The organism is Pseudoflavonifractor capillosus (genome assembly GCF_016902575.1).
GTDB lineage: Bacteria > Bacillota > Clostridia > Oscillospirales > Oscillospiraceae > Enterenecus > Enterenecus capillosus_A.
In genome coordinates this window covers 1-40,948 of the sequence record NZ_JACSNZ010000015.1, presented here as the reverse complement: position 1 = coordinate 40,948, position 40,948 = coordinate 1, and the positions used below count along the sequence as shown (strand labels likewise).

Sequence of the window (40,948 nt, the reverse complement as noted above, 5' to 3'; positions counted from 1 at the left end):
GCAAGCAGGAGCAGCTGATCACAAAACTGTCCAAAGACTTCCCTGGAGTGAAAGAGCTGCTGGAGTACGGAGACTACACCCAGCATCCCACCAAGGCCAACGCCTCAGCGCTCATCACCCTGGCTCTGGAAGAGAACTGGTCCAAGGTCAGCTCCATGGACGGCTACGCCAAATATATCGCCACTCGTCCTCGTGCCCAGCGTCTAGGGGATCACGGACTGTTCGGGGACGAGGAAGGTGTGGATCTGGACAAGGCTATGGCTGAATTGGAACACTACACCGGAAACGTATGGACACACATCATCTCTCTGCGTCGGGAGGACGCAACACGCCTGGGCTACGACAATGCCCAGGCGTGGCGATCCCTGTTGCGTACCCATCGAAATGAGATTGCAACCGCTATGAAAATTCCACCCCAGGATTTTAGATGGTACGCCGCCTTCCATGATGAGGGGGAACATCCTCACGTGCATATGATGGCTTGGTCTGTGAAACCGGGACAGGCGTATCTATCCAAGGGCGGAATCAAACAAATCAAATCCATCCTCACCAATCAAATCTTCAAGCAGGAGATGTACCACCTCTACGAGCAGAAGTCTGCCAGCAGAGATGAACTGGTACAGGAGGCCCGGAAGGTGATGCTGGAGATGTCCCGTCAAATGGCACAGGGCATCTGCGAACATCCGGACATGGAGCAGCTCATGGGGCAGCTGGCCCAGCAGCTGGGCAGCGTAAAGGGCAAGAAGTCCTACGGCTACCTGCCCAAGCCTCTGAAAAAGCTGGTGGATGAGATCGTCAATCAAACGGAGCGCCTGCCTGTGGTTCATCGGTGCTATCAAACATGGTGGGAACTCCAATGTCAGGTAAATCAATTCTACTCCGGACAGGAGCAACAGCGCCCACCTCTGTCTCAGCAGAAGGAGTTCCGTGCCATTAAAAATGCCGTCATCAAGGAGGCTGAGTGCATCCGGCTTAACCGAATCTCCTTTGAGGATCGTGGCATGGAGGATCGAGGTGGTTGGGTAGCAGATCAGGAACTCCCCTGGGACAGCTATGTGTTGCGAAGCATCATCGAAAATGAGGAGGAGACACGGGAAGAGCGTGTAGCTGCAGCGGTGCAAATGAAACGGTTGGCCCAAGCAGGTGATGCCCATGCCCAATATCTGATGGGGCTACTATACCGGGACGGTGGCCTGGTAATTCCAGACACGGAGAAAGCCCAGTACTGGATGGAACAAGCAGCAACACAGAATGTGCCGGCGGCTCAATACACCCTGGGGAAGCTGCTTCTCTCTGATGATGCCCTGGTGCATGATCCTGACCAAGGCATCCGATGGTTGAAAGCAGCTGCTCAAAACGGCAACAACTACGCCGCCTATGCCCTGGGTAAGGAGTATCTCAGCGGCAGATATGTGTTCCAGAATGCAGAAAAGGCGGCAGACTATCTCCATCAGGCGGCACAAAAGGACAATCCCTGGGCGCAGTACCTGCTGGGCAAGCTGCATCTCATGGGAGATGGGGTAGAGCAAAATGAGAAGACTGCCTATCAGTGGTTACGAGCAGCAGCAGAACAGGGGCATATCTATGCTGACTTTTTTGTGGAGCGCATGGAGCAGGGGTGGACAAACTCGCCCCAGCTGATGCTCTCCACCACCCGACTCCTCCACCACATGGGAAACATCTTCCGGGACAACACTCCGGCTCCTCCAGCATCCGGTGGGCCACACATTGACCGGAAACGGCTTCAGAAACTCCGGGCGAAGAAGATTGCCTTGGGCCATAAGCCGGACGACCACGAGGAGGAGCAGCAGAGCTGGGGCATGAGTATGAGTATGTGACCTTTAAGATCTGTGCCACTGAAAACAAAAAAGCTCGGACAGATGATAACAAACTGATAATTTGGTGGGATTGGGATAGCTATTGTCCTTGCTCTGTGGTATTGTGTGTCGCTGATAGGAGGCGACGTGCCATGAATGACTACATGAAAGCCTTACACCAGCAGTTCTTCCAAAAGCCGGATGTCACGGAACTGGAGGACGAGATTGAAACTGCCCGCCAGGAAGTGCGGGACTGCCTAAATAAGGTGCAACGGCGCAGGCTCATGGACTTGGTAGATGGACAAGCCCTGTTGCGAGAAGAAATCTCCCAGGCCAGCTTCGCCGCAGGGTTCAAACTGGCCTGGGGAATCGCAAAAGAACTGGAGACGGATGGCCTGTATCCCTTCGAACAAGAGGAGACGGAACGCAACTGTTGCCGAATGAGAAAGGAGGATGAAACAAGATGACAAATCAACTGCCGGTTCAGCGGTGTCAGTATTGTGGGTGTCAGGATATCGGAGTTGGCTGGCAGCACGGAGAAGCGCTGATTACCTTCAAGAAACATGGCATGCTGGGTAATCGACTGCAGTACTTGATCTGCCGCCGCTGCGGTGCCGTACTCTATCAGCGTGTAGCCGAGCCTTACAAGTTCCCTTCTGTGAGGTAGGCCACACAAACTGTACCGTGTACCGAAAATCAAAGATAAAACTTAGGAGGTGAGTAAAATGGCAAAAAGACGACCATCTGGGGACGGTATGGTGCGCAAGCGGGAGGATGGCCGCTGGGAGGGGCGCATCGTGATCGGTCACAAGAATGACGGTAGCCCCATCTTTCGCTATGTGTCTGCCAAAACGCAGAAAGAACTGCTGAAAAAGCTCCATCAGAGCATAGAGGAATATCAAGGTGTAAATCTCAGCGAGGAAAGCAAAATGCCCCTGAGCCAGTGGCTGGATCGCTGGCTGGAGGAATACGCTGCCCCGTCGGTGCGTCCTACTACGTTGGAGGGTTACCGAGGGTACATCAACCGCAATATCAAACCTTATCTGGGAAATAGGCCGGTGGGCAAGATCACCAGGGAGGATGTCCAAAAGTTGTACCGAGAATTGCAACGGAATGGACGGCAGGAGTATCATCCGGAGCATGGACGTAAACTGTCCGGCAGCACCATCCGCCGCATCCATGGCATATTTCACGAGGCCATGGATGCAGCGGTACGAGAAAATTTGATTGCCCGCAATCCCACTGAGGGCATTGCCCTCCCCAAAAAGAAAGTGGCAGCCAAGCAGATTTTGAATGATGCTCAGCTGGAGCGATTCATGGAAGTGATTCAAGAGGATCGAATCTGGCATGACTTCTTCTACACAGAGCTAACCACCGGCCTGCGCCGGGGTGAAATCTGCGGCCTCATGTGGAGTGACTTCGACGAGATGCATGGAACCCTTTCCGTCCGCAGGACGCTCCACATCCAGAAAGGAGGTGATTTGGTCACTGGGGAGACCAAGACAGGAATGGGGAAGCGAACCATAACGCTGCCACCCAGTACGTCACAGTTGCTGGCCCAACGAAAGAAGAGATCCTATTCCCAATGAATCTTCCCAAATCCTCTCCAGCCCGAGAAACCAGCGAATCCTAATGCCGCCTACAAACATCTGAAGGTACTGTTGAAAAAGGCAGGACTGCCCAGCATCCGCTTTCATGATCTTCGCCATACCTTTGCCACCCATGCCCTGGCCAGCGGCGTGGATGCCAAGACCCTCTCTGGTATCTTGGGACATACGCAGGCATCCTTCACACTGGACACCTATACCCATGTAACAGGAGATATGCAGAAGAGGGCCAGCGAGATTGTGGGAGGGTTCATGGAAACTATGATGGTGAGGTGATAACATGGCAGCCAGAAGGAAGAAAGGGGAGGGCACCGTCCGCCTGAGAAAGGACGGCCGCTGGGAAGGTCGAGTGGTGATAGGCTACGACGAGGCGGGCAATCCCAAAACGAAGAATGTACTGGCCAAAACTAAAAAAGAGTGCGTAGAAAAGCTGGAGAAATTGAAAAATGAGTGTGGTGTGGTGCGGCCTATCCAGATTCGTCCCGATATGCTTGTTGGGGAATGGCTGGATTACTGGTATCAGAATTACTCGAAGCCGAGGCTCCGCCAGAGTACCCAACTCAATTACGAGAGCTGGATTTATCGCCACCTGATCCCAGGGGTAGGGGGGATCTCTCTCAACCAACTGACCCAAGCGGATCTCCAGCAGTTCTTCCGGCGAATGAAAGAGAGTGGACGCAAAGCTAATGCGGAGCGCCACGGGACCGGTATGGCAGACCGCTCGGTACGCAGTTGCCACGCAGTCTGTCAGATGGCTCTGGACAAAGCAGTAGAGGACAAGTTGATCCACTCCAATCCAGCGGTGGGCTGCAAACTCCCACCCCTAAAGGGGAAAGAGATGAAGATTCTCACCCAGGAGGAGATTCAACGATTTCTCATCCAAGCCAAGGCGGAGGGGATGTACGAGCTCTTCCTGCTGGAGCTGACCACTGGAATGCGCCGAGGAGAACTGCTGGCTCTTCGATGGGATGACCTGGACTTTGCCACAGGAAAATTGCGTATTGACAAGCAGGTCTATCCCGTGGGCGGCAAACTTATGATTAGTGAACCCAAGACCAAGGCGGCCAATCGCACCATCATCCTGCCGCCCGCAATGGTAGGTCTGCTGGCAGAGTACAAAAAAGGAGTCTTCTCTGAATTGATGTTTCCATCCCGTACCAAGCCAGAGCAGCCCATTGATCCTGGCTATGTCCGAAAGCGCCTACAAGCAATCTTGGAGCGAGCAGGGTGCAAGAAAGTGAGGTTTCATGACTTGCGGCATACCTTCGCCACAATGTCTCTGGAGAACGGGATGGATGTAAAGACACTGTCGACTATCATCGGGCATGTCTCCTCAGCCACTACGCTAAACACCTATACCCATATCACCGATGAAATGCGGAGGAAAGCAGCGCTAAATATTGACCAGGGGATTGCAAAAGCAGAAATGTCTCTGGTGCCGGAACAAGAGGAGAGGGAACACAAGAAGCAGGTGTTCACGCCGGTTCAGCCATCCCGCCGTAGGCCGGGAACCGGATGTGTCAGCCAATTAAAGGAACACCTCTGGGAGGGGCGGTATTCCCCTGTGTGGCCAGACGGCAAAAAGCACTCCCGAAATGTCTATGCCAAGACCAAGGAGGAGTGCGAGGAGAAATTGAAGGGGTTGATTCTGAAGATGAAGGCAGAGATTGCCGCACTTCGATCCGGGACAAATGGAGTATCCTTACGGGGTAAGCCCTAAGAAGAAAGTCGTTGCCTCCTATCTACGGGAGCACCCCGGGGTGACCAGAAAGACCATGATTGCCAGAGAACTGCAGATAGACCGGTCCCCGGTGCAACGGTACTACGATGAGATTCGGTTGACATTGTTAAACGAATAGTGGTGAGGTGTGGATGTGATGGAAAGGTAGTGCATGGTTTATAGATCTTTAATAGATTCTTGATGCTTGTGTAATTGTTGATTGAGATTTTTGTGTAGTCTATCTTATAATTGAGTTGTTATATATACTTGGTTGAAATTTAGAGGTGATAAAGGTGATAGAAAATCTATTTGTAATTGGAAACGGCTTTGATTTAGGTCATAAAATGAATGCCGGATATGACCAATTTAAACATTGGCTTGTGTCACAATTTGAGGAGGCGGAGGATATATCTTCTTTTTATGTATCAGAACCTCAGATGATGCCGGATGGAGAAGAATGTATCTGCGATGAAGATTTAGCCCGCTTTTTGGTATTCTGCATTGACGAGACCGCAGGAGGGAATTGGGCAGACTTTGAATCAACTTTGGGTGTAATACAATGGGAATGTTTCTTTGATCAGTTAGAAGATATAGAAGATCGTGATGGAGACATAGATTTGTTGAAAACGGCCTATGTGAGAGAGGATTTCACGCAAACATTGTTCATCAACTCCAGGGCGTTTTCTAGGTTTTTTTCAGAATGGATAAACACCATTGAATACCCTGGAGCAGAGTTGAATACCGGTTTTTTCACGGATGAAATCAAAGCTAGTAGCTTTTTTCTAACATTCAATTACACTAGGACGTTGGAAAAAATTTATTTAATTCCTGACAGCCAAATCTGCCACATTCACGGAGTACAAGGTGAGGAAATTATATTTGGGCATGGGAACAGGAATGAACAAGATGGATGTAAATATGGTTTTGGTATGGAAGGAATAGACAATATACATGAGGCGCTAAGAAAGCCAACTGAAAAAATCATCCGGAATACTGATGTGTTTAATAAGCTGAAATCATTTGATATCAAAAATATTTATTCATGGGGGTTCTCTTTTTCCGAGGTAGATCAGTGCTATCTTGTGGAAATTTTCAAGAGCCTTGACACTAAACTAATTACTTGGTATATACACGATTATTCCAAGGATCAATTTAACAAATTCGCAGACATATTATATTCTTGCGGATTCAAGGGAGAAGTTGATTTGTTTCATGGATAATTAGATGTGTTAAACAAGCGGTGGCAGGCTCTTAGCTAAAATCAACCCTAAACCCCACATAACTTCATCGATTGCCAGGGAATTGCAGATGGACCGGTCCACGGTGCAGCGGTACTACGATGAGATACATACGGAGTTCCAAAGACAAAGCTGATATGGAAAAGAAAACGGAAGGACTGTGCTTGAAACAAGCCCAGCCCTCCCTTTCTCTGATTGAACAGAGGACGAAATCTATTCACTTGCGTCAGATGTTTCCTGTGGGCAGCTCTCTTTTTCAGCAATCTTCATCAGATGGGCCCATGTTATGGCCGGATATTTCTCTAAACGGAAAGCTTGCTACTTGCCGGATATGGAAAGAGACGGTATACTTGATATTACAGGAAAAAGTTCTACCATTCAAGTACGCTACCCGTTGGCAGCTAGTCCTTCTGAACAAAATAGAGAAAAGCTGTACATCACTGAGCTGGGCTACAGAAATGCCTTCCCCCGATGGCATCACTGTTGCGGTCAACGGGCAGGTTGCCGGGCGATTCGACCTCATTGTACTTACCCAGATGGCCGCCTGTGGGCATTTCGTGGGCGAGGGCTTGGTCTGGGAATGGCCCAGCGGATGAAAGCGAAAGCTGTGAATGAGTTGAAAGAAGCTCTCGGAGCAATTCCACCTATCTTACCACAAATATAATAGAAACAATTACAACGGGAGAGAAAACGATGGATGAATATTTTTGTCCCAATTGCGGTGCAACATTAAACGACCAATATGGATTTGATCATTCCTGCGGTACCTGGACATGTGCTTGCTGTGGTAAGCATCTTATGGATGATGATATTTATGAGGGCGATTTCTACGAGGGGATCGCTTGGTACTGCGACGATTGTGGCGCAATCTTAAATCGACAGCCCGGTTTCTCGGATATCTCTAATTTTTGGGTTTGCACGGAGTGTGGACACTGTAATAGTATTGCGGGAGATGATGTATATGAGTCGCAGGAAGATTACGAACAACATAGGGATGATTCAAGATCCATAGGCTTATCAAGCGCATTGGCAGAACTACTTGGCGTAGTTGTTGATATTGGGGTCCAGATGCATTCTGAGAAAAGACAGAGGGCGCGTCAGGCAGAAGCAGAACGTCGGGCAGAAGCAGAACGAGTTTACCAAGAAAGGGAAAAGGCCCGCAAGGAGAAAAACGCTTTGCGTAAAAAGAGAGCAAAAGCGTTCCTGTTTAGAAGGAAGAAAATTGAGCTGCACTATGATTGTGAAAAACTGATAGGTAAAAATGTTTCTTTTGTGGTTTCAGCACTTACTCATGACGCCTTTTCCAACATCAAGACTGTTCCGATAAAGGATATATACGTAGGGTCAGAATATGATGTTGGACAAGTGTTGAAGGTGGCAATTGGCGGTTCTTCATCCTTTCAAGAAGGTGCCAGAATTCCTTATGATGCTGAAATTGTTATTAGCTATCATGATAAGAGAGAAATTACGGTTCCTTTTTCGGAGCGAAGTTTGAGGAATATGAATTACGTTCTTGCTTGCAATAAATTGCAGGAGCTTGGTTTCACAGAGATTTATAAAAAACCGATTCCTGATCTGACTACAGGATGGATTAGAAAAAATGGTGCGGTAGAGAAGATTGTGATTGGTGACGCTTATCCCTTCAAGAAAAATAGTATTTTTGCATATGATGCAAAAATTGTAATTGAATACCATACATTCAAGAAAAAGGGAGCTCTATCGAATTGAAACACGGTGCGGATTCTTCGGGCGGTAATTTGGCCATTTTGCAGAAGATCACCAGATTCTCTTGAAGAGTGGGCAGAAAACTGCTTTTCCATTCTGTGCATGTGTACCATCCAGGCGCATTTCCTCGGGAATTGCCTGAACACCCTTACTCCTATCTCCGGGTGGTGAGAGTCATCAATTCTCATGAGGAGATATGTTTTTGTAGGCAGAACCATTAATTTTGCAAGTGCCCAGATTCCGAAGAATGCTCCTCAAATCCTGGGCCGTTGTAAACAAAAAGAAGGGCACTCCCGAAAGGGGGGGCCCTTCAAGTGGTCAAAGCAGAAATCTGTCTGTGGTATTTCTGTGGTCAAACGAAAAATCACCGCCGAATTGGCGGTGATTTTCCTGAAATTGGTGGACTCGAAGGGGATCGAACCCTCGACCTCTGCGATGCGAACGCAGCGCTCTCCCAGCTGAGCTACGAGCCCAAATTAGCAGTTTTTTCATCAAAAAAGTGATGAAAAACAGAATTTGGAGATATTCGATTTTGAGGGGATATCCGGGAAACCGGACTGGTAATTGGAAAGGAACCGTAGCCGTAGGATGTGCATCCATATGGATGCGAACCGTACGCTCTCCCAGACTGAGCTACGGGCCCAAATCAACAGTTCCAAAAGGGGAACAGAAGAATAAAGCAATATGAAATTATAGATGTGGCAGAAAACCGAACCCTTTGCGCTCCCAGCTGAGCTACGAGCCCGTACTCGAACATTATAGCAGAAAATTAAGGTTTGTAAAGGGGGAAATGGAGAAAACTCCGAAAAGCAGTTGGGCGAAAACTTGAAATATCAGTTGAAAAGATGATGGGAATGTGATAGAATACCCAATGGCTTTTAACATGCTTGTGTGTGGAGTAAGGCCGCGCTAGTCGGGGAGTTAGCGGTGCCCTGTATCTGCAACCCGCTATAGCAGGGATGAATCCCGGCCCCCGGAGACAAAATGTACTGACTGCCCCATATAAGTGGTGATGATGGATTGGTCCTGCGCAACGTGGTCCCGTGAACCGTGTCAGGCGGGGAACCGAGCAGCACTAAGCGGATTGCTGCGTGTGCCGCGGGGACGCCGGTCTTGAGCTGGCTGTGTGGGTAACGAGTATATTTTGTACTTCAAAGGCCGGTGCGCGGTCTTATTCTACACACAAGTTGTTTTCTTTTATCCGGGAGGTGTGGAGTATGTACCAGGCGTTATACCGCAAGTGGCGGCCTCGCTGCTTCGACGATGTGGTGGGGCAGGGGCACATTACTGAGACGCTCAAGCGGCAGGTACAGGCGGGGCGGCTGACCCACGCCTACCTGTTTACAGGCACCAGGGGAACGGGCAAGACAACCTGTGCCAAGATCCTGGCTCGGGCGGTGAACTGCAAATCTCCTCGGGACGGCAACCCTTGCAACCAATGTCCGGCCTGTACCGGCATTGAAAACGGCTCCATTCTGGATGTGGTGGAGTTGGATGCGGCCTCCAACAACCGGGTGGACGATGTGCGTGCCATGCTGGAGGAGGCTGCCTATACCCCTGCGACTGTAACCAAGCGGGTGTACATCATCGACGAGGTGCATATGCTCTCGCCCCAGGCATTCAATGCTCTCCTTCAGATTTTGGAGGAGCCGCCGGAGCACCTGATGTTCATCCTGGCCACCACTGAGCTGCACAAAGTGCCCGCTACCATCAAAAGCCGGTGCCAGCAGTTTGCCTTCAAGCGCATCCAGGCCGGGGAGATTGCTGGCCGCCTGAGCTATGTAGCAGAGCAGGAAGGGATTCAGCTGACTCCGGAAGGGGCCGCCCTTATTGCCCGGTTGGCAGATGGCGGAATGCGAGATGCCCTGTCCCTGCTGGACCAGTGCGTGGGAGCAGGGGGGAGCGTAGATCAAGAGCGAGTGTTCCAGGTACTGGGCCTGGCTGGCAATCTGCAAACTGCGGGGATGCTGGAGGAAATCGCAGCGGGCAACTTGGCAGGAGCACTGGAGCGGCTGAACAAGCTGTATACCGGGGGTAAGGAGATGTCTGCCCTGGCCGGAGAACTGTCTGCCTTGCTGCGGGATCTGTTGGTGAGTAAGAGCGCACCAAAGGGTGGCGTGGGCCTTCTCACGGGGGGATACGACACTGCCACCCTGGAGCGGCTGGGGCAGCTCTTTGACGTGCCCAGACTGGTGCAGATGCTCTCCTTAGTGCAGATAACCGCTGGCGGGTTGGTTCACTCCGCCAATCGGCGCACTGACATGGAGCTATGTCTGCTGAAGCTGTGTGACCCCTCCCTGGATGGCAATGTTAACGCCTTGACGGCTCGTGTGTCAAAACTGGAGCAGCAAGTATCGTCAGGCGTTGCAGTGCAACAAGTGACAAGCGGTAACGCTTCACAGAAGAGCGCCTCAACTCCTGCTCAGAAAGAACTTGTGAAGCCTGTTGCTGCGCAACCTGCCCCGCCGTTGTCAGAAGCCCCCCCTTGGGAGGAAAAGGCAAGTGAAGGACCTTTACAGAGTGGAAACTGTGAAACGAAAAAATGCGATGAGCCGGAGATTCCTACGGCGCCTCAGCTGGCGGCTATGGCAGCCCCCACACCTGTACCGGGACAGTCGGGGTGGCCGGGATGGAATGTGATATGCGGTCAGCTCAAAGGGGTGCTTTCCACAGGTGATTACATGTTCTTTTCCATGCCAGGCATGCTCACCGGGTGCTTTGACGGCACGGCGGTAACGGTGTGGGCTACCAATCAGTTTGTGGCGGATTTGGTGTCCAAGCCGGACATCTCCGGTGCTGTGTCCCAGGTCGTAGCTGGGCACCTGGGACATAGGGTTGCGGTGCACATTCAGGTGGGAACGCCCCCTGTGGAGACAGCTGCACCTGCATCTCCTTCGGGAACAGCCCAGCCAGAGATGGATGCGCTGGAGGCTTTTCTGGCAGCTGGACACAGCAATGTAACGGAAGAATAGTCACTATGGACGATCAATAGGAGGTAACATCAATGGCAAAAGGATTCAATACCCGTGGTATGGGTGGCATGGGCGGCAACATGAATAACATGATCCGTCAGGCCCAGAAGATGCAGCAGGACATGATGAAGGCTCAGGAAGAGCTGGAGAGCAAGACCTATGAGGCCAGTGCCGGCGGCGTTGTGACGGCTGTGGTTTCCGGCAAAAAGGAACTGAACTCTGTGACTATCGACCCTGAGGCGGTGGATCCCGACGATGTGGAGATGCTGCAAGATCTCATTGTGGCGGCAGTGAACGAGGCCATGCGCAAGGCCACTGACGACGCTGCCAGCCAGATGTCCCGCCTCACCGGGGGACTGGGTTTGCCGTTCTGATTGGAACAAACAAGGGCTGCTTTCGCACAGAGAGCAGCCCTGAACACATGATAAGGAGGAACCAATTATGGTGAAGTTCTCTCAAATGGAATATCAGCGCCCTGATCTGGAAAAGTTGAAGGCTGAGATGGCAAATTTGGTGGAGCGTTTGAAGAGCGCCGAGAGTTATGCTCAGGCTCGGGAGACATTTTTGGAGGCAGACCGTGTGAGCCGGCACACCGAAACTATGGGAACCCTTGCCAACATCCGCCACTCCATTGATACCCGGGACAGCTACTATGATGGGGAAGTGAAGTTCTGGAATGTGGCTGGCCCTGAGCTGCAGGAGTATCAGCAGGCATGGAACCAGGCCATGCTCAATTCTCCCTTCCGAGCAGATTTTTCCCAGGAGTTTGGGGATTTGATGTTTGTCAATGCGGAAATTGCCCTGAAGACCTTCTCTCCCGATATCATTGAGCTGATGCAGAAGGAGAATGATCTGACCCAGGAGTATGAAAAGCTGCTGGCCTCCGCCCAGATCCCCTTCGAGGGCGGGGTATACACCCTGTCTCAGATGACTCCTTTTAAGAGTGATGCCGATGACACCCGCCGTCTCAACGCCTGGAAGGCGGAGGGACAGTGGTACAAGGACAACCAGGAGGCTTTGGACAGCCTGTATGACCAGCTGGTACACCTGCGGGACGAGATGGGGAAGAAGCTGGGTTATGAGGGGTATACTACCCTGGGCTACTACCGCATGGGCCGCAACTGCTACACCAAGGAGGATGTGGAGAAGTTCCGACAGGCCGTGGTGAAGTATCTGGTGCCTGTGGCGGACAGCATCTACAAAGAGCAGGCCAAGCGCCTGGGTAAGGAATACCCCATGAGCTTTGCCGACAATGCTCTGGAGTTCCGCTCCGGCAACCCCAGACCCTGCGGCACCGCCCAGGATATTCTGAATCACGGTCGCAAGTTCTACGATGAGCTGTCTCCGGAGACCAGTGAATTTTTCCGCACCATGCTGGATGGAGAGCTGTTGGATGTGCTGTCCACGGAGGGCAAGGCTGGCGGCGGCTACTGCACCAGCATTCTGGACTATAAGGTGCCCTTCATCTTCGCCAACTTCAACGGCACACAGGGTGACGTGGAGGTGGTGACCCACGAGGCCGGCCACGCCTTTGATGCCTGGCTCAACCGGGATCGCATCCCCGCAGAGTATATCTGGCCCAGCATGGAGGCCTGTGAGGTGCACTCCATGTCCATGGAGTTCTTTGCCTGGCCCTGGGCCCATGGCTTCTTCGGGGAGGATACCCGCAAGTTCCATTACAGCCACCTGTCCAGTGCATTGACCTTCATTCCCTATGGCACCATGGTGGATCATTTCCAGCACGAGGTGTATGCCCACCCTGAGATGACTCCCGCACAGCGCCATGAGAAGTGGAAAGAGCTGCTGGGGGTGTATATGCCCTGGATGAAGCTGGACGGTGAGATTCCGTTTTACAGTGAAGGTGAGGGCTGGCAGCGGCAGCACCACATCTATTCCAGCCCCTTCTATTATATTGACTATTGTCTCGCTCAGACGGTGGCTCTGCAATTCTGGGATAAGATCCAGGAAGACCTGGGAGAGGCATGGGAGCACTACATGGCCTACACCCGCCAGGGGGGCAGCCAGGTGTTTACCACCTTGCTGGAGCGTGCCGGGCTGGAAAGCCCCTTTGAGGAGAGCTGCCTGCAGCGGGTGTGCGCTTCCGCCAAGAACTGGCTGGAGCACTTTGACATGAGTGGGATCTCCTGAAGCGCCATGGCAGAAAAGAAGCGTAAGCGCTGGAACCGCGCCGCCAAGGCGTCTCAGTTTGCCCCTGGGGCAGGGGGGGAGATGGTTTACACCGGCCGATACTACACCTTCTGCGGCGGGGAAGTGGACTACCGTCGGAGCAAGAGAGCACGATATGCTCTGTCGGCCCTGATGGGTGTGGCTGCGTTGGCGGGAGGAATGATTCCTGTACCTGCTATGGTCAACACCTGGTACGTGATTCTACCCTATATGTTTACTGTTCTAAGTGTGGTGTCGGTGATATGGGCAGTGTGCCGCATGGGGTATTGGGGCAATCCCCTGCGGGAATATGTCTATGATGCCACGGTGAGACAGCTTCCCAAGCGCACGATCCTGGCGATGATTTTGTCAATGTGCACACTCTGTGGACAGATTTGCTATATGGTCCTCCATGGACTTCAAGATGGAGGGTTATCTTGCAATTTGGCGTTTTTAGCCCTTCAAGTTGTGGTTTTTGTCGGTTCTACCCTGATGAGACGAGCAGAAATTCGGTGGAAGTGGTCTGTGTAACGTGATAAAGCGTAAAAATTTGTGAGATATAACAGGATGTTCTCGTTGACAATCGGGGGAAAACATACTACAATAGTCTTTGCAAAATCTGCTGAAAATACATTTGACCGCTTGGGGTGGACACTCGGGCGGGAAAATTGAAAGACGAAGCAGATGAAATTGCAAGACCAGATCTCGAAAGAGAGCGAGGTCTGGTGGTTTGTGTGAGCTCAGAGGATGGATGTTCTCTTTGTTCAATATTATTTAAGGAGGAATCTCTACATGAAAAGCACGAAACGCGTGCTTGCACTGGGTATGGCTTCCGTGATGACTCTTGGTTTGCTTTCTGCTTGCGGCTCCAAGAACAGCGGCAATGCCGACTCCGGCAAGGACGGCTCCAGCACCGGCACTCTGGTGGTTGGTGACGGCAACTACGACGCTAAGTTCTCTCCCTTCTTCTACACCTCCGCCTATGACGGACATATCGTCACCATGACGCAGATGCCTCTGATCGGCTCTGATCGTGAGGGCGCTATGATCCTCAACGGCATTGAGGGCGAGACCAAGGAGTACAACGGTAAGGAGTACACCTACACCAGCATCTCCGATGTGAAGATCACTGAGAATACTGACGGCACCGTGTACTATGACATCACCCTGAAGGATGGTGTGAAGTTCTCCGACGGTCACGTGATGGACATTGACGACGTGATCTTCTCCATGTACGTCCTGTCCGACCCCACCTATGACGGCAGCTCCACTCTGTACAGCCAGCCCATCCTGGGCATGAACGAGTACCGTTCCGGCATGGAGTCCAAGTTCAACCTGATCGTCAAGGCTGGCCGTGACAACACCGACTTCTCCAAGTGGACTGAGGAAGAGCAGACCGCTCTGTGGGCTGACCTGGATCAGGCCAGTGAGAAGTTCATTCAGGAGATCAAGGACTACCTGGTGGCTGCTGAGGCCAATAAGGCTGAGGACAGCATTGCTGCCTTCGCTGCCAACTGGGGTTACGAGCTGGCTGAGGACGCCACCGCTTCCGACTTCTTCTGGACCATGGTCAACTCCGACAAGTATAAGGGCGATGTGGCTGCCATGTCCAGCAAGGAGTCCGCTGGCACCTCTGTCTTCGATCTGATGGAGAACTACGAGGCTTACAACATCGGTATCCAGACCGGTGAGTCCGCTGCCAACATCGCCGGTATCGAGAAGACCGGTGATAACTCCCTGCGTGTGACCACCACCGAGGTCTCCGCTACCTGCATCTATCAGCTGTCTCTGATGGTTGCTCCCATGCACTACTACGGCAGCGAGGATCTGTACGACTACGACAACAACCAGTTCGGCTTTACCAAGGGCGATCTGAGCATTGTCCGTGAGAAGACCACCAAGCCCATGGGCGCTGGCCCCTACAAGTTCGTCAGCTACGAGAACGCCACTGTGGCTCTCGAGGCCAACGAGAACTACTGGGAGGGCGAGCCCAAGATCCAGAACATCAACTTCAAGGAGACCACCGAGGCTGATAAGATCTCCGGCGTGAAGTCCGGCAGCCTGGACATCACCGATCCTTCCTTCTCCGTGGAAGCCATCGACGAGATCGCCGCAGCCAACGGCGGCAGCAAGGACTTCAACGGCTCTGTGATCACCATCAACACCGTTGACAACCTGGGCTACGGCTTTGTGGGCATCAACGCCGACAACGTGAAGGTGGGCAATGACGGTTCTTCCGAGGCCTCCAAGAATCTGCGTAAGGGCCTGGCCACTGTTATGGCCGTGTACCGTGATGTGGCCATCGACTCCTACTATGGTAAGTGGGCCAACGTCATCAACTACCCCATCTCCGACACCTCCTGGGCTGCTCCCCGCGTCACCGATGACGGCTACCAGGTGGCCTTCTCCACCGATGTCAACGGTGATCCCATCTACACCGACGGCATGAGCAATGATGACAAGTACGCTGCTGCCAAGCAGGCTGCTCTGGGCTTCTTTGAGGCTGCCGGCTACACCGTCACTGACGGCAAGCTGACCGCTGCTCCTGAGGGTGCCAAGCTGGAGTATGAGCTGCTCATCGGCGGCGGCGGTCAGGGCGACCACCCCTCCTTCATGATGTGCAAACTGGCCAAGGACGCTCTGGCTGACATCGGCATGAACCTGATCGTCACCGACATTGTCAACTTCTCCGACATCTCCTCTCAGATCGAGGCTGGCACTGCTGAGCTGTTTGCCCTGGCATGGAACGCCACCGTGGATCCCGATATGTATCAGATCTACCACAGCAAGGGTACTTCCAACTACAACTACGACATCAAGGATGCCGAGCTGGACGAGATCATCGTGGATGCCCGCAGCACCACCGACCAGGATGCCCGTGTGCTGATGTACAAGGAAGCTCTGGACATCGTGATGGACTGGGCTGTCGAGCTTCCCATCTATCAGCGTCAGAACTGCTACATCTTCTCCACCGAGCGTGTGAAGATCGATACCCTCACTCCCGATATGACCACCTACTGGGACTGGATGAACGACGTCGAGAAGCTGGAGCTGAACTAATTGAGCACCAGTGGCTTGATGGACAAAGGAAAGTAGTTTTCTGAGTTTATAAACGCGGTTGCCCTGCGGCCGTTTGGCCGCAGGGCAACCCTGCGCATCCCTGCACATGAGGCGGCTGTTCCGACGCTTGGTTGGAACTTTGCCGGAGGGGCTGCCTGATGTGCGGACGGGGCGAACACATCAAGCGAGGACACGAACCCCAGTGACTCGCCAACAAATACGGAGGGGATTCTATGCGAAATTATATCATCAAGCGTATCCTACTATCAGTACTCATTTTATTTTTAGTATCTTTTATTATTTATACTCTGCTGCGGTGCCTGCCCAGTTCCTATGTAGAGACCATGGCCCGTCAGCTGGCAATGGCCCCCGGCGCCAAGCCCTATGATGAGTGGTTGGCCCAGTTGGAAGGGCAGTACGGCCTTGACCTGCCTTTGATTCCCGGTTACCTCCACCAGCTGAGCAATCTGCTCACCGGTAACTTCGGTGACAGCTGGAAGTTTACATTGCCCGTACTGGACGTGTTCTCCAGCGTGATTTGGGTATCCTTTGTCATGGGCGGGATTTCCTTTATCCTGCAGCTGATTATTGCCATTCCTCTGGGTGTGATTGCTGCCACCAAGCAGTACTCTAAGGCGGACTACGCCATCAGCGTGTTTGCTCTGGCCGGTATCTCTCTGCCCACCTTCTTTTTCGCCACCTTGCTCAAGCTGGTGTTCTCTGTAAAGCTGCAGTGGTTTGACCTGGTGGGCCTGACGGGCCGTGACTTCTATCAGTTGGATGCTTTCGGCCAGTTCTTGGACATGGCCCACCATTTGGTGCTGCCCATCGTCACCCTGGTGGTGGTGTCTGTGGGCTCTCTGATGCGTTACACCCGCACCAACATGCTGGAAGTGCTCAATGCCGACTATATCCGTACCGCCCGTGCCAAGGGTCTGAGCGAGAAGAAGGTCATCTATCATCACGCCTTCCGCAACACCCTCATCCCCCTGGTCACCATCGTTGGCGGCTCTCTGCCCGGACTGTTCTCTGGTGCTCTGATTACCGAGACTCTGTACTCCATCCGTGGCATCGGCTGGACTTCTTATACTGCCATGACCGCAGGCGACATTCCCTTCTCCATGTTCTATCTGCTGTTTTTGGCCGTGCTCACTCTGGCTGGCAACCTGATTTCCGATATTCTGTACGCTGTGGTTGACCCCCGCGTGCGCATCGCATAAGAAAGGAGGCGCTTTCATGTCTGACGAGAAGAAAATGAACCATCAGAACGAGGGCGGCTCCCAGGAGCACCTCTCCCTGAACGATGACCGCCGAGTCAAAGTTCTCTCTCCCGGCGCCCTGGTAGCCAAGCGATTTTTCCGCAACCGCCTGGCTGTGGCAGGCCTGATTATCCTGGCTGTCATGTTTGTCTTTTCCTTCATTGGCGGTGTGGTAAGCCCCTATGGACAGGACGAGCTGTTCTATCGGTATGAGTACCAGGCCAAGGAGTACGCCGCTGTGACGGAAAACACCGACTTCCGCTTTGTGACTGCGGAGGGGCAGGATTTCAGCGGACGACTCCAGGCCCAGTTTATGCTGGCTGCTGCCAAGAACGAGACTTCCTTTACCTATAAGGATGCTACCTATGGTGTGGCCAAGGAAGGGGAGGACTTCTACGTCGTCTCCAAGGGCAGCACTCCCGTGGCACTGGCCTTTAAGGACATTGTCAACGCCGAGGACAGTTCTATGGATTTGAACTTTGACTTCCAGCGTGCAGCCCTGAAGGCATACACCAACGGGGAGACCAGCTTCACCGCAGATGGTACTGAGTATACCATGGACGAGCATGGCGGCGTGAACAAGGCCGGCCAGCCCGTGGCCTATATCAGCCGCTTTGTGGTGCAGTCCAAGATCAGCGGTGTTACCTTTACCCGTGACTTCAAGGAGCAGCTGGCCGAGGCCATTGAGGCAGACAGCGACGAGTTCACCTTCACCAATGAAGAGGGCACTTACGACTACACTCTGGTGTATGACGCTGACACGAAGAGTTACTCCGTCAAGCAGGAGAAGGAGACCCAGGTGTTTGATACCTATGCCTTCCCCTCCAAGGCCCACTGGCTGGGCACTGACCGCAACGGCATGGACATGCTCACCCGTCTGATGTACGGTGGCCGTGTGTCCCTGGTCATTGGCTTCATCGTTGTGTTTATTTCCGCCTTCCTGGGCATCATCCTGGGCGGCGTGGCCGGATATTTCGGCGGCTGGGTGGACAACCTCATCATGCGTGTGGTGGACGTGTTCTACTGCATCCCCTCCATGCCGCTGATCATCATTATGGGTTCGGCCATGGACGGTATGCGGGTGGATCCCACCATGCGAATGTTCTACCTGATGCTGGTTCTGGGCTTCCTGGGCTGGCCCAGCATCGCCCGTATGGTGCGTGGTCAGATCCTCTCTCTGCGTGAGCAGGAGTTTATGACTGCCACCGAGGCCTGCGGCATCAGCATTTCCCGCCGCATTTTCCGTCACCTGATCCCCAACGTCATCCCTCAGCTCATCGTCATCTGCACCATGAGCCTGGGTTCCACCATCATCACCGAGGCCACCCTGTCCTTCCTGGGGTTGGGCGTTAAGTTCCCCTTCGCTTCCTGGGGCAACATCATCAACGACGTGTCCAACTCCTTCGTGCTGACCTCCTACTGGTTCGTGTGGATCCCCGCCGGCATCTGCCTGCTGCTCACCGTGTTGGGCTTCAACTTCGTGGGTGACGGTCTGCGTGATGCCTTTGACCCCAAGATGAAGCGGTAAGAGAGGAGGAGAGACAATGGCTAAGAATAAAGCAGAAGGCTATCTCTCCGGCCGGGAGGCCCGGCGCATTGCCAAGGAGAACCGCCGGATCACCAATGCCTTTGAGAAACAGCGTAAGCGTAAAAACGTGCCTGAGAGTGAGTACCTCACCCAGATGGCCGACCCCAATAACGCCGTGGAGTTTGATAACCTCCACACCTACTTCTACACCGATGCCGGTGTGGTCAAGAGCGTGGACGGCGTGTCCTTTGAAGTGCCCATCGGTAAAACCGTGGGTGTGGTGGGCGAGTCCGGCTGCGGCAAGTCCGTCACCAGCCTGTCCCTGATGCAGCTGCTCCAGCGGCCCCAGGGCCAGGTGGTGGAGGGCGAGATTCGCCTGAACATGGGCGATAAGGCCTATGACGTGACCAAGATGCCCAACGAGCAGATGCAGAAGATCCGCGGCAACTATGTGTCCATGATCTTCCAGGAGCCCATGACCAGCCTGAACCCCGTGTTCCGCATTGGCGAGCAGGTGGACGAGGTCATCTTCCTCCACCACGGTGAGGGCAAGACCAAGGAGGAAGTCAAGGCCCGCACCATTGAGCTGCTGGAGATGGTGGGCATCGCCAACAGCCAGGGCGTATACAATATGTTCCCCCACGAGCTGTCCGGCGGTATGCGTCAGCGTGTGTGCATTGCCATGGCTCTGGCCTGCAGCCCCAAGGTGATTATCGCAGACGAGCCCACCACGGCTCTGGACGTGACCATCCAGGCTCAGGTGCTGGATCTGCTGCGCAACTTGAAGGATAAGATCAACTCCTCCATCATGTTCATTACCCACGACCTGGGTGTCATCGCTGAGATGGCCGACTATGTGGTGGTCATGTATGCTGGCCGTGTGGTGGAGAAGGGTACTGTGCATGAGATCTTCTCCAACCCTGCTCACCCCTACACCATTGGCCTGATGGCCTCTAAGCCTGTGGTGGGTAAGCAGATCGACAAGCTCTACTCCATCCCCGGCAAGGTGCCCAACCCCATTGATATGCCCAACTATTGCTACTTCAAGGACCGCTGCGAGATGTGTGTGGCCGACTGTGAGGGCGAGTATCCCTGCCAGGTGCAGCTCAGCCCCACCCACTTTGTGTCCTGCTACCGCTATTATGATAAGAACAAACAGGGAGGTGAAGTCTAATGGCCAATCAGAAAAAGGGTATTGTCACCAGTGACTTCACTCCGGTGGAATATGATCCCCAGTATATCCTCCAGGTTAACCACCTGAAGAAGTATTTCCCCATCAAGGGCGGCATGGTCAGCAAGACTGTGGGCCATGTCAAGGCCGTGGACGGCGTGACCTTCAACCTCAAGCGTGGTACCACCATGGGTCTGGTGGGCGAGTCCGGCTGTGGTAAGACCACCACCGGCCGTACCATCCTCCGCCTGGCAGGGGAGAAGACCGACGGCCAGGTGCTCTTCAACGGCAAAGAGGTCTACGACATGAGTCCCAAGGAGATGCGGGCTCTGCGTACCAAGATGCAGATCATCTTCCAGGACCCCTTCTCCAGCCTGTCCCCCCGACTGCCTGTGGGTGAGATCATTGGCGAGGCAGTGCGGGAGCACAAGCTGGTGAGCAAGGCCGAGTACAATGACTACATTGACAAGGTCATGGACAACTGCGGCCTGCAGCCCTTCCACAAGGCCCGCTATCCCCATGAGTTCTCTGGCGGTCAGCGCCAGCGTATTTGCATTGCCCGTGCTCTGGCTCTCAACCCCGAGTTCGTGGTGTGCGACGAGCCGGTGTCCGCTCTGGACGTGTCCATTCAGGCTCAGATCATCAACCTGCTCAAGGATTTGCAGGATCAGTACAAGCTGACCTACCTGTTCATCTCCCACGACTTGTCCGTGGTGGAGCACATCTCTGACTCTGTGGGCGTGATGTACCTGGGCAATCTGGTGGAGTACGGCGATACTCAGGATATTTTCCGCAATCCTCTGCATCCCTACACCAAGGCTCTGTTCTCTGCCATTCCTGTGCCCGATCCCAATGCCAAGATGAACCGGATCGTGCTGGAGGGCTCCATTCCTTCTCCTGCCAATCCCCCCAGCGGCTGTAAGTTCCACACCCGCTGCCCCTACGCCACCGAGCGTTGTAAGGTGGAGGCCCCCTGCCAGCGTGAGGTGGAGCCCGGCCACTATGTGGTCTGCCACCTCTTTGACAAGTAAGGTATGGCACGTAAGCCAAAAAAATACGAGGATGACGATGGCCGCGTGATTGCGGACATGAGCGGCATCTCTCGTCCCGGTCTGATCCTTCCCGGAGATACGGCCTCCAAGCCTCAAACTCAGCCACAGCAGCCTGAGGAAAGGCAGGAGGATCTTCGTCCCTGGGAGGACAGCGGCATGAGCCGGGAGGATCGCAGAGCCTATGTCTGGGCGGCATTGAAGTCAGCACTTTTGATTGGCATCATCTATGTGGTTGTCTTTGGGCTGATCATTGCCCTGATGCTCTGGTTTTGGAAATGATGTTTACAGGCGTGTCCCGGCTGAAGGCTGGGACACGCCTGTTTCGTTGGAGTGGATTGACCTGTGGCCGTAGGTGGAGTATGATGAGATACAAAAGGAGGAGACAACCATGACGCAAGTGGAGATGCTGACCAAGTGGGTGGAGGAGAGCCATAATATCGTGTTTTTTGGGGGTGCGGGGGTGTCTACGGAAAGTGGGATCCCGGACTTCCGTTCCCAGGACGGGCTGTATCACCAGCACTATGCCCTTCCGCCGGAGACCATCCTCAGTCATGATTATTTTTTTGCTCACACTGAGGAATTTTATCGCTTCTATCGGGAAAAAATGCTGTGTCTGGATGTCCAACCCAACGGCGCCCATCTGGCCCTTGCGCAGCTGGAGCAGATGGGCAAACTGAAAGCGGTGGTGACTCAGAATATCGACGGATTGCACCAGAAGGCGGGCAGTCAGCGGGTGTATGAGCTCCACGGCTCTGTGTATCGCAATTACTGCCTGTCCTGTGGGGCCGCCTACCCTGTGGAGCAGATTGCAGAGGGCCAGGGGATTCCCCGCTGCCCTCACTGCGGCGGTGTGATCAAGCCCGATGTGGTGCTCTACCAGGAGGGGCTGGATCAGCGGACCATTCGGGGGGCGGTGGAGGCCATTTCCCAGGCGGATCTGCTCATTGTGGGTGGTACCTCTCTGGTGGTCTATCCGGCTGCTGGCCTGCTGGAGTACTTCCGGGGGCAGAGATTGGCCCTCATCAACCGGGATGCCACCAGCTATGACAGCCGGGCGGGCGTTGTGATTCGAGAGCCCATAGCCGGGGTGCTTGAGACAGTGTGTGCCCATCTCAAATCTTGATAGATCCGTAAAATTATGGTACAATGCCTATAAAGACAGCGACCATGCTGTGATTTTGACTGTATTTTGAATCCTGGGAAAAGGAGACTGTGCTCATGAAGGCAAGAGTTGCCGTGGTGACGGACAGCAACAGCGGAATTACCGTGGAAGAAGGGAAGAAGCTGGGCATTTTTGTAGTGCCCATGCCCATCAACATTGACGGGAAGGTGTACTTCGAGGGGTTAAATCTGAGCCAGGAGTACTTCTATCAGCGCCTGACGGCCGGGGCGGAGATGTTTACCTCCCAGCCCTCACCGGCAGACACCCTGGAGCTTTGGAACCGGATTCTCAAGGGCTATGACCAGCTGGTGTATATCCCTATGTCCGCAGGTCTGAGCAGCACCTATGCCACCGCCCGGATGATGGCGGAGGATTACCAGGGCAAGGTGCAGGTGGTGGATAACCGCCGCATTTCCGTGACGCAACGGCAGTCGGTGATGGATGCCTTGTCATTGGCTGATCAGGGACAGGATGCCGCCCAGATTCGCCGTACCCTGGAGGAGCAGGCGTCTGACGCCAGTATCTTCCTCATGGTGGACACCTTGAAATATCTGCGCCGGGGTGGACGGGTGTCAGGTATTGAGGCCTTTGCCGGCACTATGCTCAACATTAAGCCGGTGCTCACCATTGCCGGGGAAAAGTTAGAGAGTGTGGGAAAGGCCAGGGGGGCTAAGGCAGCTCGCCTGCTGATGCTGGACAAGCTCAAAGAGGATCTGGAGGGGCGGTTGAAGCCCCTGCATGACAGTGGACAGCTGGCAGTGAAGATTGCATGCAGTCAGGTGCCTGACCAACTCCGGGAGGAGTGGAAGGCCCAGGTACAGGGGTACTTCCATCTGGACTACGACGTGGAGGATGCAGACCTGACCCTCTCTGTGGCCTGCCATACTGGGCCCGGCGTGCTGGGCGTGGGTGCGGTGCGTATATAAGAGTATAAAAAGCGGCGGAGCGTTTGCTCCGCCGCTTTTGTCGATTATAGAACTGTGGTATAGCGCAAATCCACGCAGATGGTGTCGTGTGAAAAGGGAATGTCCTGCTGGGTGCCATCCCAGGAAAAGCCGTTTCGGGCGTAAAATCGCCGGGCACCCTCATTTTCCCGCAGCACAAACACATAGGCCCGGTGGAAGCCGTCTGCATTCAGTTGCTGTTTGGCCCGATCCATGAGCATGGTGCCGTACCCTTTGCCCGTCTCCTGGGGATGGGTGTAAAAGGAGATGATTTCACCCCACCCCTCATAACCGGAGGCGTCAAACTTCACCAGCATCCCGCCACCGTGGTTCTGATTGCCGATGCGGGCAGGACCGCAGGTGATACAGGCCACTGGGGTGCCATCTCGATAGAGGAGAAACCCGTGATGCCGGGGAGTACGTGCGTATTCAGCAAAGGTGTCCACCCAGCGGGTAGGGGTAATGTTTGCCTCCATCCAGTCCAGGGGAACGGCATCCGGATAGGCGGCCCACCAGCCCAGGGCATGGATTTCGCTCATGGCACGGAAATGCTCAGGCGTGGAGGCCTCCACAAGGGTGAGCTGGGACATGGGAAACGACCTCCTTAGTGGGAGGCTCCCACCAGCTCATTCTCAGCGGCCTGCTGGGCCTCTTGACGGGCAATCTGGCGGGCGTTGGCCAGCATCAGCTTGATGCGGTTTTCCTGGTTGATCTTGGTAGCGCCGGGGTCGTAGTCAATGGCCACAATGTTGGAGTTGGGATAGTCATCCTTCAGCTTGCGGATCATGCCCTTACCCACAATGTGGTTGGGCAGGCAGCCGAAGGGCTGGGTACAGACAATGTTGGGCACGCCGGAGTGGATGAGCTCCAGCATTTCACCGGTGAGCAGCCAGCCCTCGCCCATCTTGTTTCCGTCACCCAGATAGCCCTTCACGAGCTTGTGCATATTTTCAAAGGTGCCGGGTGCATGGAAGCGGGTCTTTTTCAAAGCGGCGATCATGTCCTTTTGGCACTCCTCAATATAGCCCTTGAAAATCTGACACACCTTCTTTTTGATCCACTTTCCACCGTACAGGTCTACGTCGGATTCCCGGTTGAAAATTTTGAAGATCATGAAGTCGGTGAGACCGGGCACCACAGGCTCGGCCCCCTCAGAGAGGAGAAAGTCCTCCAGGTTGTTGTTGCCCAGGGGGGAGAACTTCACATAAATCTCGCCCACCACACCCACACGCACCTTCTGGGGGCCGGCTACGGGGATGTCTGCGAAATCGGCGCAGATCTGGTCGAAGTATTGACGCATCTCCTTGCGGTTCATGCCCTTGCCCTTCTGGAAGGCGTCAATGAGCTTATTTTCCCAGGTCTCCACCATCTTGTCGGTGTCCCCCTTCATGACCTCGTAGGGGCGCACCTGGTTGGCCACGTTGACGATGAGGTCGCCGTACATCATGGCGTAGATCATCTTGCGGATGAGGGGGAGGGTGAGGCTCCAGCCGGGGTTTTTCTCCATGCCGGAGAGGTTGACCGAGATGACAGGGATATAGGACATGCCCGCCTTCTCCAGGGCTTTCCGCAGCAGGTGGATGTAGTTGGAAGCCCGGCAGCCACCGCCGGTCTGGGTGATGAGCAGGGCAACCTTGTGGGGGTCATATCCGCCATGCTTGACGGCATCTATGAGCTGGCCGATGACCAGCAGGGCGGGGTAACAGGTGTCGTTATGGACGTACTTGAGGCCTTCATCCACGATACCCCGGTGGTTGGTGGTGAGCATATCCACCTTGTAGCCCTCCAGCATCAACAGCTGCCGGAACATACCAAAGTGGACGGGAAGCATTTGAGGCATCAGCAGGGTGTACTCCTGCTTCATCTCCTTGGTAAACAGAAGACGCCCGTCTTTGCCGTAAACCAATTCAGCCATGTTTTTTTCTCCTTTCGAGATCTGGGGACATCAGTTTTTGTCCTGGCTGCGTTCGTCCATGGCGGCCATAAGGGAGCGCACACGGATGCGCACAGCGCCCAGGTTGCTGATGTCGTCGATTTTCAACTGGGTATAGAGCTTGCCGCCCTGCTCGAGAATGGAGCGCACCTCGTCGCCAGTGATGGCGTCGGTGCCGCAGCCGAAGCTCACCAGCTGGATCAGCTGCATATCCGGCTGGGTGCACACATAACGGGCGGCGTTGTACATACGGGACTGGAATGTCCACTGGTTGAGCACCTTCCGGGGTGCATAGTCCTCGTGGAAGGCCACAGCATCCTCACTGACCAGCACAAAGCCGAAGGAGGTGATGAGGTCGTTGATGCCGTGGTTGATTTCCGGGTCAATGTGGTAGGGGCGGCCTGCCATGACGATGATGGGGCGGCCTTCAGCCCGGGCCTGGTCGATATAAGATTGGCCCACAGCCCGCAGTTCCTGCTTGTATAGGTCATAGGCCTGGTAGGCGGCCCGGATGGCGTGCACCACTTCCCGGCGGGGAATCCCGAAAGTATCGGAGAACCACTGGGAGCCGATACGCTCGTAATCACGGGGACGGTGCAGACCGGCGTAGGGATAGAGGAACCGGGTCTTTTTCAGATCGGGCACATTGGCGGCCAACAGCTCGGGATAATAGGCCACCACGGGACAGTTATAGTTGTTGTCCGAGGTCTTCTCATCGAAGTTATAGGACATGCAGGGATAGAAGATGGCATCCACCCCTTTCTCCACCAGGGCCTGGACATGGCCGTGGAGGAGCTTGGCAGGGTAGCACACCGTATCCGAAGGGATGGTGCGCTGGCCCTTGATGTACAGTTTACGGGAGGACTCGGGGGAGAGCACCACCTCAAAGTTCAAACGGGTAAACAGCTCAAACCAGAAGGGCAGGTTCTCATACATATTCAGCCCGAAGGGAATGCCGATGCGGCCACGGGAGCCGTTGCCAAAGCCTTTACCCTCCATGGAGCGAAGCTTGCGATACTTGTAGTTGTACAGATCGGGCAGTTCCACCTTCTCCTTGCCCAGGGGGCGAGAGCAGCGGTTGCCGGAGATGAAGCGACGGCCGCCGTCGAAGGTGTTGACGGTGAGGGCGCAGTGGTTGGTGCACAGGTTGCAGGTCACCGGCTTGGCGGTGTGCACAAAGTCTTTCAGGGCCTCGGGGCCCAGCAGGCTGGACTTATCCAGGTGCAGGTTACGGGCGGCCAGAGCGGCGCCGAAGGCGCCCATGATACCGGAGATGGTGGGACGAGTCACGTCTCGATTCAATTCCTGCTCAAAGGCCCGCAGCACGGCGTCGTTGTAGAAGGTGCCGCCCTGTACCACGATGTGCTTGCCCAAGTCGTCGGCGCTGGCGGCACGGATGACCTTATACACGGCGTTTTTCACGATGGAAATGGACAGACCGGCAGAGATATCCTCCACGCTGGCCCCATCCTTCTGGGCCTGTTTCACCGAGGAGTTCATAAACACGGTGCACCGGGAGCCAAGATTCACCGGATGGGCGGCAAACAGGCCCATCTTGGCAAAGTCGGCAATGGAGTAGCCCAGAGCCTTAGCAAAGGTCTCAATGAAGGAACCACAGCCGGAGGAGCAGGCCTCGTTGAGCATAATGGAGTCCACGGCGCCGTTGCGGATCTTGAAGCACTTCATGTCCTGGCCGCCGATGTCGATGATGAAGTCCACGTCAGGGTTGAAGTGGGCGGCGGCACGGTAGTGGGCCACCGTCTCCACCAGGCCTAAGTCGCAGCTGAAGGCATTTTTGATCAAATCCTCGCCATAACCGGTGACGGCAGAGCCCTTGATGGTGATGCGATCCCCGCACAGCTGGTAGATCTCTTTGAGCTGGGGCAGCACCACGGAGACAGGGTTGCCCTGGTTGGAATGGTAGTAGGTGTACAGCAGGCCACCGTCGGGGGCAATGAGGGCCATTTTGGTGGTGGTGGAGCCTGCGTCAATACCCAGGTAAGCGTCCCCGGTGTAGGTGTGGATATCCAGCTGGGGCGGGGTGGAGGCATTGTGGCGGGCTACAAAGGCATCGTACTCTTCCTGAGAGGAGAAGAGGGGAGGCATGGTGTCCACCACGGTGGTGGCGTCTCGGCTCTCCTCCAGCAGCTTCAAAAGCTCCTCAAAGGGCCGGGCGGTGTACTCCTCCGAGCACAGGGCAGCGCCCATGGCGGCAAAGCAGTCGCCGTCCTTGGGGAAGATGGCGTGCTCTGCATCCAGTTGGAGGGTCTCCACGAACCGGGCCCGCAGCCCCTGCAAGAAGGTGAGGGGTCCGCCCAAAAAGACGATCTTGCCCTTCAGCTCACGGCCCTGGGTCAGGCCTGCCACGGTCTGATCCACCACGGCCTGGAAGATGGAGGCGGCCACGTCCTCCTTGCGTCCACCCTGGTTCAGGATGGGCTGGATGTCGGACTTGGCAAACACACCGCATCGGGAGGCAATGGGGTAGATCTTTTCGTGCTTGAGGGACAGGTCGTCCAACTCGTTGACGGTGACGTTCATCAGTGTGGCCATCTGGTCGATAAAAGCGCCGGTGCCGCCGGCACAGGAGCCGTTCATCCGCTCCTCCAGAGCGCCGCCGAAGAAGATGATCTTGGCGTCCTCGCCGCCCAGCTCGATGACGGCGTCGGTGTCGGGAATGTAGGTGTTGACCGCAGCGGCGGTGGCATACACTTCCTGGACAAAGTCCAGACCGGCAGCCTTTGCCACGCCCAGACCGGCAGAGCCGGTAATCACCAATTTGACTTCTTTGCCCCGGAGCATATCTTCAATGGAGTGCAGGGTCTCACAGGCCCGTTCCCGGGTTTTGGAATAATGCCGCTCATAGGAGCGGAATAAAACTTGGTTTTGTTCGTCCAGCACCACCACTTTGACGGTGGTGGAGCCAATATCAATGCCGACTCGCAAATTCATAATGGCACCTTCCTGAATACATATAATTAGGCAGTACACCTATTATATATAAATAGAATGTTGATTTCAATACCAAGTTCTTGCAATAACGGGGAGTTATGGCAAAATTCATCACAAAATAACAGACTACAACGGCTGGGCCACTGTGGTCTGTGGGATATTACCATGAAATCATCTGAGCTGACAGGGGCTATGCCGCAGACATGGGAGAAGTACACCGTTCCCGGGAAAGAATGCGGTTGAAATAGCAACGGGGGGCGTGGTAGAATACTCCCAATAGACGAATTGGAAGGCAGGAGATCAGCATGAGCTGGGCAAAGCTGAGATGGTATGAAAAAACGTGCGGAATTATCTCCCTGATTTGCATGGGGGGCACCGTGGCAGCAGCCCTGCAGCTTCGCCAGGGAACTGTGGTTCATCATGTGTGGGTAGCCGTGATATTGCTGCTGGTGGCTGGCCTGGGAGGACTGCTGCTGCACAGAGAAGGTGTTTCACCTGGGCAGGTTCTGGTGATGCTGCTGCCTTTGACCGCGGCCATGTTGCTGCGCTGCCTGTTGCTGGACTATGAGAGCGGGGACTATCAGATGTTTCTGGGACCGTGGTATGAGACCATTCGGGACGGAGGCGGATTCGCAGCCATTGCCCAGCCCGTGGGCAACTACAATGTGCCCTATCTTTATTTTATTGCCCTGATCTCTTATCTAGATGTCCCCAACTTATATCTGTATAAGCTGTTTTCCATTCTCCTGGATGTGATCTTGGCATGGGGCGGATTTCGTTTGGTGCGGGTGTTGACCAAGGAACAAGGAAACACGATACTTCCCCTAATCACCTTTGGTGTGCTGCTTTTTGTACCCACGGTGGTACTCAACGGAAGCTACTGGGCCCAGTGCGACGCCATTTATGGGGCACTGATCGTTCATGCGGTGGCCTGTTTGCTGGAGGGGCGGAACAAGTGGTCCCTGGTGTGGGTGGCTTTGGCGTTTTCTTTCAAGCTCCAGACAGTGTTTATTATGCCCCTTTGGGGAGTGATGTGGCTGGCAGGACGGGTAAAGTTCCGGGAGTTGTTTGTCTTCCCCGGGGTGTATGCCCTCACCACGGTGCCTGCTCTGCTGGTGGGAAAGCCTCTGGTGGATATTTTGAGCGTCTATCTGGGGCAGATGGGGGACAATAATCGGTTGACCCTGAACGCACCATCCATCTATCAGTTTCTGCCTTCCAATGCCGTGTATGACCCGGAAATGCTGGCTACGGTGGGGATCTTCGCCGCAGCACTCCTGGCCTTTGCTATGCTGTTTGTGGGAGCATGGAATGTCAAGCATATGGACAATCAGCTGGCCATGACCATTGCCATGGTGCTGGTGGTGGGGATTCCGTTTTTGCTGCCCCATATGCACGAGCGCTACTTCTACTTGGCGGATGTATTGGCGGTGTGCTGGGCCGTGTCCAATGTTCGGAGAATTCCGGTGGCGGTGCTGGTGTGTGCCTCGTCTTTGGCCAGCTACTGTGTCTATTTGCGTTTGAAGTATAACTGCATTGTATATTTATCTGGAGGCTACCTGGTGATGTTTTGGGAGACTGCCGCTATGGCGGTGGCCCTTGTGTTGTGCGTCATCCATCTGGTGAACCTTTGCAGAAGAAAAGGAGAAACAACGGCATGAAATTTGTCTCATGGAATGTCAATGGCCTGCGGGCTTGCTTGAAAAAAGGCTTTGAGGAGTCTATGCTGGGGTTAGATGCGGATTTTATCTGTCTCCAGGAGACCAAGATGGAGCAGGGGCAGGCTCAGGTTGAGCTGCCTGGGTATGAGGAGTTTTGGAACTCCGCTGAGAAAAAGGGCTATTCCGGCACCGCCATCTTTACCCGGCACAAGCCGCTTTCGGTGTGCTATGGCATGGGGCTTGAGCCCCACGACCATGAGGGGCGGCTCATCACCCTGGAGTACCCGGCATTCTATCTGGTTAACTGCTACACACCCAACGCCCAGAACGAGTTGGCCCGCATTGATTACCGCATGGAGTGGGAGCGGGATCTGCGAGCCTACCTGATGGAACTGGATAAGAAGAAGCCGGTGATCTACTGTGGAGACTTGAACGTGGCCCACCAGGAGATAGACTTAAAAAATCCCGGTCCCAACCGGGGAAAGGCGGGCTTCTCCGATCAGGAGCGGGAGCAGTTTGGGCTGCTGCTGGAAAACGGATTTGTGGACACCTTCCGCTACCTGTACCCTGACGTCACTGGGGCATACTCCTGGTGGAGCTATCGGTTTAACGCCCGGGCCAACAATGCGGGGTGGCGTATTGACTACTTTGTGGTGTCTCAGCGCTTGGCAGAGCATGTGCGTGGGGCATTCATCCACTCAGATATCTATGGCAGCGACCACTGCCCGGTGTCGCTGGAACTTGAAATATAAAAAATTCCAATTAAGAAGAAAGTGGCATAGAGAAATTCCTTGCTTTGGGCAAACTAGAGCAGACCCAAAGCAAAGGAGGAATTGTGCGATGAAGATGAGTATGATGATCCCTGTGGCTGGTCTGAGTATGCTGGCTGGCGGTATGGTGGGGATGGCTCTGAGCCCTAAGAAAAAGAGCAAGGTGCAGAAAGCAGCTGGCAAGGCTGCCAAGATGGCGGGAGATGCCATGGAGAATCTCTCCGGGGTCTTGAAGATGTAAAAAGTGCGCAGGAGAGGGGAAAAATTCCCCTCTCCTGCGCACTTTTTAGGTGTTTGAACTGGAGAGCGACGTTCCTACCTATGGCTATGAACTGGCTCAGGATGAATAGGGGGCTTCCAGTTCTGTGCCTCATAAAAAGCATCTCTCAAGTCATCAAATACGAAAAAGGGTTCCTTCAGAAAATCTTTCCTTCGGGGGACAGCATACCGCTTTCCATCCGCAAAACTTGATCGTATCGAGCCAAGCTTTGTTGATCGGTTTTGTGAGTTACGGCAATGCAGGTGATTCCCTGCAGGCTCAGGATGCTATCTTCGATTTTCGCCGCATTCTCGGCGTCCAGGGCGGATGTGGCTTCGTCCACCAGAAGCAGGGACTTTTTGTGCAGCAGAGCCCGGGCTATGGCAATGCGTTGCCGTTCGCCGCCAGAGAAGCGGGCTCCGTTTTCCAAAACGCTTGTCTCCAGCCCCTCTGGCAAGTTGGCCACCACTTCGTCCAGACCTGCTGCGTGGACGGCGGCCTGCACTTGGATATCGGTGTAATCGCCATGCAGAGTGATATTGTTGCGGATGGTGTCGTCAAACAGGAACACGTTTTGATGAATGACGGCGCAGTCGCACTGTACACCGATCCGGTCGTCCACAAGAATTTTGCCGTCAAAGCTGTTATAGTAGCCAGCCAGCAGCTTTAACAGGGTGCTTTTGCCACTACCGCTTTTGCCCACAATGGCATACTTTTTGCCCCGCTCGAACTTGGTGCTGGCGTGGGTCAGCACGGGGGTGTCTGCATAAGAAAACGTCACATTGTCTAGAACGATGCTTCGTTTGACCTCAGTTCTGATGGTGGGGGCATCAGAGGTGTTTAACAGGGTCAGCATCTGGTTTACAATGGGCTGGGTAGACTTCAGCTGCGTAATCTGCCCCGAAATCTCGAAGGCGGGGGACACAACCATGCTAGTGAGATTTACCACGGCTAAGATATTTCCCAGAGAGATCAGACCGCGCACTGCGAATATACCCGCCAGCAGCATAATGAAGAGCTGTACCATTACCGAGGAAATATTGGCCACGCTATACACCATGGCGTTGGTTGCGGTCATTTTCAACTTGCTGATCTCCATGGCGTCGGCTTGGTCTCGGCAGATGGCCTCGTTCTGCGGCTCTGCATGATATGTTTTCAGCACCTCGTAGCCGGTCAGGGAATCCTTCACTTTTTTGGTATAATTGGTGGTCTGCTTTACAACCTCCTCCTGACGGCGGGCCATTTTTTGACCGAACAGCTGAGGCAGCAGTGTGGGAATGCACATGGCCACGATGGATATGACTGCTACCAGGGGGTTGATGGTAAACAGCAGCACTACCGCCATTACAATGCTCAGGGCTGATTCGAAAATCTTGATGCTGTTTTTCAGATAGTTTTCCTCAAAGGTTCCCATAGACTGGGTCAGCAGGGTCAGGTCCTCGGCGCTGCTGCGGTTTTGGTGGATGGCCATGGGCTGGTGCAGCATACCGTGGAACAAGGAGTTTTTTAGATGCAGCATGATTTTTTTGATCCAAAGGCCTTGGATATACATGGAGGCAAACACTACCACACCGACAAACAGTGCAAACACGACACAAAGGATTGCACTATTGGCCATTAGGCCGGTGTTTCCAGTGAAAATGATCTCGTTGATGGTGTCGATGATCCGGCTGATCATCAGGGCCACCATCGCCTGTGCTGCTGTATGCATGGCGGTCACCACTGCCATGGCGGCGGTGAGCAGCTTGTTTTTTTGAAAAATATATCCTCTCATGGTCATTCCTCCTAGTTTTTAGATGGTTTGCGTCCTTTTCAAAATCTCTGGATGCATTTTACCTCAAAACCAGAAAAAGACCATAACAAACCGTGTATAGAATGAACCTACACAATTTGTTATGGCCATATAACATCATTTGTTAAGCAGTATTTTTTTACAAGTCAAGGCCCAGTTTGTCGCGAGCAAAGCGTTGAATCGACAAAAGATATGTTTTTTGCTTTGTCAATGCCGTATAGGCTGCTAACGTTTTCAAAATATCGGCGCACTCCTCTTTGCGGTCTATCAGACAGTAAATTTCAGCCCGGGTCAATTCGATCATCACCAATAGACTGTGCTCGTCGTTCTTCAGACTCAAGGCCTCTGCCTCATCGATGTATTGTAGCGCATCTTGGTACATCTTCATTTTGGCCAAAATAGCGCCCAGGTTCCGCACCACATTGATCTTGGCTCGTTCATAACTAACCACATCACTTTCGTGCCTTTTCAGGGATGCATACAGGCGTTCGCCCAGGCGCAAAGCATCCATGTTGCGGTCCATGCCTGCCCAAATGGCTACTATGATATGGAGCAGATCCACCTCGAAGATGGTCAGCACGGAGCTGGGGAAGTTTTCGTAGTCGAAGTTGGGGCGGGTCAGGGCCAGCGCCTTTTGGGCCAGCTCCATGGTTTCCTCAAGAGGATAGTTCTCCGGATCCGTGTCGTAGCATTGCAGCCGCAGCGTGGCCTCCACCAACCAGCAAAGTTGTCGGCTGCGAGTATCGTCGGGGCAGGCTTGCTGCAGCCACTGCAGTTCCTTCCAGGCCTGGTCCATGTTTTCCTCGTCTCCCAGATTGATGATTGTCTGGGCTTTTTCCTCAAAAGCCTGCTGCTGCTCACTGCGGTAGTAGACGTTGCAAATTTGATAAAGCCCAGTGCCCAGTTTTTCCAGCAGTGCCTCCAATACTGGTTGAGAGGGGATTTGGTTTCCGTTTTCAATGCGTGAGATAGACACCGGGGAGCAGATTCCCTCGGCTAGGTCCTCCTGTGAAAGCCCTTTTTGCTTGCGTAGTTCTCGCAGGGTATCCCCCAATGAATTTTTTTGCATGGATGTGACCTCTCGTTTCCGGGCAGCTGTACCCAATATTCCAAGTTGTAGTATAGCACATTGTCAGCTAAAAAGGTAAAGTTACGTAAAAAACTGAGTGCTTCACTTCGCAAAGAAAATCCGTGTTAAAAGTCGTTGCTTTACAACATCCCAGTCTATGCCTACAATATTGGCAGGGAAGGGGATGATACTATGTTAGGAGATGACATCAAAAAATATCGCAAGGAGAAGGGATACACACAGGAAGAACTTTCAAGTATGCTGCACGTTGTACGGCAGACATTATCCAAGTGGGAAAACAACATGTCCGTACCGGACGCAGAAGCCCTTATAAGAATTTCCAGGGCGTTGGATGTGCCCGTGAGTATTCTGCTGGATTTGCCACAAGAGGAACCAACGGTGGATTTGGCTGGGGAACTGGCCAGGGTCAAAGAAGAACTGGCAGAACGCAATGGGCAGTTGCAAAGAAGTGTGCTTGCAGGAAAAAAGAGGGGACAGATTATCTTTCTCTCTCTTGTTGCTCTGATGATTATGATAACTGTACGCAATCCCATTGTGTCGTTGGTTTTGGTAGGGGCCTGTTTCGGGTTGGCGTTGCTGATTCTATACAGGAACCTGTCCCTGCTTTCTGAAAGTACGGTTTCCGCAATGCAGATGAAAGCGTTGAAGATTGCAACAGGATTCAGCGCCCTTTTGCTCGTAGGAGCAGTGGTAGTTTGTGGACTGGAGCAGGCGAAGGCCATCACACTGACAGAACAGCAGGAGGGGTGGCTGGCCATGGGCATCTTCTCCTGCGTGTTCCTTTTTTTCGGTGCACTGGCTCCTCGTCTGCCGTATCAGCGGCACACCGGTTTGCGCCTGCCTTGGACAGTGAGGGATGAGGACACATGGAATCTGGCTCATAAGATCATTGGCTTTATCTCATTGCCCATTACGCTGCTGTACCTTGGCACAGCATTGTCGTGCTCGGATACGGATAGCATTGGAAAGATTTCTGCGGTTGCCGTTGTGCTGTATATAGGAATCCCTGGAATCATATCATTGATTTTCTTTTGGAAGAAATACCGTTCGTAAGACTTGCGACATAGAAAATAGAAAAGTGACAGGATTTGAACCTATGGCCCCCAGAGTTGACACTCTGAGGGCCATAAGGCGGCGGATTTTAATGCAAGAGGCCGCAGGTTCAACAAAATCACGCAAAACCAAAAAACACCGCCGACATAGCGTCGACGGTGTTTTTTGGTCCGAGTGACAGGATTTGAACCTGCGGCCTCTTGGACCCGAAGGGCGATGTCAAAAATTTCCTGACAATCTTGGCAGCTTTCTAACCCTTTCCGCTCCAATCCACTTGCTCTTTGGCACTCTTTGAAAGCGTGGTTTCCGTGTGTTCCGAGGGTGTGTGTGGTATGATCTGTGGTCAAAAATGCTCCCCATCCTTTGCCGGTGCTTTGCGCCGACAGGGAAGGGGAGCATTTTTGTGTTACTGATTGTCTGTATTGTAACTCTGGGACAAGGGGTAGGCAAGTGATTTCTGTATCGAACACGGCTCAGGAATTGTGGGACTGTAAACAAAAAAGCACTCGCCTTATCAGATCTTATCCTTTGGTATATCTCGTAGCGCCTGAATTTGATCTCGCCGCCCGTAGACAACAGCAGTGACCCATACTACTTTCTGCACTTCATCGATCCAGTAATACACCAGAAAGTTCGACACCACCATTTTATGTACCCCCTCTGAGCGCCACGGTTCTTCGGGTGTCAGAGGATAACGGCTGGGCATGGTATTTAGTAAGGAAATATCTTTCTTTAGTTTTGCAAGCCAGCGACGTGCTGTATCTGGAGCTTGAAGAACTTGGGTGATATAGCTGGTGATTTCCTGTATTTGTGCTACGGCATAGTTGGTCAGTTTGATTCTATATTCCATCTTCAGATACGCTCACTGATACGGGCAAATGCAGCATCCAAGTCCATTCCCTGTTCTGCTTTGGCCTGATTCAGCCCTTTCTCCATCATCTGGTCAAACTGTGCTGCAGACATCGAATCCCGTGTTGGAAGGGAGGGGACGCTAAAAGAATATGGAATGCTGTTGGTCATAATGATTTGGCGATAAAGGGTATCAATCAAGACGGATACGGGAATGCCCAGCTGATCCAGGATAGCCTCCGCTTGCTGCTTGATTTCTGGTTGTACCCGTGCTGTTACGTTTGCTGTTTTGATTGCCATAGTTGTACACCGCCTTTCTAAAACCAGTATACTCTTTTGTATGGCTGATTACAATACATTTTGTGCATTTAGAGAAAATGAGTTCGTATGAACAACTTAGGGCTTCAAGCGGCATAAGGACGGGAACTGAAGAAATGCATAGGGGGAAGCCGGACATCCCGGCTTCCCCCTATGTTATCGGCAGATTTTCAATGCTCGGCGTAGACGATACATGGATAGGCCAAGAAGAATGATATAACCCCCACAAAGAATGCCCAGCAGCCCCAGCGGATGCTTGACCTGCACCAAATCAAGCAGTTGCAGGGGCAGGGCAAAAGACACATACTTCAGTGCATGAATCCCCATATAAAAATACAGGAGGGAGGGCAAAACCAAGACTCCTAGAACGATTGCATAGGATACCACGGTTCTCTGGCCTGCTGAGATGGATAGAGCCAGGATCAATACAGCACCACCCAATAGGAGCAGAAGACGCACCAAATACCACGCAACTAAAAAGGTTTGGATGGTACAAGGGATGGTCAGGCGCTCCAGGAAAGGGAGACTTTGTATGGGAGCAGATAGGGTATCCGTGGGGATGGAGGACAGCAAAGTGTGAAGCTCCCACCCATATACCACAGCCCAAACGACAGTTGCCCAGAGACCAGCCACTGCAACTTTTCTTCTCAGCAGGGAGTTTCTGCCCCGTGGGGAGGCAATCAGAAGTGGCATCATCCCAGCCTGACGCTCGTAGGGGAGATTCCCCGCCAGGAGGAACACCAAGGCCAACAAAGCCAGGGTGGAGGCGTTCTGTTGGTTTTTGCTGGCGGCCTCGCCGTATATGCGTTCATAGGGGGTGGATTCCACCAGCCACGGAGTAATGCCCAGCTGATTTGCGTTGTCTGCCAAGTTCTCCACACGTTGCCGGACGATGGAAATGGCCTCTTGCTTCATCTGTGCTACTTCCGCTTCGTGGGCATAGATGTTCAGCTGAGAGCGCTCCATCTCCCCGTTTTGGTAGGCGATCTTTGCCTCTTCGTAGGTGTTAATGGTACTCTGTAGTTCCTTTCCTATTTGGCCTATTTGGACGAAGGTATCCGGGGTAATCTCGCCCTCCAACGCTGCGGTATACTGTCTCACCGTGCGATCCACGGCACTGGACACTGGAATATTGGCGGAAAAGGAAAGCTGGCTGGTGACATATAGGAGGAAAAGGATGACAACGACCCCCTTTTGTGTCCAAAGTGTCTTGAACCATTCCATTCCCCACAGACCGAGGCCACAGAAAACCTTGTCTGTGAGGTGGTTGTATTTTGCGGCAATGGGGGCTACCCAGTCCCTTTGGTGGTAGGGCTTTTGCAAACACTGCGTCATGATACAGGCAACCAAAAAGAGCACGCATAGGGGGAGAAGTGCGAGCTCAGATATCATTCGGATTTCCCATGGATACCCAAATACATTGATGTTCAGATACTCCGTGTAGAGGTCGGATAAGCTGATGTAGGTGAATAGGTTCCAATACTTCAACGGGTTGAGGGGACTTTGCACCGGCAAAAACGTATATAGGGCATATTCCAAGCACATAATCCCGGCTACCACCAAAAAAGCAAATTTCTCATGGGGCATCCAACTCAGAAGAAGCCAGAGGAGCAAACTCATCAGATACATGGTTGCGATCCGTAGCAGGACGTAGTGCAACAGGAATTGACCCACGGTAAACAGCGCCGGTAGTTTTCCCAGGACTTCGATGGATTGAACTGCTCGACCTAAGTCGCCGGCTCCTCCATAGACATACATGCTAAGCATCCACGTCTCACCATACAGCAAAAGGACACAAAGGACACAGCCACCCAAGAGAGCCAGGGCTCTGCACAGGGTAAGGAGCAATCGCCCCTGGGGGGTGGTATGGATCAAACTCCATAGACCCTGTTTCCTTTCTTCCGAAAAGGATACCACCAAGAGAAAGGATAGTACTACCATCAGGTAATCGGTCAGGGGTGCATGTATGAAAGCCTCCACGGCGCCATTGGCCTCCATCGTCAAGGTCACATCATTGAGTGCTTCAAAATCCGAGGCGGTCTTGAGAATATTGCGCCCAGAGAAGCTGTCTGTATCATGAAAGATGGAGAAGGATAAGAGATTGTCCTTGCTGGTTTGAATGTCCTCCAGAAAGGTGGGATAGTTCTGGAGATACCTTGCCTGTAACAGCACATTGTGAACGGCAATGTAGTCCAGAGTGAGGTCATACAGATTCATGGACGGGTTTACAGTCAGGGCATCTTCCAGCTGTCCCAGCTCCTGCTCCAAGGCGTCAATCCGTTGAGAAACTGGCTCGCCCTTTGCCTGGTCCAGTCGCTGCAAATAGCGGGTATAGGCGGCATAAGCATCCACTTCTGCCTGGGAAACCGTGTTGGTTTGGCTGACATACTCTGAGGAGACCCAAGTGGAGGGGAGAGACAGGTCAAGACCGTAGCACTGAGAGGCCTGCTCTCGGATAAACCAAACGCCATTGAGGAGGAGTATCAGCAAAAGACCAAGACAGAGACGACGCTGGGTAAAGATTCGTTTCCATTCTCTCATGGTTTATCTCACGCCCCCAGATAGTATAAATACACATCTTCCAAGGTCAAATGCTCGGGTACTTCATGCCCTTTCTCAGGTAGGTGGTCGCCAACTACCCGAATCCATGTCTCGCCGTTGCGCTGGAAGACATTACCCACGGCATATTCTTGCTCCATTTGTTCCAGATAATCCGGAGGACAAGGGAGTTCTTTTACCTTGTTCGAAACGCTCTCTAGCAAATGAGCAGGGGTACCGCTGCCAATGACATGGCCCTTTTTCATCATCAGGATTTGATCGGAGATGTACTCAATATCACTGACAATATGGGTGGCCAGTAAGATGATGCGATTGCGGGAGAGGGAGGAGATGAAGTTGCGGATTCGGATGCGCTCCTTGGGGTCCAAGCCTGCCGTTGGTTCATCCAAAATCAGTACCTCCGGATTCCCTAAGAGTGCCTGGGCCAACAACACCCGTTGCTTCATCCCACCAGAAAATCCACACAGTTTCCTGTGTCGCACCTGAGATAAATTTGTGACGGTCAGGAGGGTGTCCATCTGCTCTTTGGCCAGTTTCTTGGGAATCCCTTTCAGCTCCGCCATATAGGCCAGGAAGGCCTGGGCTGTCATCTGCTCATAAAGGCCCTGCTGTTGGGGCATATATCCCAACACTTGCCGAAAGCGTTTGCCCAGCTCTAGAATGTCTGTGCCGTTGTACAAAATGGCACCATTTGTCCGGGGAAGGTTGTCGGTGAGCAAGTTCATCAGAGTGCTTTTTCCAGCGCCATTGGCCCCTAAAATCCCGTAGATTCCAGGCTCAAAGGTGAAGGAGAAACCATCTAATGCGGTGTGGGTTCCGTATTTCTTGCTCACGTTTTGTAGCTGTAGTTGCATAGAGTTTCTCCTGTCTTCAGCCAATTTGCATGGGCGGTTCTGATGGGGTAGCTTCATAGATATTGGCGGCCCCAGGCCAGGTGTCCAACTCCGTACAGTCGCCGCTTTCCAAGCTAACACGGTAAAAGCGAGTAGCAATACTAATGTCCATGCCACAATAGGCCAATACGTAGGCGTGCTCCGTGTCGGCAAACACCAGGGCGCAATGAACCACATCGGGGTATTGCTGATAGATGGGCTGTAAGTCCAGTTCTTGGGACAACTCTCCCTGGTAGGTATAGACCCGAATGATCTTGCCTCCATATCGGAAAGGACTTTGGGGTCCGAAGGTGGGGTCAGGCTGATCATCCAAAATAAAAATATTGGTATCATTGAAAATAGCGGTTCCACTTTGTAGTGTATCCGGCAGATCTACCAGCTTGGCGGAAACATTGGTTTGTAAGTCCATGTCCCAGACATCGCTGCCAGAAAAATAGTAGTAAAGGTGACCACCTGTGATGTACCAGGAGGAAACCGATTCGTCTACACCAAGAATGCCGATGTCCGAAGAGCGCCAGATCTCTTTTGTGTCTGTTTCCTTCTCGCCCAGGCGATAGAGGATATCCTCATATTCCCCATTGGAAGTCAATACATGATTCATGGCATACACATTATCCCCATCCGCCCAAAACTTCCAGGTGGATTCCAAGATATCCGAGGAGTTTTCTTGAAACAGCAGGTCGGCCTGGGAGACATCTGCTCCCAGTTTGGCCCGATAGAGCATGGCGTTGGAATCCATAAAGTAAATCCACCCTCCTACCAGCATGGGCTGATAGGAGGTAGACCAATCCGCCCCTTCGAGTTGGATGGTCTGCACTTTTTCATGTTGGGTTCCGTCCTGGTTCATGGAGTATAGGGTGAGCAGATTGTCGGTGTTAAGGCTGCTGGTGGCGTAATAGAGCTTTCCATCGTACCAACTCAAGAAGGGAGAATTTATCCAGGCGTTGCAGGTGTCGTCGGAGTGGTGGCACTCTGGTTTCCCACACACAGGAGTCATCCGCCCTGATGTAGCGTCCATAAAATACACCAGTCCATCGCTTTGCAGATAATATCCTCCGTCTACCAGGCAGGCAGCATTCAAGCGCATTTCATTGGAAATGCTGGTCTCCTTTTGAAATCCGGAATGCCCGGTGGAGGAAGGTTGAGAAACGGTGTGGGCAGAGCACCCCATCAAAGAAGCGATACATACAAGGGCTAGCATTCGCCCTCCAAAATGTTTGATGTTCATGGCTTAATCCCTCCCAGAAATCTTTATCATTTCAGCGTCCGTGCCATCTTCGGTGGCAACATTGACTTCATCTGAAAATTCTGGGCCTACTGCCTCGTAGCCCACCAAGGCTCCTCCATCTTCCGGAGCATCGGATGCAGCAGGGGGGGCACTGGGAGCGGGTGTGGGGG

At 53.3% G+C, this 40,948-nt stretch carries 33 protein-coding genes, 1 tRNA gene, 1 other RNA gene and 1 pseudogene; 25 read left to right on the top strand and 11 right to left on the bottom strand.

The window, feature by feature from the left end:
* From mobP3 to H9X86_RS06755, 8 genes and pseudogenes are all read left to right on the top strand, one after another.
* Positions 1-1,838, top strand: a 1,838-nt coding sequence (gene mobP3, locus H9X86_RS06790) for a MobP3 family relaxase (protein WP_204900800.1), incomplete at its 5' end; no start/stop codon positions are given.
* A 131-nt stretch (positions 1,839-1,969) separates the two neighbouring features.
* Positions 1,970-2,284 (top strand): hypothetical protein, encoded by a 315-nt coding sequence (locus H9X86_RS06785; protein WP_204900799.1) that lies wholly within the window; start codon positions 1,970-1,972, stop codon positions 2,282-2,284.
* Positions 2,281-2,484 carry a hypothetical protein gene (locus tag H9X86_RS06780; RefSeq protein WP_204900798.1) on the top strand — a complete coding sequence of 68 codons (204 nt, stop codon included), beginning with the start codon at positions 2,281-2,283 and terminating at the stop codon, positions 2,482-2,484. Before H9X86_RS06785 ends, H9X86_RS06780 begins: the two co-directional genes overlap by 4 nt.
* A 58-nt stretch (positions 2,485-2,542) precedes the next feature.
* Positions 2,543-3,700 (top strand): annotated as a pseudogene (locus H9X86_RS06775) (tyrosine-type recombinase/integrase).
* Between the two features lie 4 nt (positions 3,701-3,704).
* Positions 3,705-5,144: a tyrosine-type recombinase/integrase gene (locus H9X86_RS06770; RefSeq protein ID WP_204900797.1), complete on the top strand. Its 1,440-nt coding sequence runs from the start codon at positions 3,705-3,707 to the stop codon at positions 5,142-5,144.
* A gap of 293 nt (positions 5,145-5,437) precedes the next feature.
* Positions 5,438-6,364: an AbiH family protein gene (locus H9X86_RS06765; RefSeq protein ID WP_204900796.1), complete on the top strand. Its 927-nt coding sequence runs from the start codon at positions 5,438-5,440 to the stop codon at positions 6,362-6,364.
* A 155-nt stretch (positions 6,365-6,519) separates the two neighbouring features.
* A complete protein-coding gene (locus H9X86_RS06760) occupies positions 6,520-6,978 on the top strand; it encodes a hypothetical protein (RefSeq protein WP_204900795.1) in 459 nt (152 codons plus the stop codon).
* Positions 6,979-7,075: 97 nt separating this feature from the next.
* Entirely contained in the window at positions 7,076-8,110 is a 1,035-nt protein-coding gene (locus tag H9X86_RS06755; protein WP_204900794.1) for a hypothetical protein, read from the top strand.
* A 394-nt stretch (positions 8,111-8,504) separates the two neighbouring features.
* On the opposite strand, the gene H9X86_RS06750 is transcribed toward H9X86_RS06755, so the two are convergent.
* Positions 8,505-8,580: transfer RNA gene (locus H9X86_RS06750), tRNA-Ala, on the bottom strand.
* A 431-nt stretch (positions 8,581-9,011) separates the two neighbouring features.
* Between H9X86_RS06750 and ffs the strand changes: the two genes are divergently transcribed.
* From ffs to H9X86_RS06685, 13 genes are all read left to right on the top strand, one after another.
* An RNA gene (ffs, locus tag H9X86_RS06745) (signal recognition particle sRNA large type) lies at positions 9,012-9,276 on the top strand.
* Positions 9,277-9,324: 48 nt separating this feature from the next.
* Positions 9,325-11,079, top strand: coding sequence for a DNA polymerase III subunit gamma/tau (gene dnaX / locus H9X86_RS06740; RefSeq protein ID WP_204900793.1), 1,755 nt, complete (start codon positions 9,325-9,327; stop codon positions 11,077-11,079).
* A 32-nt stretch (positions 11,080-11,111) separates the two neighbouring features.
* Entirely contained in the window at positions 11,112-11,453 is a 342-nt protein-coding gene (locus H9X86_RS06735) for a YbaB/EbfC family nucleoid-associated protein (RefSeq protein ID WP_204900792.1), read from the top strand.
* Positions 11,454-11,520: 67 nt separating this feature from the next.
* Positions 11,521-13,227 carry a M3 family oligoendopeptidase gene (locus H9X86_RS06730; RefSeq protein WP_207752616.1) on the top strand — a complete coding sequence of 569 codons (1,707 nt, stop codon included), beginning with the start codon at positions 11,521-11,523 and terminating at the stop codon, positions 13,225-13,227.
* A 6-nt stretch (positions 13,228-13,233) separates the two neighbouring features.
* Entirely contained in the window at positions 13,234-13,776 is a 543-nt protein-coding gene (locus H9X86_RS06725) for a hypothetical protein (RefSeq protein WP_204900791.1), read from the top strand.
* Between the two features lie 261 nt (positions 13,777-14,037).
* The gene (locus H9X86_RS06720; RefSeq protein WP_204900790.1) at positions 14,038-16,305 is read left to right on the top strand and encodes an ABC transporter substrate-binding protein; all 2,268 of its coding nucleotides are present in this window, start codon (positions 14,038-14,040) and stop codon (positions 16,303-16,305) included.
* Between the two features lie 233 nt (positions 16,306-16,538).
* Positions 16,539-17,525: an ABC transporter permease gene (locus tag H9X86_RS06715; RefSeq protein ID WP_204900789.1), complete on the top strand. Its 987-nt coding sequence runs from the start codon at positions 16,539-16,541 to the stop codon at positions 17,523-17,525.
* A 16-nt stretch (positions 17,526-17,541) separates the two neighbouring features.
* Positions 17,542-19,092, top strand: coding sequence for an ABC transporter permease (locus tag H9X86_RS06710; protein WP_204900788.1), 1,551 nt, complete (start codon positions 17,542-17,544; stop codon positions 19,090-19,092).
* Between the two features lie 154 nt (positions 19,093-19,246).
* A complete protein-coding gene (locus H9X86_RS06705; RefSeq protein ID WP_430736097.1) occupies positions 19,247-20,266 on the top strand; it encodes an ABC transporter ATP-binding protein in 1,020 nt (339 codons plus the stop codon).
* A gap of 113 nt (positions 20,267-20,379) precedes the next feature.
* Positions 20,380-21,294 (top strand): ABC transporter ATP-binding protein, encoded by a 915-nt coding sequence (locus H9X86_RS06700; RefSeq protein WP_346011443.1) that lies wholly within the window; start codon positions 20,380-20,382, stop codon positions 21,292-21,294.
* A gap of 3 nt (positions 21,295-21,297) precedes the next feature.
* The gene (locus H9X86_RS06695; RefSeq protein WP_204900785.1) at positions 21,298-21,594 is read left to right on the top strand and encodes a hypothetical protein; all 297 of its coding nucleotides are present in this window, start codon (positions 21,298-21,300) and stop codon (positions 21,592-21,594) included.
* A gap of 109 nt (positions 21,595-21,703) precedes the next feature.
* Positions 21,704-22,438: an NAD-dependent protein deacylase gene (locus H9X86_RS06690; RefSeq protein WP_204900784.1), complete on the top strand. Its 735-nt coding sequence runs from the start codon at positions 21,704-21,706 to the stop codon at positions 22,436-22,438.
* A gap of 95 nt (positions 22,439-22,533) precedes the next feature.
* The gene (locus H9X86_RS06685; RefSeq protein ID WP_204900783.1) at positions 22,534-23,403 is read left to right on the top strand and encodes a DegV family protein; all 870 of its coding nucleotides are present in this window, start codon (positions 22,534-22,536) and stop codon (positions 23,401-23,403) included.
* Between the two features lie 44 nt (positions 23,404-23,447).
* Here the strand turns inward: H9X86_RS06685 and H9X86_RS06680 are convergent, their stop codons facing one another.
* From H9X86_RS06680 to H9X86_RS06670, 3 genes are read right to left on the bottom strand one after another with little or no spacing between them, the layout of a single operon-like run.
* On the bottom strand, positions 23,448-24,011 hold the full coding sequence (locus H9X86_RS06680) for a GNAT family N-acetyltransferase (RefSeq protein ID WP_204900782.1): 564 nt from the start codon (positions 24,009-24,011) through the stop codon (positions 23,448-23,450).
* A 14-nt stretch (positions 24,012-24,025) separates the two neighbouring features.
* Positions 24,026-25,336 carry a 2-hydroxyacyl-CoA dehydratase gene (locus H9X86_RS06675; protein WP_204900781.1) on the bottom strand — a complete coding sequence of 437 codons (1,311 nt, stop codon included), beginning with the start codon at positions 25,334-25,336 and terminating at the stop codon, positions 24,026-24,028.
* A gap of 30 nt (positions 25,337-25,366) precedes the next feature.
* A complete protein-coding gene (locus H9X86_RS06670; RefSeq protein ID WP_204900780.1) occupies positions 25,367-28,306 on the bottom strand; it encodes an acyl-CoA dehydratase activase in 2,940 nt (979 codons plus the stop codon).
* A gap of 305 nt (positions 28,307-28,611) precedes the next feature.
* Here H9X86_RS06670 and H9X86_RS06665 point away from each other — a divergent pair, with 305 nt between their 5' ends.
* From H9X86_RS06665 to H9X86_RS06655, 3 genes are all read left to right on the top strand, one after another.
* Positions 28,612-29,967, top strand: coding sequence for a putative hexosyltransferase (locus H9X86_RS06665; protein ID WP_204900779.1), 1,356 nt, complete (start codon positions 28,612-28,614; stop codon positions 29,965-29,967).
* Positions 29,964-30,719 carry an exodeoxyribonuclease III gene (locus tag H9X86_RS06660; protein ID WP_204900778.1) on the top strand — a complete coding sequence of 252 codons (756 nt, stop codon included), beginning with the start codon at positions 29,964-29,966 and terminating at the stop codon, positions 30,717-30,719. Before H9X86_RS06665 ends, H9X86_RS06660 begins: the two co-directional genes overlap by 4 nt.
* A gap of 88 nt (positions 30,720-30,807) precedes the next feature.
* Positions 30,808-30,978, top strand: coding sequence for a hypothetical protein (locus tag H9X86_RS06655; protein ID WP_204900777.1), 171 nt, complete (start codon positions 30,808-30,810; stop codon positions 30,976-30,978).
* Positions 30,979-31,153: 175 nt separating this feature from the next.
* On the opposite strand, the gene H9X86_RS06650 is transcribed toward H9X86_RS06655, so the two are convergent.
* Together H9X86_RS06650 and H9X86_RS06645 are read right to left on the bottom strand one after the other, a co-directional pair.
* On the bottom strand, positions 31,154-32,770 hold the full coding sequence (locus H9X86_RS06650) for an ABC transporter ATP-binding protein (protein WP_204900776.1): 1,617 nt from the start codon (positions 32,768-32,770) through the stop codon (positions 31,154-31,156).
* Between the two features lie 157 nt (positions 32,771-32,927).
* Complete coding sequence (locus H9X86_RS06645) at positions 32,928-33,857, bottom strand: helix-turn-helix domain-containing protein (protein ID WP_204900775.1); 930 nt, start codon at positions 33,855-33,857, stop codon at positions 32,928-32,930.
* Positions 33,858-34,049: 192 nt separating this feature from the next.
* On the opposite strand from H9X86_RS06645, the gene H9X86_RS06640 reads away from it, so the two are divergent.
* Positions 34,050-34,931: an XRE family transcriptional regulator gene (locus tag H9X86_RS06640; RefSeq protein ID WP_204900774.1), complete on the top strand. Its 882-nt coding sequence runs from the start codon at positions 34,050-34,052 to the stop codon at positions 34,929-34,931.
* 514 nt (positions 34,932-35,445) lie between these two features.
* Here H9X86_RS06640 and H9X86_RS06635 read toward each other — a convergent pair.
* The 5 genes from H9X86_RS06635 to H9X86_RS06615 form a co-directional block, all read right to left on the bottom strand.
* Positions 35,446-35,781, bottom strand: coding sequence for a type II toxin-antitoxin system RelE/ParE family toxin (locus H9X86_RS06635; protein ID WP_204900773.1), 336 nt, complete (start codon positions 35,779-35,781; stop codon positions 35,446-35,448).
* Between the two features lie 2 nt (positions 35,782-35,783).
* On the bottom strand, positions 35,784-36,080 hold the full coding sequence (locus H9X86_RS06630; RefSeq protein ID WP_204900772.1) for a type II toxin-antitoxin system RelB/DinJ family antitoxin: 297 nt from the start codon (positions 36,078-36,080) through the stop codon (positions 35,784-35,786).
* 174 nt (positions 36,081-36,254) lie between these two features.
* Positions 36,255-38,639, bottom strand: a complete 2,385-nt coding sequence (locus H9X86_RS06625) for a hypothetical protein (RefSeq protein ID WP_204900771.1) — start codon at positions 38,637-38,639, stop codon at positions 36,255-36,257.
* Positions 38,640-38,647: 8 nt separating this feature from the next.
* Positions 38,648-39,511 carry an ATP-binding cassette domain-containing protein gene (locus H9X86_RS06620; RefSeq protein ID WP_204900770.1) on the bottom strand — a complete coding sequence of 288 codons (864 nt, stop codon included), beginning with the start codon at positions 39,509-39,511 and terminating at the stop codon, positions 38,648-38,650.
* A 16-nt stretch (positions 39,512-39,527) separates the two neighbouring features.
* A complete protein-coding gene (locus H9X86_RS06615) occupies positions 39,528-40,778 on the bottom strand; it encodes a hypothetical protein (RefSeq protein ID WP_204900769.1) in 1,251 nt (416 codons plus the stop codon).
* Positions 40,779-40,948 lie beyond the last annotated feature (170 nt).

What these genes read in the sequence shown, in the direction of transcription:
- H9X86_RS06785 (WP_204900799.1), top strand. Translation starts at nt 1,970, where the DNA reads ATGAATGACTACATGAAAGCCTTACACCAGCAGTTCTTCCAAAAGCCG.
- H9X86_RS06780 (WP_204900798.1), top strand. Translation starts at nt 2,281, where the DNA reads ATGACAAATCAACTGCCGGTTCAGCGGTGTCAGTATTGTGGGTGTCAG.
- H9X86_RS06770 (WP_204900797.1), top strand. Translation starts at nt 3,705, where the DNA reads ATGGCAGCCAGAAGGAAGAAAGGGGAGGGCACCGTCCGCCTGAGAAAG.
- H9X86_RS06760 (WP_204900795.1), top strand. Translation starts at nt 6,520, where the DNA reads ATGGAAAAGAAAACGGAAGGACTGTGCTTGAAACAAGCCCAGCCCTCC.
- H9X86_RS06755 (WP_204900794.1), top strand. Translation starts at nt 7,076, where the DNA reads ATGGATGAATATTTTTGTCCCAATTGCGGTGCAACATTAAACGACCAA.
- dnaX (WP_204900793.1), top strand. Translation starts at nt 9,325, where the DNA reads ATGTACCAGGCGTTATACCGCAAGTGGCGGCCTCGCTGCTTCGACGAT.
- H9X86_RS06735 (WP_204900792.1), top strand. Translation starts at nt 11,112, where the DNA reads ATGGCAAAAGGATTCAATACCCGTGGTATGGGTGGCATGGGCGGCAAC.
- H9X86_RS06730 (WP_207752616.1), top strand. Translation starts at nt 11,521, where the DNA reads ATGGTGAAGTTCTCTCAAATGGAATATCAGCGCCCTGATCTGGAAAAG.
- H9X86_RS06725 (WP_204900791.1), top strand. Translation starts at nt 13,234, where the DNA reads ATGGCAGAAAAGAAGCGTAAGCGCTGGAACCGCGCCGCCAAGGCGTCT.
- H9X86_RS06720 (WP_204900790.1), top strand. Translation starts at nt 14,038, where the DNA reads ATGAAAAGCACGAAACGCGTGCTTGCACTGGGTATGGCTTCCGTGATG.
- H9X86_RS06715 (WP_204900789.1), top strand. Translation starts at nt 16,539, where the DNA reads ATGCGAAATTATATCATCAAGCGTATCCTACTATCAGTACTCATTTTA.
- H9X86_RS06710 (WP_204900788.1), top strand. Translation starts at nt 17,542, where the DNA reads ATGTCTGACGAGAAGAAAATGAACCATCAGAACGAGGGCGGCTCCCAG.
- H9X86_RS06705 (WP_430736097.1), top strand. Translation starts at nt 19,247, where the DNA reads ATGGCCGACCCCAATAACGCCGTGGAGTTTGATAACCTCCACACCTAC.
- H9X86_RS06700 (WP_346011443.1), top strand. Translation starts at nt 20,380, where the DNA reads ATGGTCAGCAAGACTGTGGGCCATGTCAAGGCCGTGGACGGCGTGACC.
- H9X86_RS06695 (WP_204900785.1), top strand. Translation starts at nt 21,298, where the DNA reads ATGGCACGTAAGCCAAAAAAATACGAGGATGACGATGGCCGCGTGATT.
- H9X86_RS06690 (WP_204900784.1), top strand. Translation starts at nt 21,704, where the DNA reads ATGACGCAAGTGGAGATGCTGACCAAGTGGGTGGAGGAGAGCCATAAT.
- H9X86_RS06685 (WP_204900783.1), top strand. Translation starts at nt 22,534, where the DNA reads ATGAAGGCAAGAGTTGCCGTGGTGACGGACAGCAACAGCGGAATTACC.
- H9X86_RS06680 (WP_204900782.1), bottom strand. Translation starts at nt 24,011, where the DNA reads ATGTCCCAGCTCACCCTTGTGGAGGCCTCCACGCCTGAGCATTTCCGT.
- H9X86_RS06675 (WP_204900781.1), bottom strand. Translation starts at nt 25,336, where the DNA reads ATGGCTGAATTGGTTTACGGCAAAGACGGGCGTCTTCTGTTTACCAAG.
- H9X86_RS06670 (WP_204900780.1), bottom strand. Translation starts at nt 28,306, where the DNA reads ATGAATTTGCGAGTCGGCATTGATATTGGCTCCACCACCGTCAAAGTG.
- H9X86_RS06665 (WP_204900779.1), top strand. Translation starts at nt 28,612, where the DNA reads ATGAGCTGGGCAAAGCTGAGATGGTATGAAAAAACGTGCGGAATTATC.
- H9X86_RS06660 (WP_204900778.1), top strand. Translation starts at nt 29,964, where the DNA reads ATGAAATTTGTCTCATGGAATGTCAATGGCCTGCGGGCTTGCTTGAAA.
- H9X86_RS06655 (WP_204900777.1), top strand. Translation starts at nt 30,808, where the DNA reads ATGAAGATGAGTATGATGATCCCTGTGGCTGGTCTGAGTATGCTGGCT.
- H9X86_RS06650 (WP_204900776.1), bottom strand. Translation starts at nt 32,770, where the DNA reads ATGAGAGGATATATTTTTCAAAAAAACAAGCTGCTCACCGCCGCCATG.
- H9X86_RS06645 (WP_204900775.1), bottom strand. Translation starts at nt 33,857, where the DNA reads ATGCAAAAAAATTCATTGGGGGATACCCTGCGAGAACTACGCAAGCAA.
- H9X86_RS06640 (WP_204900774.1), top strand. Translation starts at nt 34,050, where the DNA reads ATGTTAGGAGATGACATCAAAAAATATCGCAAGGAGAAGGGATACACA.
- H9X86_RS06635 (WP_204900773.1), bottom strand. Translation starts at nt 35,781, where the DNA reads ATGGAATATAGAATCAAACTGACCAACTATGCCGTAGCACAAATACAG.
- H9X86_RS06630 (WP_204900772.1), bottom strand. Translation starts at nt 36,080, where the DNA reads ATGGCAATCAAAACAGCAAACGTAACAGCACGGGTACAACCAGAAATC.
- H9X86_RS06625 (WP_204900771.1), bottom strand. Translation starts at nt 38,639, where the DNA reads ATGAGAGAATGGAAACGAATCTTTACCCAGCGTCGTCTCTGTCTTGGT.
- H9X86_RS06620 (WP_204900770.1), bottom strand. Translation starts at nt 39,511, where the DNA reads ATGCAACTACAGCTACAAAACGTGAGCAAGAAATACGGAACCCACACC.
- H9X86_RS06615 (WP_204900769.1), bottom strand. Translation starts at nt 40,778, where the DNA reads ATGAACATCAAACATTTTGGAGGGCGAATGCTAGCCCTTGTATGTATC.